The sequence below is a fragment of the Streptomyces taklimakanensis genome (genome assembly GCF_009709575.1).
GTDB classification, from domain to species: domain Bacteria; phylum Actinomycetota; class Actinomycetes; order Streptomycetales; family Streptomycetaceae; genus Streptomyces; species Streptomyces taklimakanensis.
This window is the reverse complement of sequence record NZ_WIXO01000001.1, coordinates 5,489,543-5,545,829: the sequence shown is the minus strand read 5'-3', so window position 1 is coordinate 5,545,829 and position 56,287 is coordinate 5,489,543. Positions and strand designations below refer to the sequence as shown.

Annotated in this window: 51 protein-coding genes and 3 pseudogenes (1 of these 54 only partly in view); 32 read left to right on the top strand and 22 right to left on the bottom strand. The window is 74.1% G+C overall.

What is annotated here, in order from left to right:
* Together bioD and F0L17_RS24425 are read left to right on the top strand one after the other, a co-directional pair.
* Window positions 1-534, top strand: the 3' portion of a protein-coding gene (gene bioD / locus F0L17_RS24430) for a dethiobiotin synthase (protein ID WP_155072714.1). Its footprint begins 198 nt before the window's first position; only the last 534 of its 732 coding nucleotides appear in the window; its start codon lies beyond the left edge, outside the window; its stop codon occupies window positions 532-534.
* Window positions 535-556: 22 nt separating this feature from the next.
* On the top strand, window positions 557-1,225 hold the full coding sequence (locus F0L17_RS24425) for a class I SAM-dependent methyltransferase (RefSeq protein WP_155072713.1): 669 nt from the start codon (window positions 557-559) through the stop codon (window positions 1,223-1,225).
* Window positions 1,226-1,254: 29 nt separating this feature from the next.
* On the opposite strand, the gene F0L17_RS24420 is transcribed toward F0L17_RS24425, so the two are convergent.
* Both F0L17_RS24420 and F0L17_RS24415 read right to left on the bottom strand, forming a co-directional pair.
* A complete protein-coding gene (locus F0L17_RS24420; protein ID WP_162466649.1) occupies window positions 1,255-1,626 on the bottom strand; it encodes a fic family toxin-antitoxin system, toxin component in 372 nt (123 codons plus the stop codon).
* Window positions 1,623-1,856, bottom strand: a complete 234-nt coding sequence (locus F0L17_RS24415; RefSeq protein ID WP_162466648.1) for an antitoxin — start codon at window positions 1,854-1,856, stop codon at window positions 1,623-1,625. The genes F0L17_RS24420 and F0L17_RS24415 overlap by 4 nt, the downstream gene beginning before the upstream one ends.
* 160 nt (window positions 1,857-2,016) lie before the next feature.
* Between F0L17_RS24415 and F0L17_RS24410 the strand changes: the two genes are divergently transcribed.
* The 9 genes from F0L17_RS24410 to F0L17_RS24370 all read left to right on the top strand — a co-directional run bounded on the left by F0L17_RS24410 (window position 2,017) and on the right by F0L17_RS24370 (window position 11,508).
* Window positions 2,017-2,796 carry an ATP-binding cassette domain-containing protein gene (locus F0L17_RS24410; RefSeq protein WP_162466647.1) on the top strand — a complete coding sequence of 260 codons (780 nt, stop codon included), beginning with the start codon at window positions 2,017-2,019 and terminating at the stop codon, window positions 2,794-2,796.
* A gap of 87 nt (window positions 2,797-2,883) precedes the next feature.
* A complete protein-coding gene (locus tag F0L17_RS24405; RefSeq protein WP_162466646.1) occupies window positions 2,884-3,783 on the top strand; it encodes a TIGR03621 family F420-dependent LLM class oxidoreductase in 900 nt (299 codons plus the stop codon).
* Window positions 3,784-3,851: 68 nt separating this feature from the next.
* Complete coding sequence (locus tag F0L17_RS24400; protein WP_155072712.1) at window positions 3,852-4,337, top strand: GNAT family N-acetyltransferase; 486 nt, start codon at window positions 3,852-3,854, stop codon at window positions 4,335-4,337.
* Between the two features lie 181 nt (window positions 4,338-4,518).
* A complete protein-coding gene (locus tag F0L17_RS24395; RefSeq protein ID WP_155072711.1) occupies window positions 4,519-5,991 on the top strand; it encodes a hemolysin family protein in 1,473 nt (490 codons plus the stop codon).
* Window positions 5,988-6,995 (top strand): hemolysin family protein, encoded by a 1,008-nt coding sequence (locus F0L17_RS24390; protein ID WP_155072710.1) that lies wholly within the window; start codon window positions 5,988-5,990, stop codon window positions 6,993-6,995. Before F0L17_RS24395 ends, F0L17_RS24390 begins: the two co-directional genes overlap by 4 nt.
* A gap of 64 nt (window positions 6,996-7,059) precedes the next feature.
* The gene (locus F0L17_RS24385) at window positions 7,060-7,905 is read left to right on the top strand and encodes an SGNH/GDSL hydrolase family protein (RefSeq protein WP_155072709.1); all 846 of its coding nucleotides are present in this window, start codon (window positions 7,060-7,062) and stop codon (window positions 7,903-7,905) included.
* A gap of 125 nt (window positions 7,906-8,030) precedes the next feature.
* Window positions 8,031-9,461 carry an adenylosuccinate lyase gene (purB, locus tag F0L17_RS24380; RefSeq protein ID WP_162466645.1) on the top strand — a complete coding sequence of 477 codons (1,431 nt, stop codon included), beginning with the start codon at window positions 8,031-8,033 and terminating at the stop codon, window positions 9,459-9,461.
* Between the two features lie 160 nt (window positions 9,462-9,621).
* The gene (gene mug / locus F0L17_RS24375; protein ID WP_238420899.1) at window positions 9,622-10,152 is read left to right on the top strand and encodes a G/U mismatch-specific DNA glycosylase; all 531 of its coding nucleotides are present in this window, start codon (window positions 9,622-9,624) and stop codon (window positions 10,150-10,152) included.
* Between the two features lie 207 nt (window positions 10,153-10,359).
* Window positions 10,360-11,508: an ROK family transcriptional regulator gene (locus F0L17_RS24370; RefSeq protein ID WP_155072708.1), complete on the top strand. Its 1,149-nt coding sequence runs from the start codon at window positions 10,360-10,362 to the stop codon at window positions 11,506-11,508.
* Between the two features lie 78 nt (window positions 11,509-11,586).
* On the opposite strand, the gene F0L17_RS24365 is transcribed toward F0L17_RS24370, so the two are convergent.
* Entirely contained in the window at window positions 11,587-12,330 is a 744-nt protein-coding gene (locus F0L17_RS24365) for a GntR family transcriptional regulator (RefSeq protein WP_162466644.1), read from the bottom strand.
* A 210-nt stretch (window positions 12,331-12,540) separates the two neighbouring features.
* Between F0L17_RS24365 and F0L17_RS24360 the strand changes: the two genes are divergently transcribed.
* The 5 genes from F0L17_RS24360 (at window position 12,541) to F0L17_RS24340 (ending at window position 18,486) form a co-directional block, all read left to right on the top strand.
* Window positions 12,541-13,290, top strand: coding sequence for an SDR family oxidoreductase (locus F0L17_RS24360; RefSeq protein ID WP_155074146.1), 750 nt, complete (start codon window positions 12,541-12,543; stop codon window positions 13,288-13,290).
* Window positions 13,291-13,464: 174 nt separating this feature from the next.
* On the top strand, window positions 13,465-14,322 hold the full coding sequence (locus F0L17_RS24355; protein WP_155072706.1) for an alpha/beta fold hydrolase: 858 nt from the start codon (window positions 13,465-13,467) through the stop codon (window positions 14,320-14,322).
* Between the two features lie 352 nt (window positions 14,323-14,674).
* The gene (locus F0L17_RS24350) at window positions 14,675-16,270 is read left to right on the top strand and encodes an alkaline phosphatase D family protein (RefSeq protein ID WP_155072705.1); all 1,596 of its coding nucleotides are present in this window, start codon (window positions 14,675-14,677) and stop codon (window positions 16,268-16,270) included.
* Window positions 16,271-16,295: 25 nt separating this feature from the next.
* The gene (locus F0L17_RS24345; protein ID WP_155072704.1) at window positions 16,296-16,877 is read left to right on the top strand and encodes a DUF1990 family protein; all 582 of its coding nucleotides are present in this window, start codon (window positions 16,296-16,298) and stop codon (window positions 16,875-16,877) included.
* Between the two features lie 100 nt (window positions 16,878-16,977).
* Entirely contained in the window at window positions 16,978-18,486 is a 1,509-nt protein-coding gene (locus F0L17_RS24340; protein WP_155072703.1) for a GNAT family N-acetyltransferase, read from the top strand.
* Here the strand turns inward: F0L17_RS24340 and F0L17_RS24335 are convergent.
* On the bottom strand, window positions 18,434-19,696 hold the full coding sequence (locus F0L17_RS24335) for a trans-sulfuration enzyme family protein (protein WP_155072702.1): 1,263 nt from the start codon (window positions 19,694-19,696) through the stop codon (window positions 18,434-18,436). The genes F0L17_RS24340 and F0L17_RS24335 overlap by 53 nt on opposite strands.
* A gap of 59 nt (window positions 19,697-19,755) precedes the next feature.
* Here F0L17_RS24335 and F0L17_RS24330 point away from each other — a divergent pair, with 59 nt between their 5' ends.
* Together F0L17_RS24330 and F0L17_RS24325 are read left to right on the top strand one after the other, a co-directional pair.
* Complete coding sequence (locus F0L17_RS24330; RefSeq protein WP_155072701.1) at window positions 19,756-20,238, top strand: Lrp/AsnC family transcriptional regulator; 483 nt, start codon at window positions 19,756-19,758, stop codon at window positions 20,236-20,238.
* A gap of 136 nt (window positions 20,239-20,374) precedes the next feature.
* The gene (locus tag F0L17_RS24325) at window positions 20,375-22,069 is read left to right on the top strand and encodes a DUF885 domain-containing protein (protein WP_155072700.1); all 1,695 of its coding nucleotides are present in this window, start codon (window positions 20,375-20,377) and stop codon (window positions 22,067-22,069) included.
* Between the two features lie 117 nt (window positions 22,070-22,186).
* Here F0L17_RS24325 and F0L17_RS24320 read toward each other — a convergent pair.
* Window positions 22,187-22,487 (bottom strand): annotated as a pseudogene (locus F0L17_RS24320) (SDR family oxidoreductase); the annotation flags it as partial.
* Between the two features lie 277 nt (window positions 22,488-22,764).
* Here F0L17_RS24320 and F0L17_RS24315 point away from each other — a divergent pair.
* Both F0L17_RS24315 and F0L17_RS24310 read left to right on the top strand, forming a co-directional pair.
* A complete protein-coding gene (locus F0L17_RS24315) occupies window positions 22,765-23,337 on the top strand; it encodes a dihydrofolate reductase family protein (RefSeq protein WP_155072699.1) in 573 nt (190 codons plus the stop codon).
* Window positions 23,338-23,535: 198 nt separating this feature from the next.
* Window positions 23,536-23,940, top strand: a complete 405-nt coding sequence (locus F0L17_RS24310) for a pyridoxamine 5'-phosphate oxidase family protein (protein WP_162466643.1) — start codon at window positions 23,536-23,538, stop codon at window positions 23,938-23,940.
* Between the two features lie 268 nt (window positions 23,941-24,208).
* Here F0L17_RS24310 and F0L17_RS24305 read toward each other — a convergent pair whose 3' ends face one another.
* The 3 genes from F0L17_RS24305 to F0L17_RS24295 all read right to left on the bottom strand — a co-directional run bounded on the left by F0L17_RS24305 (window position 24,209) and on the right by F0L17_RS24295 (window position 29,866).
* Window positions 24,209-27,220, bottom strand: coding sequence for an AAA family ATPase (locus F0L17_RS24305; RefSeq protein WP_155072698.1), 3,012 nt, complete (start codon window positions 27,218-27,220; stop codon window positions 24,209-24,211).
* The gene (locus F0L17_RS24300; RefSeq protein ID WP_162466642.1) at window positions 27,217-28,383 is read right to left on the bottom strand and encodes an exonuclease SbcCD subunit D C-terminal domain-containing protein; all 1,167 of its coding nucleotides are present in this window, start codon (window positions 28,381-28,383) and stop codon (window positions 27,217-27,219) included. Before F0L17_RS24300 ends, F0L17_RS24305 begins: the two co-directional genes overlap by 4 nt.
* A gap of 148 nt (window positions 28,384-28,531) precedes the next feature.
* Window positions 28,532-29,866 carry a glycosyl hydrolase family 28-related protein gene (locus F0L17_RS24295; RefSeq protein WP_155072696.1) on the bottom strand — a complete coding sequence of 445 codons (1,335 nt, stop codon included), beginning with the start codon at window positions 29,864-29,866 and terminating at the stop codon, window positions 28,532-28,534.
* A 39-nt stretch (window positions 29,867-29,905) separates the two neighbouring features.
* Here F0L17_RS24295 and F0L17_RS24290 point away from each other — a divergent pair, with 39 nt between their 5' ends.
* Complete coding sequence (locus F0L17_RS24290) at window positions 29,906-30,622, top strand: CDP-alcohol phosphatidyltransferase family protein (protein ID WP_155072695.1); 717 nt, start codon at window positions 29,906-29,908, stop codon at window positions 30,620-30,622.
* A 70-nt stretch (window positions 30,623-30,692) separates the two neighbouring features.
* On the opposite strand, the gene F0L17_RS24285 is transcribed toward F0L17_RS24290, so the two are convergent.
* The 5 genes from F0L17_RS24285 to F0L17_RS24265 all read right to left on the bottom strand — a co-directional run bounded on the left by F0L17_RS24285 (window position 30,693) and on the right by F0L17_RS24265 (window position 37,711).
* Window positions 30,693-31,121 carry an FAD synthase family protein gene (locus F0L17_RS24285; RefSeq protein WP_155072694.1) on the bottom strand — a complete coding sequence of 143 codons (429 nt, stop codon included), beginning with the start codon at window positions 31,119-31,121 and terminating at the stop codon, window positions 30,693-30,695.
* 20 nt (window positions 31,122-31,141) lie between these two features.
* On the bottom strand, window positions 31,142-32,680 hold the full coding sequence (locus F0L17_RS24280) for a PQQ-binding-like beta-propeller repeat protein (protein ID WP_238419596.1): 1,539 nt from the start codon (window positions 32,678-32,680) through the stop codon (window positions 31,142-31,144).
* A gap of 95 nt (window positions 32,681-32,775) precedes the next feature.
* Window positions 32,776-34,356, bottom strand: a complete 1,581-nt coding sequence (locus F0L17_RS24275) for a lipopolysaccharide biosynthesis protein (RefSeq protein WP_338018204.1) — start codon at window positions 34,354-34,356, stop codon at window positions 32,776-32,778.
* Window positions 34,353-36,092 carry a lipopolysaccharide biosynthesis protein gene (locus tag F0L17_RS28145; RefSeq protein ID WP_155072693.1) on the bottom strand — a complete coding sequence of 580 codons (1,740 nt, stop codon included), beginning with the start codon at window positions 36,090-36,092 and terminating at the stop codon, window positions 34,353-34,355. Before F0L17_RS28145 ends, F0L17_RS24275 begins: the two co-directional genes overlap by 4 nt.
* Window positions 36,089-37,711 carry a hypothetical protein gene (locus F0L17_RS24265; RefSeq protein ID WP_238419594.1) on the bottom strand — a complete coding sequence of 541 codons (1,623 nt, stop codon included), beginning with the start codon at window positions 37,709-37,711 and terminating at the stop codon, window positions 36,089-36,091. The genes F0L17_RS28145 and F0L17_RS24265 overlap by 4 nt, the downstream gene beginning before the upstream one ends.
* Window positions 37,712-37,897: 186 nt before the next feature.
* On the opposite strand from F0L17_RS24265, the gene F0L17_RS24260 reads away from it, so the two are divergent.
* Complete coding sequence (locus tag F0L17_RS24260) at window positions 37,898-39,139, top strand: glycosyltransferase (protein WP_338018203.1); 1,242 nt, start codon at window positions 37,898-37,900, stop codon at window positions 39,137-39,139.
* A 56-nt stretch (window positions 39,140-39,195) separates the two neighbouring features.
* Here the strand turns inward: F0L17_RS24260 and F0L17_RS24255 are convergent, their stop codons facing one another.
* The 3 genes from F0L17_RS24255 to gmd are packed head-to-tail and all read right to left on the bottom strand — an operon-like array spanning window position 39,196 to window position 41,932.
* Complete coding sequence (locus F0L17_RS24255) at window positions 39,196-40,389, bottom strand: glycosyltransferase (RefSeq protein ID WP_155072692.1); 1,194 nt, start codon at window positions 40,387-40,389, stop codon at window positions 39,196-39,198.
* Window positions 40,386-40,922, bottom strand: a complete 537-nt coding sequence (locus F0L17_RS24250) for an LbetaH domain-containing protein (RefSeq protein ID WP_162466641.1) — start codon at window positions 40,920-40,922, stop codon at window positions 40,386-40,388. Before F0L17_RS24250 ends, F0L17_RS24255 begins: the two co-directional genes overlap by 4 nt.
* On the bottom strand, window positions 40,919-41,932 hold the full coding sequence (gene gmd, locus F0L17_RS24245) for a GDP-mannose 4,6-dehydratase (protein ID WP_155072691.1): 1,014 nt from the start codon (window positions 41,930-41,932) through the stop codon (window positions 40,919-40,921). Before gmd ends, F0L17_RS24250 begins: the two co-directional genes overlap by 4 nt.
* Window positions 41,933-42,094: 162 nt before the next feature.
* Here gmd and F0L17_RS24240 point away from each other — a divergent pair, with 162 nt between their 5' ends.
* Window positions 42,095-43,039: a GDP-L-fucose synthase family protein gene (locus tag F0L17_RS24240; protein WP_155072690.1), complete on the top strand. Its 945-nt coding sequence runs from the start codon at window positions 42,095-42,097 to the stop codon at window positions 43,037-43,039.
* 97 nt (window positions 43,040-43,136) lie between these two features.
* Here the strand turns inward: F0L17_RS24240 and F0L17_RS24235 are convergent, their stop codons facing one another.
* Both F0L17_RS24235 and F0L17_RS24230 read right to left on the bottom strand, forming a co-directional pair.
* Entirely contained in the window at window positions 43,137-44,513 is a 1,377-nt protein-coding gene (locus tag F0L17_RS24235; protein WP_162466640.1) for an exopolysaccharide biosynthesis polyprenyl glycosylphosphotransferase, read from the bottom strand.
* A gap of 354 nt (window positions 44,514-44,867) precedes the next feature.
* Entirely contained in the window at window positions 44,868-45,494 is a 627-nt protein-coding gene (locus F0L17_RS24230; protein ID WP_155072689.1) for a YigZ family protein, read from the bottom strand.
* A 125-nt stretch (window positions 45,495-45,619) separates the two neighbouring features.
* Between F0L17_RS24230 and F0L17_RS24225 the strand changes: the two genes are divergently transcribed.
* From F0L17_RS24225 to F0L17_RS24205, 5 genes and pseudogenes are all read left to right on the top strand, one after another.
* Window positions 45,620-46,027 carry a CoA-binding protein gene (locus tag F0L17_RS24225; protein WP_155072688.1) on the top strand — a complete coding sequence of 136 codons (408 nt, stop codon included), beginning with the start codon at window positions 45,620-45,622 and terminating at the stop codon, window positions 46,025-46,027.
* 233 nt (window positions 46,028-46,260) lie between these two features.
* Window positions 46,261-46,442, top strand: a pseudogene (locus F0L17_RS27850) (transposase); the annotation flags it as partial.
* A 278-nt stretch (window positions 46,443-46,720) separates the two neighbouring features.
* The gene (locus F0L17_RS24215) at window positions 46,721-47,296 is read left to right on the top strand and encodes a DinB family protein (protein ID WP_155072687.1); all 576 of its coding nucleotides are present in this window, start codon (window positions 46,721-46,723) and stop codon (window positions 47,294-47,296) included.
* Between the two features lie 284 nt (window positions 47,297-47,580).
* A pseudogene (locus F0L17_RS27845) lies at window positions 47,581-47,775 on the top strand (IS5 family transposase); the annotation flags it as partial.
* Between the two features lie 162 nt (window positions 47,776-47,937).
* On the top strand, window positions 47,938-48,573 hold the full coding sequence (locus tag F0L17_RS24205; protein WP_162466639.1) for a dihydrofolate reductase family protein: 636 nt from the start codon (window positions 47,938-47,940) through the stop codon (window positions 48,571-48,573).
* 538 nt (window positions 48,574-49,111) lie between these two features.
* Here the strand turns inward: F0L17_RS24205 and F0L17_RS24200 are convergent.
* From F0L17_RS24200 to F0L17_RS24190, 3 genes are all read right to left on the bottom strand, one after another.
* Window positions 49,112-49,489: a hypothetical protein gene (locus tag F0L17_RS24200; RefSeq protein WP_155072686.1), complete on the bottom strand. Its 378-nt coding sequence runs from the start codon at window positions 49,487-49,489 to the stop codon at window positions 49,112-49,114.
* 48 nt (window positions 49,490-49,537) lie between these two features.
* Window positions 49,538-50,092 carry a YbaK/EbsC family protein gene (locus F0L17_RS24195; protein ID WP_155072685.1) on the bottom strand — a complete coding sequence of 185 codons (555 nt, stop codon included), beginning with the start codon at window positions 50,090-50,092 and terminating at the stop codon, window positions 49,538-49,540.
* Window positions 50,093-50,326: 234 nt separating this feature from the next.
* Window positions 50,327-51,175 carry a DapH/DapD/GlmU-related protein gene (locus F0L17_RS24190; RefSeq protein ID WP_162466638.1) on the bottom strand — a complete coding sequence of 283 codons (849 nt, stop codon included), beginning with the start codon at window positions 51,173-51,175 and terminating at the stop codon, window positions 50,327-50,329.
* A 177-nt stretch (window positions 51,176-51,352) separates the two neighbouring features.
* Here F0L17_RS24190 and F0L17_RS24185 point away from each other — a divergent pair, with 177 nt between their 5' ends.
* The 3 genes from F0L17_RS24185 to F0L17_RS24175 all read left to right on the top strand — a co-directional run bounded on the left by F0L17_RS24185 (window position 51,353) and on the right by F0L17_RS24175 (window position 54,459).
* Complete coding sequence (locus F0L17_RS24185; protein ID WP_155072684.1) at window positions 51,353-51,901, top strand: gamma carbonic anhydrase family protein; 549 nt, start codon at window positions 51,353-51,355, stop codon at window positions 51,899-51,901.
* 378 nt (window positions 51,902-52,279) lie between these two features.
* Complete coding sequence (locus F0L17_RS24180) at window positions 52,280-53,083, top strand: DUF8017 domain-containing protein (protein WP_238419592.1); 804 nt, start codon at window positions 52,280-52,282, stop codon at window positions 53,081-53,083.
* Window positions 53,080-54,459, top strand: a complete 1,380-nt coding sequence (locus tag F0L17_RS24175) for an MFS transporter (RefSeq protein ID WP_162466637.1) — start codon at window positions 53,080-53,082, stop codon at window positions 54,457-54,459. The genes F0L17_RS24180 and F0L17_RS24175 overlap by 4 nt, the downstream gene beginning before the upstream one ends.
* On the opposite strand, the gene F0L17_RS24170 is transcribed toward F0L17_RS24175, so the two are convergent.
* Complete coding sequence (locus F0L17_RS24170; protein WP_202917930.1) at window positions 54,399-55,301, bottom strand: spermidine synthase; 903 nt, start codon at window positions 55,299-55,301, stop codon at window positions 54,399-54,401. The two genes, F0L17_RS24175 and F0L17_RS24170, sit on opposite strands and share 61 nt — an antisense overlap.
* 92 nt (window positions 55,302-55,393) lie before the next feature.
* Between F0L17_RS24170 and F0L17_RS24165 the strand changes: the two genes are divergently transcribed.
* The gene (locus F0L17_RS24165) at window positions 55,394-56,251 is read left to right on the top strand and encodes a VTT domain-containing protein (RefSeq protein ID WP_162466636.1); all 858 of its coding nucleotides are present in this window, start codon (window positions 55,394-55,396) and stop codon (window positions 56,249-56,251) included.
* Window positions 56,252-56,287: the final 36 nt, after the last annotated feature.

Here is a 56,287-nt window from a genome sequence, read left to right as displayed (position 1 = left end):
CTCGCCCGCTACCCCGAACCGCTGGCGCCCGAGACCGCCGCGCGGCGGGCCGGGCTTCCCCGGGTGCGCCCCGAGGCGGTGGCGGAGACGGCCCGGACGCTGGCCGGGGAGCACGACCTGGTGCTGGTCGAGGGCGCCGGCGGGCTGCTGGTGCGCTTCGACGAACGGGGCTCGACGCTGGCGGACGCGGCCCGGCTGCTGGGCGCGCCGGTGCTGGTGGTCGCCGCGGCCGGGCTGGGCACGCTGAACGCGACGGCGTTGACGGCCGAGGCGCTGCGCTCGCGTGGTCTGGAGTGCGCGGGGGTGGTGGTCGGGAGCTGGCCGGTCGAGCCGGACCTGGCGGCCCGCTGCAACCTGGCCGACCTTCCGGTGGCGGCCGGCGCCCCGCTGGTCGGACTGGTGCCGCAGGGGGCCGGCTCCCTGGAACCCGCGGTGTTCCGGGGGAGCGCGGCGGGCTGGCTCTCCCCGGAGGTGGGCGGCACCTGGGCGGGCGTGTCGCGGCCGGCGGGGGCAGGATCGACACCGTCGAGCTGACCGGACGGCCGGAGGGAACCCCATGGACGCCGACGAGGACGGGACGCCTTCGCGCGGCACCGTGCGCCACCCGCTCTTCGCCCGCTACTACGCCCGCTTCGCCCCCGCCCTGGACGAGCGGGCCGGCGTCGGAGCGCACCGCACCGAACTGTCGGCCGGGCTGTCCGGCCGGGTGGTCGAGGTCGGAGCGGGCAGCGGGCTGAACTTCGCCCGCTACCCGCCCACGGTCCGCCGGGTGGTGGCCGTCGAGCCGGAGCCGGAACTGCGACGCCTGGCGCGGGACGCCGCCTCGCGCGCTCCCGTCCCCGTCGACGTGGTGCCGGGCACGGCGGAGGAGCTGCCCCTGGACGACGGGGAGTTCGACGCCGCCGTGGTGTCACTGGTGCTGTGCTCCGTCCGGGACCTCGAACGCGCCCTGGCGGAGCTGCGGCGGGTGCTGCGCCCCGGTGGCGAGCTGCGCTTCTACGAACACGTCCGGGCCCGGGGCCCCGTCGGCTTCCTGCTCCAACGGGCGCTGGACCGCACGGTGTGGCCGCGGCTCTTCGGCGGCTGCCACACCGGCCGGGATCCGGTGGCCGCGATCGGGGCGGCGGGCTTCGTCGGGGTGTCCCACCGGCGGCTGCGGGTGCCGGAGCGCGGCCTGCCGACCCCGGTCTCGGCCCACGTCCTGGGCGGCGCGCGGCGGCCGTAGCCGCCGGGGCGGCGCGCCGGCGAGGCGCGTCACAGCGTCCAGCCGCGCAGCTCGTCGGCGATGGCGCGGACGTCCGCCGTACCGTCCTTGACCAGTCGGGCCAGGTCACGGACCTGTTCGGGCAGGACGGCGACCTTCAGCCCGCTCGCCACCAGGTAGGCGTAGGCGACGGCGGAGGCGAACAGGGCGTTGGACCGTTCCAGGGCGGGAACGTGCAGCAGGAGCTGGAGGAGGGCCGCGGCGCGGTCGTGGGGGGCGGGGTAGACGAGCCGGTCGAAGACGGCCGCCTCGTGGCGGGCGACCGCGGCGATCAGGGCGCCGTAGTCGGTCACGCGCGGGTCCCCGGGAGTCTTCTCCTCGGCGACCATCAGCAGCCAGGCGAGGTCGATGCGGAGGCTCACGAAGGCCGGTGGCCCTCGCGTTCCCGACCGAACTCCTCGGCGAAGACGGCCTCGTACTGCTTCATGAAGTCGGCCGCGGACTCGACGAAGGTGTGCCCCGCCTCGCCCGCGTCCTGCCGGACCAGCTCCTCGATGTAGCGGTTCACACTGATGCCCCGCTGGAGCGCCCGGCGGCGGGCGGTCTCGGCGGTCGTTTCGTCCACGCGGACGTTCAACTGGGTCTTGGCCACCCCTTAACGCTAGCGCCGATGTGCTAGCACCGGCAAGCGGCGAGGCCCCGGGGCCGCCCCGGAACCCGACCGCCCGGCGGATGCCCGGCCACGCACCGGGTACGGCTCACATGACGGCTCCCGCACGGGACCGTCTTCCCGGCCGACCCATGGAGGCGCGGTGTCCGCGACGGAGCAGAGGACGCGAGAGGTCCCGGCGGACGGGCGGACCGCCGCCCGGACCCGAGGGCTGAGCAAGACCTACGGCAGCGGTGAGACGGCCGTGACGGCGCTCGACTCGGTGGACGTCGACATCCGCGAAGGCCGGTTCACGGCCGTGATGGGGCCCTCCGGCTCGGGCAAGTCGACGCTGATGTACTGCCTCGCGGGGCTGGACACGGTCACCGACGGACGGGTGTGGATCGACGACAGGGAGATCACCGGGCTCGGCGACGCGGAGCTGACGAGACTGCGGCGGGACGAGATCGGCTTCGTCTTCCAGTCCTTCAACCTGCTGCCCACCCTGACCGCGCGGGAGAACATCACCCTGCCCATGGACATCGGTGGCCGCGAACCGGACCCCGAGTGGCTGGACACGGTGATCGACACGCTCCGGCTGCGGGACCGCCTGGAACACCGCCCGACCCAGCTCTCCGGCGGCCAGCAGCAGCGGGTGGCGTGCGCCCGCGCGTTGGCCTCGCGTCCGAAGCTGGTCTTCGCCGACGAGCCGACCGGGAACCTGGACTCGCGCTCCGGCCTGGAGCTGCTGGGCTTCCTGCGCCGGGCCGTGGACGAGCTGGGGCAGACGGTGGTGATGGTGACCCACGATCCGGGCGCCGCGGCCCACGCCGACCTGGTGCTGTACCTGGCCGACGGGCGGATCGTCGACGAGATGCCCGACCCCACGGCGGAGGCCGTGCTGGAACGCATGAAGCGGTTCGACCCCGCCCGGCAGTACTGATCCCGCGCCCCGGGGTCCGACGACACCGAGGCCCGAGGACACCCAGGACCCCGAAGACACCGAAGACACCGAAGACACCGAGGAGGAGTGCCCGTGACGGAGCGACCGTTCCGTTTTGGCGTCAGCCTGGTCGACGTCGGCTCCCGTGACGCCTGGCGCGCCAAGTGCCGCCGCGCCGAGGAGCTGGGGTACGACGTGCTGCTCGTGCCGGACCATCTCGGCGCCCCCGCGCCGTTCCCGGCGCTGGTCGCCGCCGCCGAGGCGACCGAACGGCCCCGGGTGGGGACCTTCGTCCTCAACGCGGGATTCTGGAATCCCGCTCTCCTCGCCCGCGAGGTCGCCTGCTGCGACCGGTTGACGGGTGGACGGCTGGAGCTGGGCCTGGGCACCGGATACGTGCGCTCCGAACACGAACGGGCCGGACTGCCGTGGGAGTCGCCGGGCCGGCGGGTGGACCACCTGGAGCGCACCGTCGCCGAGGTGGAGCGGCTCCTGGCCGACCCCGAGCACGTCCCCGCCCCCGAGCAGCGCCCCCGTCCGCCGCTGCTGATCGGCGGCAACGGCGACCGGGTGCTGCGGGCGGCCGCCCGCCACGCCGACATCGCCGCCTTCACCGGCGGGCAACACCTCCCCGGCGCGCCCGACGGCGTCATGCGGCTGATCTCCCCAAACGAGCTGGAGGAGCGGGTGACCGCCTACCGTCGCCTCGCCGCCGACCGGGACGAGCCCACCGAGCTGAACTTCCTCGTCCAGCGGGTGGTCGTCACCGACGACCGGCGCGGGGCCGCCCGCGAACTGGTCCCGCACGCCATGGGGCTGTCGGAGGACGAACTGCTGGAACACCCGGCCCTGCTCGCCGGCAGCGTCGAGGAGATCGCGGAGCAGGTGCGCGCCCACCGCGAGCGGTACGGCTTCTCCTACGTCTGCGTCCTCGAACCGTGCCTGGAGGCGTTCGGTGCGGTGATCGGGGAGTTGCGGGGCGGCTGACGGGTGACCGGGCGACCACATGGCGGAATCCCCGGCCCCACCGCCCGCCCGGTGGTGGGATCGTCCGCATGGACGATCTTGTGAACGGCACGGCCCCGCGGATACGGGCGGCGACGGCGGCGGACGTCGACGCCGTCCTGGCCTTCTGGAAGGAGGCCGCCAAGGGAACGAGCGTCAGCGACGACCGCGAGGGAGTGACACGGTTGATCGACCGCGATCCGGACGCGCTGCTGTTGGCCGAGCGCGACACGGGGAGGCACGGCGGGGACGGGACGGCGCGACGCGCCGGGGCTCCGGTGGTCGTCGGCACGGTGATCGCGGGCTTCGACGGTTGGCGCTGCCACCTGTACCGGCTCGCGGTCCACCCCGACCACCGTCGCCGGGGCGTGGCCGCGGCGCTGCTCGCGGCGGCCGAGGAGCGGTTCGCCGCGCTGGGCGGACGGCGCTCCGACGCCATGGTGCTCGACGACAACGAACCGGCCCGCCGGGCGTGGCACGCCCTGGGGTACGTGCCCCAACCGCAGTGGAGCCGCTGGGTGAAACCGCTGGTCTGACCCGGCGCCGAGACAACCGGTGGATGCGAGGAGGCTCACCTACGATGGACAGCCCGGTGCGCGTTCCGGGGCGCGTGTTCGAAGGAAAGGTGCGTGAGCGTCCGCCCATGGGCGAGCCTCCCCTCGGCAGAACCGACCACCGCCACCGCCCGACGGCCCCTCCCGGTACGGGGGTGCCCCGATGACCGAAGTCCTCCTCCTGCTCCTGGCCCTGCTGCTGACGCTCGCCTGCGCCGTGTTCGTCGCCGCGGAGTTCTCCCTGACCACGGTGGAGCGCAGCGAGCTGGAGCGGGCCGTCGAGCGCGGCGAGGCGGGCGCCGACAGCGCGCTGAAGGCGGTGCGGTCCCTCACCTTCCAGCTCTCCGGGGCGCAACTGGGCATCACCGTGACCGGTCTGGTCATCGGCATGCTCGCCGAGCCCTCCACCGCCCGACTGCTGGCCGGGCCGCTGCGGGCGGCCGGCCTGCCCTCCTCGGCGGCCTCCTCGGTGGCCCTGGTGATCGGCACCGCGTTGTCCACCGTGGTGCTGATGGTGGTCGGCGAGCTGGTGCCGAAGAACTGGGCGATCTCCCGGCCGCTGCGGGTCGCCCGCCGTGTCGGGGCCCTGCAACGCGGTTTCAGCACCGCGTTCCGTCCGCTGATCACCCATCTGAACAACTCCGCCAACCGCGTCCTGCACCGGCTGGGTCTGGAGCCCACCGAGGAGCTGGCCTCGGCCCGTTCCCCCCAGGAGCTGGTGGCCCTGGCCCGCCACTCGGCGAGGGCGGGCGCGCTGGAGGCGGACACCGCGGAGCTGTTCGTCCGCACCATCCAGCTCTCGGAGCTGACCGCGCAGAGCGTGATGACACCGCGTGTCCAGGTCACCGCCCTGGAGGAGCACACCACCGCCGAGGACGTGGCCAACGCCGCCCGCGCGACGGGCCTGTCCCGCTTCCCCGTCTACCGGGGCAACCTGGACACGGTGGTGGGCGTCGTCCACGTCAAGGACGTCATCGCCGTCCCCGCCGGGCGCCGTCTGCACCACCCGGTCACCGATCTGCTGCGCGAGCCCGTCCTCGTGCCGGAGCCGCTGACCGTGGACCGGCTGCTGGACCGGTTGTCGGGCGGGAACAGCATGGCGGTGGTGATCGACGAGTACGGCGGCACGGCCGGGGTCGTCACCCTGGAGGACATCATCGAGGAGGTCGTGGGCGAGGTCCGCGACGAGCACGACCCGCTCCAGAGCCCCGACCTGGTCCCGGCGGGCGCGGACCTCGAGGGGCGCACGGTCTACGACGCGGACGGCGCGGCCCGCACCGACCAGTTGGAGCGCATCGGGCTGCGCGCCCCGGAGGGGCCGTACGAGACCCTGGCCGGACTGGTCGCCACCGAGCTGGGCCGCATTCCGGCGGTGGGCGACGTCCTCGACATCTCCGGCTGGCGGCTGGAGGTCGTGGACGCGACGGGCCGGCGGGCCGCCGGGGTGCGGCTGACGGCCCCGCCGGAGCCGGAGGGCGACACCTACGGCGCCGACCACCACTACAGCGGCGGACGCCACCACGGCCCCGACATCACCGACGTCGACACCGAAGCCGGCGGGGCCGGCGGGGCCGGCGGTCCGGGCGGAACCGACGACGGAACCGACGGCGGCGACGGCCGGGAGGCACACCGATGACCGCGATCCAACTGTTGATCGGCCTGCTGACACTGGTCGCCAACGCCTTCTTCGTGGGCGCGGAGTTCGCCATGATCTCCGTCCGCCGCAGTCAGATCGAGCCGCTGGCCGAGCGGGGCGAGAAGCGGGCGCGCGGTGTGGTGTGGGGGCTGGAGCACGTGTCGGCGCTGATGGCCGCGGCCCAGCTCGGCATCACCCTGTGCACGCTGGTGCTGGGCGTGGTCGCCGAACCGGCCATCGCTCACCTGCTGGAACCGGTCTTCCACCTGGTGGGCATGCCCGAGGGGTTGATCCACCCGATCGCCTTCGTGATCGCGTTGGCCGTGGCGACGTACCTGCACATGCTCTTCGGCGAGATGGTTCCCAAGAACATCGCGCTGGCCGCGCCCGAGCGGGCCGCGCTGCTGCTGGGCCCGCCGTTGGTGGCCCTCACCCGGGCCCTGCGGCCGGTGATCTTCGGGATCAACGCCCTCGCCAACGCCCTGCTGCGCCTGTTGAAGGTGGAGCCCAAGGACGAGGTGTCGGCGGCCTACTCCGACGACGAGCTGGCCCGGCTCGTGGCGGACTCCAGTGAGGCCGGGCTGCTGGACGAGCGCTCGACGGAGCGGTTGCGCGACGCCCTGGAGCTGGGCCGCCGTCCCGTGGCCGATGTCGTGCGGCCCACCGAGCGCGTCGTCTCGGCCCGGTTCGGCGTCACCCCCGAGGGGCTGGAGCAGCTCTCGGCACGCAGCGGCTTCTCCCGCTTCCCCGTGGTGGACGGTCGCGGCCGGGCGCTGGGGTACCTGCACGTCAAGGACGCGCTCGACGCCGTGCAGCGGGACGCGCCGTTCCCCGCCGCCGCGCTGCGGCCGATCGCCCGGGTGCGAGCGACGACGCCGCTGGACGACGTGCTGGGCGCGATGCGCGGCAGCGGCACCCACCTCGCGGCGGTGATCGGCACGGACGGGCGCGCCGTCGGACTGGTCACCATGGAGGACGTGCTGCGGGAACTGGTCGGCCGGTGACCGGTCCGGGGGGACACTCCCCCTCCCGGTCACATACCAGGTGGTCGGTTACCATGGCCGCGTCATGGACAGCAGACCACGGAACGCATCCGACACCCCCGCCCCACCCGCCATCGGCAGTTTCGTCGCCCTGGGCGACTCCTTCACCGAGGGCATGTCCGACCTGATGCCGGACGGCACCTACCGGGGCTGGGCCGATCTGCTGGCCACCCGGCTGGCCGCGCGCACCGAGGGCTTCCGGTACGCCAACCTGGCGGTGCGCGGCAAGCTCATCGGACAGATCGCAAAGGAGCAGGTCGACGTGGCCGCCGCCATGGGCGCGGACCTGGTGACGCTGGTCGGCGGTCTCAACGACGTGCTGCGCCCGGGGTGCGACATGGGCCGGGTGTGCGGGCTGCTGGAGGAGTCGGTCGCCAGGCTCGCGCCGAACTGCGGGCACCTGGTGCTGATGCGCAGCCCCGGCCGGCGCGGACCGGTGCTGGAACGCTACCGGGCCCGGATGGAGCAGTTGTTCGACTTCATCGACTCCCTGGCCGAGGAACACGGCGCGCTGGTGGTGGACCTCTACGGCTGCGAGGCGCTCGGCGATCCCCGGCTGTGGGCGGACGACCGGCTGCACCTGACCGCCGAGGGCCACCGACGGGTGGCCGAGGCCGTCTGGCAGCGGCTCGGGCACGAGGCCGAGTCGGACTGGCACGCCGCCCTGCCGCCCGCCGTCCTGCCCGGCTGGTACGCGCGCCGCGTCGCCGACCTGCGCTTCACCCGCAGCCATCTGCTCCCCTGGATCGGCCGACGGCTCACCGGACGCTCCTCCGGGGACGGCCTGGCACCCAAGCGGCCCGATCTGGCGCCGCTGAACCCGGCCCCGGACCGGGAGCGGTACCGGCCCGCGGGCCCGGCCGCCGACTGACGGCGGGCCGGCACCGCTCGCGCGCCGGGCCCGACGCGCCCGGTCCACGGGTTCCGACCGCTCCCGGCCGGCCCCGGCGGACCTGGGGCGGTCGGCGTGCGGGGACCCCCGTAGAATCCCCGGGTGTGACCGAGAAGCCGCGCATCCCGAACGTCCTGGCCGGCCGCTACGCCTCCGCGGAGCTGGCCCGCCTGTGGTCCCCCGAGCACAAGGTGGTCCTGGAGCGGCGGCTGTGGCTCGCCGTGCTGCGGGCCCAGAAGGACCTGGGCGTGGACGTTCCGGACGCGGCCCTGGCCGACTACGAGCGGGTGCTCCAGGACGTCGACCTCGCCTCGATCGCCGAGCGCGAGAGGGTCACCCGTCACGACGTGAAGGCGCGGATCGAGGAGTTCAACGCCCTGGCCGGGCACGAGCACGTGCACAAGGGCATGACCTCCCGGGACCTGACGGAGAACGTCGAGCAGCTCCAGATCCGCCTGTCGCTGGAGCTGGTGCGCGACCGCACCGTGGCCGCCCTGGCCCGGCTGGGCCGACTGGCCGCCGAGCACGCCGAGCTGGTGGTGGCGGGCCGCTCCCACAACGTCGCCGCACAGGCCACCACGTTGGGCAAGCGCTTCGCGACCGCCGCCGACGAGCTGCTGGTGGCCCACGCCCGGCTGGAGGAGCTGCTGGGCCGCTATCCGCTGCGCGGTGTCAAGGGCCCGGTGGGCACCTCCCAGGACATGCTGGACCTGTTGGGCGGCGACGCGGGCAAGCTGTCCGACCTGGAGGCGCGGATCGCCGCGCACCTCGGTTTCGGGGACACCCTCACCTCCGTCGGCCAGGTCTACCCGCGCTCGTTGGACTACGAGGTGGTGACCGCGCTGGTGCAGTTGGCCGCCGCCCCCTCCTCGCTGGCCAAGACCATCCGGCTGATGGCCGGGCACGAGCTGGTGACCGAGGGCTTCAAGCCGGGCCAGGTCGGCTCCTCGGCGATGCCGCACAAGATGAACACCCGCTCCTGCGAGCGCGTGAACGGTTTCGCCGTCATCCTGCGCGGCTACGCGTCGATGGTCGGCGAGCTGGCGGGCGACCAGTGGAACGAGGGCGACGTCTCCTGTTCGGTGGTGCGCCGCGTCGCCCTGCCCGACGCCTTCTTCGCCCTCGACGGTCTGCTGGAGACCTTCCTGACGGTGCTGGACGAGTTCGGCGCGTTCCCGGCGGTCGTGGCCCGCGAACTGGACCGCTACCTGCCGTTCCTGGCCACCACCAAGGTGCTGATGGGCGCGGTGCGGGCCGGCGTGGGGCGGGAGACGGCCCACGAGGCGATCAAGGAGCACGCGGTGGCCTCGGCCCTGGCGCTGCGCGAGGGCGCCGAACGCAACGAGCTGCTGGACCGGCTGGCCGCCGACGAGCGCGTCCCGCTGGACCGGGGGGAGTTGGACGCCCTGCTGGCCGACCGGCTCTCCTTCACCGGCGCGGCCGGCGACCAGGTCGCCTCGGTGGTGGCACGGATCGAGGAGATCGCCAAGCGGCACCCGGAGGCCGCGGCCTACACGCCGGGCGCGATCCTCTGACGTCTCCACGGCTCCCGCGCGGGTCTCCCTCCCCGGCCGGCCCGACTGTCCCCGGTCCTTCCGGGAAGGAGACCCCGTGGGTGACCGTCGAGTGATCATCGGGAGAGCCGTGCCGAGGAACATGCCGGGAGAGTCGGAGGGGGCCGTGTCCGGGGCCGAGATGGAGGAGCTGCGCGCCCGCACCGTCCCGGACGTGGTGGCCGAGGGGCTGCGCGTGCTGTTCTGCGGGATCAACCCCGGTCTGACGACCGCCCGGCTGGGCCACCACTTCGCCCACCCGGGCAATCGTTTCTGGCCGGTGCTGCACGCCTCCGGCTTCACTCCCCGGCGGCTGAAGCCCTCCGAACAGGGCGAACTGCTCTCCTACGGGCTGGGCATCACCAACATCTCCCCCCGGCCCACCGCCCGCGCCGACGAGTTGACCACCGAGGAGTTCCGCGAGGGCGGCCGGGTGCTGACGGAGAAGGTGGCGCGGTTGCGTCCGGCCTGGCTGGCGGTGGTGGGTGTGACCGCCTACCGGGTGGCCTTCGGGGACCGGAAGGCGCGGATCGGCCCACAGGAGGCGGCGATCGGCGACACCCGGGTCTGGGTGCTGCCCAACCCCAGCGGACTCAACGCCCACTGGACGCTGGAGACGATGGCCGAGGAGTTCGGCCGGTTGCGCGCCGCCGCGTCCGGCGGTCCGGTCTGACGGTCGCCCGCCCGTGGGGCGGCACCGGCGGGGCGCGGCGGCCACCGCCCGCGCGTCGGCCGCGGCCTGCCCCGCGCTCCTCCTCGCCGGCCTCGACGCTCCCCCTCCGCCGTCCTCCGTCCCGATCTCCGCTCCCCGGCTCTCGCCCCCGCCCCGCTCGCCGGATACGATCCGGCGACAGATGTGCACTTCCCGGGGAGGCGGACGTTGGGGCGGCTCACCGGCAGGGACCCATCCCTGCTGCGCAGGATCAACTCCACCGTCGTCCTGCGCGCGTTGCGCGCCGCCGAGGGCGCGCCGACACTGTCGGACCTGGCCCAGGCCACGGAGTTGTCCCGGCCCACGGTCGAGGGCGTGGTGGAGCAGTTGGTGGACGCGGGGCTGGTCGCCGAGGTGGCCGCCTCCCCCGGTGACGTACGGCGGCAGGGGCGTCCGGCGCGCCGCTACCGTTTCCGCGCCGAGGCCGGCCATCTGCTCGGGGTGGAGATCGGGCCGCACCGGGTGGCCGCCGTCCTGGCCGACCTGGCCGGGGAACGGCTGGGCGCGGTCGCCCGTGAGGTCTCCGAGCAGGCCTCGGCCGACGAGCGGCTGGAGCGGGTGCGGGGAGTGGTCTCCGAGCTGTTGCGCGGTTGCGAGGTGCCGCGCAGCACCCTGCGCGCGGTGGGGGTGGGCAGTCCCGGGATCGTGGAGACCGGCGGAACGGTGCGGTTGTGCACCGCGCTGCCGGGCTGGACGGGGTTGCCGCTGGGCGAGCGGCTGCGGCGCTCGTTCCGCTGCCCGGTGCTGGTGGAGAACGACGCGAACGCCGCCGTGCTGGCCGAACACTGGGTGGGCGCGGCCACCGGCTCCGACGACGTGGTGTTCGTCCTGGCCGGGTTGAGCCCGGGAGCCGGCTCCCTGATCGGCGGACGGCTGCACCGGGGGTTCGGCGGCGCGGCCGGTGAGATCGGCGCCCTCCACCTGTTGGGGCGGGAGGCCACTCCGGAACACCTGCTGTCCACGACCGGCGAGCCACTGCACCCGCTGGACGAGGCCGCGGTGGCGCGGGTGTTCGCCCTGGCGCGGGGAGGGGACGAGCGGGCACGGCAGGCCGTGGAGCGGTTCATCCGCCGGTTGGTGCACGACGTGGCCGCGCTGGTGTTGGCCCTGGACCCGGAGCTGGTGGTCGTCGGTGGTTGGGCCACCGGGCTGGACGGGGTGTTGGCCCCGCTCCGCCGCGAGCTGGAGCGCTACTGCCTGCGTCCACCGCGGGTGACGCTGTCACGGCTGGGCGGCGAGGCCATCGCCACCGGTGCGCTGCGGCTGGCGCTCGGCCACGTCGAGGAGGAGCTGTTCGAGGTGGAGGGAACGGTCTGACCGGGACGCCCCGACGCGTCGCGCCCGCCGCCCCGGGCCGGGGGCGACACGGGGCGCACCGGTCACCGACCGTTCCGCTCAGCTCGCCAGCAGGGAGACCGCGCCGGAGTCGCCGAAGGTGAGGCGGCAGGTGTCGGCGCGGTAGGTGGCGACGGCCACCGCCGCGGTCCCGCCGGCGGCGAGGTAGCGGGTGGTGACGACGAGGACGGGCGAGCCGGGCAGCCTGTCCAGTCGCCTGGCGTCCTCGGCGCGGGCCGAGCCCAGCTCCACGGCCCGCTCCTGACCGCCGAGTTCGAGGCGGTTCAGCTCGCGCAGGACGGCTCGGCCACGGGCGGTGCCGGCGTCGGTCTCGATGCCGGACAGTCCGGGCACCGAGGCGGCCGGTACGTACAGCAGCTCGGTGGCGACCGCCTGACCGTGGACCGTGCGGACGCGGTGGACGACGTGGACCGCGTGGTCGTCCGCCGTGCCCAGGGCCCGGGCCACCGCGGCCGGGGGGACGGTCGTCTCACAGCCCTCGGTCTGCCAGGCGTCCCCCTGAGCGCCCGGCCAACTGTGGTGCGCGGGCCCCACGTCGACGCCGACGCGCGGCGGGGCGACGGTGGTGCCGACCCCGCGGCGACGCTGGAGGCGTCCCTCCAGCTCCAGCTGTTCCAGGGCCTGGCGGAGGGTGGCGCGGGCGACGCCGAAACGGGCGGCGAGCTCGCGTTCGTTCGGCAGGACCTCCCCCACCGCGAACTCCGAGTCGAGCGCTTTCGCCAGCACGGTCTTGAGGTGCCAGTACTTCGGCTCCGGCACCGTCTCCAGTTGCGTGGTCCCCACCCTGTGCCTCCGCAGTCACCGTCTCCCGCCGGGGTCCGTGCCCCGACGGGGTTTATGCGCGCTTGTTTTTTAAAGGTTGTTTCGTATGGGGACGATAGGGAGCCGCGCCCCACTTGGTCAAGACCAATCCCCCTCGCTACCGTGCCGGGCATGCCACACACCGACCGGTGGACGGCCGGCCGGGACCTCTACGGAAGGACGGGGGCGGGGATGGAACGACGGGTGACGGTGGTCACCGGTGCCAGTCGCGGCATCGGAGCGGCGGTCGCACGGCGGTTGGCGCGGGCCGGACACGACGTGGCCGTCGGCTACGAACGTTCGCGGGACGCGGCCGAGGCCACGGTCGAGGCGGTGCGGGCCGAGGGACGCGAAGCGGTCGCCGTACGGTTGGACGTCGGGTCGGAGGCCGAGGTCGACGCCTTCTTCGAGGAGGCCGCCGGGCGGCTGGGGCCGGTCACGGGCGCGGTCCTCAACGCCGGGATCACCGGGCCGCTGGGGCGCTTCACCGAGACCCCCACGGAGGTGATGCGCCGGGTGGTGGACGTCAACGTCGTGGGAACGCTGCTGTGCGCGCGGCGGGCGGCCCTGTCGATGTCCACGCGCCACGGCGGAGGCGGCGGCGCGATCGTCACGATCTCCTCGTGCGCGGCGACGCTCGGCAGCCCCGGGGAGTACGTCCACTACGCCGCGACCAAGGCGGCGGTGGACGCCCTGACGGTGGGGTTGGCCAAGGAGTTGGGCCCGGAGGGAGTGCGGGTGAACTCCGTGCAGCCCGGGACGGTCCTCACCGACGTCCACGCCGCCATGGGCGATCCGGAACGGCCGTGGCGCAAGGCCGAGGTCATTCCGATGGGTCGCCCCGGGGAGCCGGAGGAGGTGGCGGGAGCGGTCGCCTGGCTGCTGTCACCGGAGGCGTCGTACACCACGGGTGCGGTGCTGCGGGTGAGCGGCGGGCTGTGACGTTCGACGCCGCCCGCTGCGTGCCGCGCCGTTCCCCCGGAGGGCACCGGGGCGCGGCACGGACGGCGGGACGGTCCCGGGCCCTCTTTCCCGACCGACCGGCTGCTGACAGAGTGTCCACGAACCGCCCGGTTCCGTCGACTCGACGCCGTCCGTGTTCGCTGGGAGAGCAGTATGTCCGCACCCTCACAGACCTCGTTCGTCCGCGTCTCGCCCGTCGGCCGTCCGGCGTTCACGGTCGCCTACGAACGGCACGGCCGCGGGGAGCCGGTGGTCCTGCTGCACGGCATCGGTCATCACCGGCAGGCATGGGAGCCGGTGACGGGCATCCTCGCCGCCTCGCACGAGGTCGTGGCGCTGGACCTGCCGGGATTCGGCGAGTCGCCCGCGCTGCCGGACGGGATGCCGCACGACCACGCCGCGCTGGTGCCGTTGCTGGCGGAGGTCTTCACCGAACTGGGACTGGACCGCCCGCACGTGGTGGGCAACTCGCTCGGCGGCCTGCTCGCCCTGGAGCTGGGCCGTCGCGGCCACGCCCGGTCGGTGACCGCCCTGTCCCCCGCCGGTTTCTGGACCGAACCGGAGCGACGCTACGCCTTCGCCGTGCTGACCGGGATGCGGGCCGGCGCCAGGGCCCTCCCCCAGCCGGTGGTCGAGCAGATGGCGCGCAGCGCGGTCGGCCGGGCCGCGCTGACCGGCACCATCTACGCCCGTCCCGGCCGCCGCTCGCCCGAGGCGGTGGTCGCCGAGACGCGCGCGCTGCGTGAGGCGCCCGGCTTCGAGGCGACGCTGACCGCCGGGCGCGCGGGGAGCCGCGCGGGGAACGGGGCGTCGTACGCCGCGGACGTGCCGGACGTCCCCGTCACCATCGCCTGGGGGGCCGGTGACCGGCTGCTGTTCCCCCGGCAGGGGGTGCGGGCCAAGCGGTCGATCCCCGGCGCCCGGCTGGTGCGGCTGCCGGGGTGCGGGCACGTGCCGATGAACGACGACCCGGCACTGGTGGCGCGGGTGATCCTGGAGACCATCGGCTGACTTCCGGCCCCTCCGGCCCTTCGGCACAGTCGGCCCTTCGCACAGTCGGCGCGGTGCCCGCGGGACACGGGAACGGCGGTCCCCTCCCACCGCCCTCCCGCGCAGCGTGCGGACGCGCCCGCCGGCGGCCCGACGGCGCTGTGGTGACGGAGAGGTTACGCACCATGTCACCCGCACCGGGCACATTTGGACGATTCCGGTCAAGCAAGCGGCATGCTGTTCGAGTGGCAAGTGAACTTGTCATTTTCACGTCGCTCTTCGCTCGCCTGCCGCCCGTCACGGCGTTCCCCGAGGATCGCCACCATGGACGCCCGTACGACTGCCGATCCACCGATCTTCCGGAGGTCCGTCCATGGCACGAGAGGACTCCCCGCCCGTCCGCACCGCCCCCGCCCGGCGCGCGGTCCTGCGCGGCACGCTGGCGGCCTCGACGGCGCTGACGCTGCCGGGCGTCTCCCTGGGTGCGGCGGCGCCGGCCCTGGCCCTGTCCGGCCGGCCGCGCGCCGACTGGGGCGTGCAGGTGGGCGAGGTGACGACCACCTCCGGACTGGTGTGGGTGCGGGCGGACCGCCCGGCCCGGATGCTGGTGGAGGTCTCGACCACGGAGTCCTTCCGCAATCCCAGGCGGATGTACGGCCCGCTCCTCGGTCCGGACACGGACTTCACCGGGACGACGGCGCTGCACGGGCTGCCCCCGGGGCGGCGGGTGCGCTACCGGGTGGTGCTGACCGACCCGGACGACCCGCGCCGCACGAGCGAGCCGGTGTACGGCACCTTCCGCACCGCCCCGGCGCGACGCCGGGACGGGCTGCGGTTCGTCTGGTCGGGCGACCTGGCGGGGCAGGGGTGGGGCATCAACCCCGACCGGGGCGGTTACCCCATCTTCGACGAGATGGCCCGGCTGGAGCCGGACTTCTTCCTCTTCAGCGGGGACACCGTCTACGCCGACGGCCCCCTGACGGAGACCGTGGCGCTGCCGGACGGCGGGGTCTGGCGCAACCTCGTCACCGAGGAGAAGGCGAAGGTCGCCGAGACGCTGGCCGAGTACCGGGGCAACTTCCGCTACAACCTGATGGCGGAGTCCCTGCGTCGCTTCAACGCCCGGGTGCCCTCGATCGTGCAGTGGGACGACCACGAGGTGGTCAACAACTGGTACCCGGGGGAGATCCTGAGCGACGAGCGCTACACCGAGCGACGCGTGGACGTGCTGGCGGCACGGGCACGACGGGCGTTCGGCGAGTACTTCCCCCTGTCCCCGTCCTCCCGGCGGCGCAACCGCGACGGCCGGATCCACCGGGTGGTGCGGTACGGCCCCCTGCTGGACGTCTTCGTGCTGGACATGCGCACCCACCGGAACGCCAACTCCCCCGGTCGGGAGACCGTCGAGCCACAGGGTGTGCTGGGGGCCGAGCAGTTGGCCTGGCTCAAGCGCGAGCTGACGCGCTCACAGGCGGTGTGGAAGGTGATCGCCTCCGACATGCCGCTGGGGCTGGTCGTCTCCGACGGCGCGAACGTGGAGGCGGTGGCGCAGGGCGACCCCGGCGCGCCGCTGGGCAGGGAGCTGCAGATCGCCGAGCTGCTGCGGTTCGTCAAGCACCGGCGGATCACGGGCACGGTGTGGCTGACCGCCGACGTGCACCACACCTCGGCCCAGCACTACGCCCCGGAGCGGGCGGCGTTCAAGGACTTCGCGCCTTTCTGGGAGTTCGTCTCCGGCCCGTTGAACGCGGGCGCCTTCCCGGCGAGCGCGCTGGACGGCACGTTCGGCCCGGAGCGGGTCTTCGTCAAGGCACCCCTGCGAGGGAACGTGTCGCCGAGCGAGGGTCACCAGTTCTACGGGCAGGTGGACATCGACGGCGACAGCGGCGAGATGACGGTGCGACTGCGCGAGGAGGGCGGCGCGGTGCTGTTCACGAAGACGCTCCGACCGGGCCGGGTCGGACAGTGACGGGCAGGACGCCTACGCTGCCTCCATGGACGACCGCGACGACCGTGACGACCGCGACGGCGATCACGACGACGACCGCACGGAGGACCCCACCGCCGGCCTGACGTACGCCGGGGCGGGTGCCACCCGCGAGGACGACCTCTCCCGGTTCCCACCGGGGTTCGGGAGGTTGCGGGTGCGCACCCGCCTCGGGTCGGGTCCGGAGGTCTTCCGGGCCGCCGCCGACGCCGTGCTGACCTGGCGGATGCACCGGGCCATGGGAGTGGAGATGGCGACCGTCGCCCCGCGCGCCGAGCCGGGCGTGCGCGTGGTGGTGGGCCTGGGCGTCGGACGGCTGCGGCTCCACGCCCCCTGCCGGGTGGTGTGGACGGCGGCCGGCGCGCGGCGGGCCGGCTTCGGGTACGGGACGCTGCCCGGCCACCCGGAACGCGGCGAGGAGGCGTTCGTCGTGGAGTGGGCCGGCGACGGGTCGGTGTGGCTGGAGGTGCGGGCGTTCAGCCGGCCCGACCTGTGGTGGGTGCGGGCCGTCGGGCCGATCGTCCCCCTGTTCCAGCGGCTGTACGCCCGGCGGTGCGGAGCGGTGCTGCGACGTCTCTCGACCGGATGACGAAGCGCGCGACAAAAAGGGCATGATTCCCAGATGGCGCTTAACCCATCGGTCACAGATCGTTCGTGATCACGCAACACCGGTCCGCGAGAGTGGCGCCATGACCGAGACTCCCGCACACCGCGCCGACCGCCCCGCCACCCGCCGCGGAGGGCACGGCACGCACCACTGGCGGCACGACCTGATCGAACTGGCCGCGCTGTTCACGGCCGTGACCGTGGCGGACAGCATCGCGAAGACGGTGGCCCACGGCCCCGACGGCCCCGTCCTGTTGATGGTGTCGGCCGCCGCGCTGCTGGCCACGGCAGGGATCCACCTGTGGTGGTCACGACGGCGCCACCACCCCCCGCCCGATCCCGACTCCCCGGCGCGGCAGGCCGGGGCGGCCGCCACCAGCGGTGAGACGCCGGCGCCCTCCCCGGCCGGTCCCACCGGGGAGGAGTCGCCGGTGCTGTGGCGGCTGCGCACCACCGTGCGGGAGGAGCCGGGATCGCTCGCCGCGCTGTGCGGCGCGCTGGCGGAGTACCGGGTGGACGTCGTCGGGCTCCAGACCCACCCGCTGGGCGAGGTGACGGTGGACGAGTTCATGCTGCGGGCGCCCTGGTCGCTGGAGGCCGCCACGCTGCGCCGGGCGGTCTCCTCGGCGGGTGGTCGGGAGACCTGGTTGGAGCGCGCCGACGCCCACGACATGGTGGACGTCCCCACCCGGGTGCTGGAGCTGGCCACCCGCACCGCCCTGGACAGCGCCGAACTGCCGCTCGCGCTGCGCCGGCTGCTCGGACGCTGCACCATCCGTTCGGTCCCCGCGCGCACGGCGGACACCCCCCGGCCCGAGGGGGTCGGCGAGACCGGGGACGCCGGGGACGCCGGGGAAGACGTGCCGCAGGAGGGCGTGTTGGAGGGGACGACGATGCGCCTGCGCGACCCGCGCGGCGGGACGGTCGCCGTCGAGCGCCCCCACCTGCCCTTCACCCCCACCGAGTTCGCCCGGGCCCGGGCCCTGGTCCGGCTCGACGCCCTGCTGGACACCCAGCTCGCCCCCCACCCGGACGGGGCCGTCACCCCCGGGGGCGCCTCCGGCCGGATGCCGCGCCGCCGCGAGAGGCTCACGCTCCGGGAGGGCAACGAGATCACCGTGCGGCGGGCGGACACCCGTGACCTCCAGGCCGCCCGCGCCATGCACCGACGGTGCTCGACGCGCACGCTGAGCGCGCGCTACCACGGCCCGGTCAAGGACGCCGACCGCTACCTGGACCACCTGCTCAGCCCGCGGTTCGGCCGTACCCTGGCCGCCGAGACACCGGCGGGGAAGCTGGTGGCGCTGGGGCACCTGCTGTGGGACGGCGACGAGACCGAGGTGGCCCTCCTCGTCGAGGACGTCTGGCAGCGCCGCGGCATCGGCGCCGAACTGCTGCGCCGACTGGTGGAGATGGCCGCGGAGGCGCGCAGCGAGAGCGTCTACGCCGTGACGCAGGCGTCCAACACCGGCATGGTGGCGGCGATGCGCGGCCTGGGGTTGCCGCTGGACTACCAGGTCGAGGAGGGCACCCTGGTGATCACCGCCCGGCTCGCTCCGGTTCCCGCGACGACGGAGACGGGCGGGCACTGAGCTCCCCGGCGCCGCCCTCCTCGGAGCCGTCCTCGGAGCCACTCTCGCCGGCGTGCCCCGCCCCGAGGGCGGCGTCGAGGTCCCGCCACAGGTCCTCGACGTCCTCCAGGCCGACCGACATGCGCAGCAGCTTCTCGCCGATCCCACCGGTGCGGCGGTTGTCCTCGCCGATGATGCGGTGGCTGATGGAGCCGGGGTGCTGGATGAGGGTGTCCACGCTGCCGAGGCTGACGGCCGGGGTGATCAGCCGCACTCCCGCGATCACCCGGTGCGGATCGCCGCGCACCTCGAAGGAGACCATGGCGCCACCGAGCCGGGGGTAGTGGACGCGGGCGACGCGCGGGTCGTCCGCCAGGCGCCGGACCAGTTCGGCGGCGGTGGCGGACTGCGCCCGCACCCGCACCGGCAGGGTGGACAGGCCGCGCAGCAGCAGATAGCCGGCCCAGGGGTGGAGCACCCCACCGGTGGCGAAGCGGATCCTGCGCAGCTCCCGGGCCGTGGACTCGTCGCAGGCGACGACGCCGCCGAGGACGTCGCCGTGGCCGCCCAGGTACTTGGTGGCGCTGTGCAGCACCATCCGGGCGCCGTGCTCGACCGGGCGCTGCAGGACGGGGGTGGCGAAGGTGTTGTCGACCAACAGCGGCACCGATCCGCAGGCGTGGGCCACGGCATCGAGGTCCACCTCGGACAGGGTGGGGTTGGCCGGGGACTCCACCACCACCAGACCGGTGTCGTGACGGATGGCGTCGGCGATGCCGGCAGGGTCCGCCCAGGTCACCTCGGTGCCCAGCAGCCCGCTGGTGAGCAGGTGGTCGCTGCACCCGTACAGCGGCCGCACCGCCACGACGTGCCGCAGTCCCGCCGCGGACCGGGCCAGGAGCACGGCGGTCAGCGCCGCCATTCCGCTGGCGAAGGCGACGGCCGCCTCCGCCCCCTCCAGGCGGGCCAGGGCGGTCTCGAAGCGCGCCACGGTGGGGTTGTCGAGCCGGGCGTAGACCGGCGGGCCGTCCGGCAGGACGCCGGTGGCGGCGAACGCGTCGAGCCGGGCGGCCTCGGCGCGGCTGTCGTGGGAGGGGTAGGTGGTGGACAGGTCCAGGGGGGCGGTGTGCAGGCCGAGGGCCGCGAGGTCCTCGCGTCCGGCGTGCACGGCTTCGGTGACCAACGACCGGGCCGGCGTCGTCGGTGTCGTGTCCATGCTGTCCTTGGTCATACGGCGATACTGAACAGCTACCGGGAAGTAGCCCGAAAAGCCCGTGCTATGTTCGCCCGATGTCCGATTCCATCGCACTGGACACGGTCGATCTGGAGATTCTGCGCCTGCTGCAGAACGACGCCCGGACCACCTACCGCGACCTCGCCGGCGCCGTGGGAGTGGCCCCCTCCACCTGCCTGGACCGGGTGGCACGGCTGCGGCGCGGCGGGGTGATCCTCGGCCACGCCCTGCGGCTGGACCCGGCCAGGCTGGGACGGCCGCTGGAGGCCTTCCTGTCGGTCCAGGTCCGGCCGCACCGCAGGGAGTTGATCGGCCCGTTCGTGGAACGCGTCCGGGCCCTGCCGGAGTCCCGGGCGCTGTTCCACCTGACCGGCCCGGACGACTACCTCGTCCACGTGGCGGTCGCCGGGACCGCCGACCTCCAGCGGCTGGTGCTGGACGAGTTCACCTCGCGACGGGAGGTCGCCCGCGTGGAGACGCGGCTGATCTTCCAGCAGTGGACGTGCGGGCCGCTGCTGCCGCCCGCCGCCCCGTCCTGACCCCGACTCCCCGCCGGCGCGGCCGGGCTCCCTCCCGTTCCGTCCGCCCCCTCGCGCCGGAGCGCCGCGGACCGACACCGACGAACAGCGGACGCACCGCTGACGCGACGGCCCTCGACGTACCAGGATGGCGACCATGTCCGATGCCACTGTGAACGCGCCCCTGCCCCGACAGGTCGCCGACGCCCACGTCGACGCGCTCGTCGAACTCGACCCCATCCTCGGCACCCACCTCGGTCTCCCCGAGAGCTCGGGGAGACTTCCCGACTTCTCCCCCACCGGTCAGGAGGAGCAGGCCGACCTGTGCCGCACCACCCTGGAACGGCTCGCCGAGGCGGAGAAGCGGCCCGGCGGGGACAGCGACGTCGAACGGCGCTGCGCGCGACTGCTGCGCGAACGGCTGACCGCCGAACTCGCCGTCCACGAGGCCGGTGAGGGGCTGCGCACCGTCAGCAACCTCCGCTCACCGCTGCACTCGGTGCGCGGTGTCTTCACCCTCATGCCGACCGAGGGCGACGAGGACTGGGCGGCCGTCGCCCGCCGGTTGCGCGCCGTGCCGGCGGCGTTGGCCGGTTACCGGGGTGCCCTGGAAGCGGGTCTGGCCGGCGGCCTCCCGGCCGGCCCCCGCCAGGTGGAGACGGTGGTGGGACAGCTCGACGCGTGGATCGCCGGCGACGGGGGACGGGGCTGGTTCGCCGAGTTCACCGACGACGGCCCCCGGGCGCTGCGCTCCGAACTGGACGGTGCCGCCGCGACGGCCACCGACGCCCTGGCCCGGCTACGGGACTGGCTCCGCGACACCTACGCCCCGGCCCTCCACGGTGCCCCGGACACCGTCGGCCGCGAACGGTACCGGCGTTGGGCGCGCTACTGGAACGGCACCGACCTGGACCTGGAGGAGGCGTACGCGTACGGCTGGGAGGAGTACCACCGCGTCCACGCCGAGATGCGCGCCGAGGCCGAGAAGGTGCTGCCCGGGGCGGCCGACCCCTGGGCGGCGCTGCGCCGGCTCGACACCCACGGCCGGGCGGTCGAGGGCGTGGAGGAGACCCGTCGCTGGCTCCAGGAGCTGATGGACGAGGCGATCGAGAAGCTGGACGGCACGCACTTCGAACTGGCCGAGCCGATCCGTCGGGTGGAGTCGATGATCGCTCCGCCCGGCGGTGCCGCCGCGCCGTACTACACCAAGCCGTCGTTGGACTTCTCCCGTCCCGGCCGCACCTGGCTGCCGACGATGGGCCAGACCCGGTTCCCCGTCTACGACCTGGTCACCACCTGGTACCACGAGGGAGTTCCCGGCCACCACCTCCAACTCGCCCAGTGGACGTACGTCGCCGACCGGCTCTCGCGCTACCAGACGACGGTCGGCTCGGTCAGCGCCAACGCCGAGGGCTGGGCGTTGTACGCGGAACGCCTCATGGACGAACTCGGTTTCCTGCACGACGCCGAACTGCGGTTGGGCTACCTGGACGCGCAGATGATGCGGTCCACCCGGGTCATCGTGGACATCGGCATGCACCTGGGGCTGGAGATCCCCGACCACTCCCCCTTCCACCCCGGCGAGCGGTGGAACCCGAGGCTGGCGCAGGAGTTCTTCGGCCTGCACAGCGGGCGCCCGGCCGACTTCGTGGAGAGCGAGCTGGTCCGGTACCTGGGCATGCCCGGCCAGGCGATCGGCTACAAGTTGGGCGAGCGGGCCTGGTTGAAGGGGCGCGAGGCCGCCCGCGCGGCACACGGCGACGCCTTCGACGCCAAGCGGTGGCACATGGAGGCGCTGTCGCTGGGGTCGCTGGGGTTGGACGACCTCGTGGCGGAGCTCTCGGCCCTCTGAGCCCCGTGCGACGCTCCCGCGGGGCGCGCTCTGCGACTGCGCGCCCCGCGGACGCTCCTCGCCCCGTCCCTCGGGTCGGGGTCCGGACGTCGGGTTCCCAAGGCACCGGGCGGTCCGTCACCGGGTGAAGCCGCCGTCGGAGGTGACGACCCGCCCGGTGATCCAGGCGGCCTCGTCGGTGGCGAGCCAGGCGACCAGACGGGCGGGGTCGTCCGGCCGCCCCCAGCGCCCGCCGGGGGGAGAGGGACGCGACGGCCGCGTGGGTCTCACCGGTGGCGTACCCGGTGTCCACCGGGCCGGGGTTGATCGTGTTGACGGTGATCCCGCGGCGGGCGAGGGCGGTGGCCAGGGTGCGGGTGACGGAGGCGAGGGCCCCCTTGGCCAGGGCGTAGGCGACCTCGTCCGGCATCCCACAGCCCTGCCCCGGCGCATCGGCGCCATCGTCCAGGTCGCCCTCGCCCCCGACAACGCACGGCGATGAGCTTCGCCGCGAGAACCCCACCGATCGTCTGGGCCGCCCTCGCCCTGATGAGTCGCCGCCTCCCCCGCGCGGCAGGCGCCCGACCCGGGCTGCTCCCTCCTCGTCCTTCCCCGCGTCGCCGATGGCGACGCGGGGATTCGCCGCGGGGGCCGATGAGTTTCCGGCTCGCCACGGGTCTGCACCGGAAGGACGTCCGACGATGGAAGGAAGCTCGATGTCAAGCCTGATGGTCGACTACATCATGTCCCTCGACGGTTACGGCGCAGCCGAGGGCTGGCCCGGATGGTGGGGCATGGAGGGCCCCGAATACTTCGCGTGGCTGGAAGAAGACGGCAAGAACGACTGGATCACGCTCATGGGCGCGACGACGTACCGGATGATGTCCAAGTTCGCCGAGCAAGGGGAGGAGGGTGTCGACGCGCTGACCGCGCTGGACAAAATCGTGTTCTCCTCGACCCTGACCGCCCCCTTGTCCTGGGCCAACACCGAGTTGGTCACCGGCGACGCGGTCGAATCCGTACGGAAGATGAAGCGCGGCTCGCGGCAACTGCGCACCCTCGGCAGCCTCGGTCTCTCCCGCTCGCTGCTGAGGGCCGGCCTCGTCGACCGGTTCCGCGTCGTCGTCTTCCCGGTGATCACCGGGGCGACCGGGCGCGACCGGATCTTCGACGGCTACCCCGATGTCAAGCTCGACCTCATGGAAAGCCGTACCCTCGACGGTCGTTCACAGGTGCTCGACTACAAGCCCACCGTGCTCGACGGGCCGCCGGGAACCGGTCCGCAGTGAGGCTTTTCCGTCATCGGTCCGAGCCGGTCGGATCCGGAGTGGGCACGGAAGAGGCTCGTCGGCACACCTGTCACGCTTCCGGAGGGGTTCGCCCCCCGGGGCGATCCCGACGCCGTTTCCCTTGGGTCGCGAGACCTAGGTCGATGGCTCGACGCGGTGCCCGATGCGCTTCCTCGTGCCCGCTGGTCCGATGGGGGAGTGAGTGATCCTGTGAACGAGCCGGAGTCGGCCGTCCGTCTGCGCTTGGCCGAGGAGAAGAACGTCTGGCTGTGCACCGTGCGTCCGGACGGCTCCGCCCACGTCACGCCTGTCTGGTTCGTCTGTCGAGGTTCCCGATGGTGGATCGGCGCGGATCACGGCTCCGTCAAGGTCGGGAACATCCGCAAGGAGCCCCGTGTGTCCCTGGCCTTGGAGGATGGCCGGTTTCCGGTTGTCGCCGAGGGGGACGCCTCGCTGATTCGTGACGGGTTTCCCCGCGAGGTCGTGGCCGCGTTCGAACGGAAGTACGGGTGGGACGTATCCGCTCCCACCCGCCCCGGAGGCAAGCGGGTGCTGCTGGAGGTGCGGGTACGCCGGTGGCTTTTGGCCGGCACGGCCCAGTGACGGCGGCGGCAGGAGCCGACCTCGGGCCATGAGTCGGCGGTGGCGGACGGGGGCTGCGGCGACACCGACGAAGACGACGAGGGCGAGGACGTGCCCGGCCTGTCCTCCGGATGCAGCGGAGAGCCGGTCACCTCGCTCCGGAACCGGGCCGGTTCCCAGGCGTCCGCACAGTCGATCGCCACGTTCCGCACCACCGTAACCAGCCGAACACCACCGGGACGCGCTCGTTCCCCGCGCACACGGCTCAGGCGTCCCGCGGCGCCCGGCCCTACGGCACCCGGTGGCGGACGGTCGAGCCCGCGCGGCCCTTGACCACCTCCAGCTGGGCCGGAACGCGGCGACGCAGATCGGGGACGTGGCTGACGATGCCGACGCTGCGATCGCGCTCGCGCAGGGAGTCCAGCACGTCCAGCACCTCGTCGAGCGTCTGGTCGTCCAGGCTGCCGAACCCCTCGTCGATGAAGAGGGTGTCCAGCCGGACCCCGCCCGCCTCCTCGGTGACGACGTCGGCGAGCCCGAGGGCCAGGGCGAGGGAGGCGAAGAACGTCTCGCCGCCGGAGAGGGTGGCGGTGTCGCGCTCGCTGCCCGTCCAGGCGTCGATGACGTGCAGGCCCAGGCCGGAACGGCCGCGGCCAGAGGCGCGCGCGTCGGAGTGGACCAGGGTGTAGCGGCCGCCGGACATGTGCGCCAGCCGGGCGCCGGCCGCCGCGGCCACCTGCTCCAGACGGGCGGCCAACACATAGGACTCCAGGCGCATCCGGCGTTCGTTCTCCGCGGAGGTGCCGGCGGTGAGGGCGGCGAGCCGGGCGACGCGGTCGTACTCCTCGCGCAGCGGTGCCAGGGCGCGGGCGTCGGCCAGGGCACGGGCGGAGAGCCGGTCGAGTTCGGCGCAGCGGTCGCGGGCGGCGGCCTCGGCGGAGGAGGTCGCCTTCAGCCGGGCGACGGCCTCCTCCAGTCCGGCCTCGGCGGCGGCGAGGGCCGTGGCCGGGAGGCCGTCGGCCCCGGCCAGTTCGGGATCGGCGAGCGCGGCGGCGACGGCGGCCTCCTCGGCCTGCCGTTCGTCCACGCGGCGCTGCAGTGCGCGCCGTTCGTGGTCGGTCAGGAGGGCGTCGGCGGCGGCCCGCGGGGTGTCGAACCCGGCGCGCCAGACGGCGTCGGCGAGCCGGGCGTCGGTCTCCTTCAGCCGGGACGCGGCGGCCTCGGCGGCGGACGCGGCCTCGACGGCGGCGGCCAGTGCCGTGACGCGGTGTTCCATCCCGCGGGCGCGGTCGGCGACGGAGGCGGCCGCGCCGCGGGCCCGCGCCACCTGCTCGGCCAGACCGGCGCGTTCGGCCTGCAGGGTCTCGCGCCGGGAGGTGCGGGCGGCCGTGCGGCGTTCGGCGTCCTGCCGGGCCGCGAGCCGGGCCTCGTACTCGCGCCGCGCGCGCTCCAGGGCCGCGCGGGCGTCGGCGGCGCCGGCGGCGGTGCGACGGGCCTCGGCGTGCTCGGCCTCCAGGGCGGCCACCCGGTCGGCGAGGGAGGCGGCGGACGCCTCCCCCGCCTCCTTCGCGGCCTCGGTCAGTCTCTCCCGGACGTTCTCCAGGCGCAGTTCGGCCTGTCGGAGGACGTCCTCGGCCCGCCGGTACCGCTCCAGCGCCTCCTCCTCGGCCCGCCGGTCGACGTGCCGCGCTCCGGGGCGGGCCGGGGCGGGGTGCTCGGGCGAGCCGCACACCATGCACGGTGCCCCGTCGGCCAGTTCACCGGCCAGTTCGGCCGCGATGCCGTCCAGTCGGCGTGCCCTGACGTCCAGCCAGTCCTGTTGGGCGGCCGCCGCCCGTTCGCGGGCCTCCAGCGCCTCGGCGCGGGAGGTGGCCTCGGTGGCGGCGAGGGTGTCGCGGTGGCGGGCGGCCTCCAACCGGCGGACGGCGGCGTCGAGGTGTCGGGCGAGCCGTTCGGCGCGGGAGGTGGCCTCGGTGGCCGCGTCGGCTTCGCGTCGGCGGGCGTCGTGGGTGGCCTCCCAGCCCGCCAGCCACTCCTCCGCTTCGCGCAGCAGCCCCTCGTCCTCGCCCGATTCGCGGTCCAGTCGGGCGAGTTCGTCGGTGATGCGGTCGCAGCGTTCCTCGGCGTGCCGGGCGGCCTCCAGGGTGCCCAGCTCCCGGCGGGCGGCGCGTTCGAGGTCGGCGAGGTGTTCGGCGGGCGCCCGGGCGAGGTCGGCGGGGAGCCGGGAGCGGGCGTGTTCCTCGGCGCGCGCGGCGCGGCGACTCTCGTCCTCGGTCCTCTCCCGCGCCTCCAGGAGGGGGGCCACGGCCTCGGCGGCGCGGGAGCGCTCCAGCCTGGCCCGGTCGGTCCGGTGCCGCTCGGCATCGGCCGCCAGGGCGTCGGCGCGGCGCCGGGCGTCGGCGAGACGTCGCGCGCGACGGTCGCGTTCGCGGACCTCCTCCAGGTGGCGCCGGGCGGCGGTGTGGGCCTCTTCGGCGGCCCGGTGGGCGGCGGTGGTGGAGTCCAGGCGCTCGCGGGCGTGGGAGCGGGCCTGCGCGCCCCACTCCAGCACGGCGCCGGCCAGACCGGGGTCACCGGCCGAGAGGTCGTCCAACGTGCTGCCGTCCGGTGCCGAGGCGTCGGTCCCGGCGGCCTGCCGCATGCGCTGGGCCAGGGCGAGCAGCCGTTCGTCGCCGTCGCGCACCCGGCCCTGGGCGGCGGTGCGCAGCTCCGCCAGGTGCCGTTCGACGGCGGCGAAGCGGCCGGTGTCGAAGAGGCGGCCCAACAGCCTGGCCCGGTCCTCGGCCCCGGCCCGCAGGAAACGGGCGAAGTCCCCCTGGGGCAGCAGGACCACCTGGCAGAACTGCTCCCGGCTCATGCCCAGCAGGTGGGACAGCTCCTCGCCTATCTCCTGGTGGGAGCGGCTGAGGGCCTTCCAGGTGCCGGTGGCGGCGTCGTACTCGCGCAGCCGGGACTGGGCCTTCTCCGTGGTCGTCCCGGTGCCGCGCCGCTTGGGACGGAGCTGCTCGGGCAGGCGGGTGACCTCCAGCCGGCGTCCACCGACGGTCAGGTCGAGGACCACCTCGGTGAGGGTCGTGGGGTCGGCGTGGTCGCTGCGCAACAGGCGCCCGCCGAAGGCCTGGCGGGCGCCGGGCACACCGCCGTACAGGGCGTAGCAGACGGCGTCCAGCACGGAGGTCTTGCCCGCTCCGGTGGGGCCGTGCAGGAGGAACAGCCCGGCGGCGGACAGCGCGTCGAAGTCGACGGTCTGGGTCCCGCCGAAGGGGCCGAAGGCGGTGACGGTGAGCCGGTGGAGCCTCATCGTGGGGCCTCCCCGCGAGCGGCCTCGACCCGCACGGCGTCCAACGCTCCGCCCAGCAGGGCGCGTTCGTGCTCGTCGGGGCCCGTCCCGCCCCGGACGTGGGCGACGAAGCCCTCCACGATCTCGGCGTCGGTGCGGTCGCGCAACCGGCGGCCGTAGGAGGCGAAGGGGTCCTGGGGCGGCCGTTCGGGATCCAGGACGAGGGTGAGGACGTGGGGGAAGCGGGCGGCGAGCCGGGCCATCGGTTCGCTCGGACGGACCGGGTCGGTGAGAGTGGCCTCGACCCACGCCCGCTCGTGACGCTCCAGGGCGGGGTCGGTGAGCAGGTCCTCCAGCCGGCCTCGGACGCGGGCCAGCGGGCGGGGCACCGGGCAGTCGATCCGCTCGGCGTTCACCTCGCCCGCCGGTCCGAGGTCGACCAGCCACATCGACTTGCGGTGGTGGGCCTCGGAGAAGGAGTAGGCCAGGGGCGAGCCGGAGTAGCGGACGCGGTCGCCGAGGGTCTGGCAGCCGTGCAGGTGGCCCAGCGCGACGTAGTCCACGCCGTCGAAGACCCCGGCGGGGACGGAGGCGGCGCCGCCGACGGTGATGTCCCGTTCGCTGTCGGAGGTCTCGCCCCCGGTGACGAAGGCATGGGCGAGGACGACGGAGCGGGTGCCGGCCGGGCGGGTGGCCAGGTCGGCGCGGACCGTGTCCATGGCGGCGCCCAGCACGTCCGCGTGGGCCGCCCTCTCCACCCCGAGGACGTCCTTGACCAGGGCGGGCTCCAGATAGGGCAGGCCGTAGAAGGCGACCTGTCCGTGGGCGTCGGCCAGGAGGACGGGGTCGGCGCACCCGGCGGGGTCGGTGCGCAGGTGGACGCCCGCCCGCTCGATGAGCCCGGCGCCCACCCCCAGCCGGCGTGCCGAGTCGTGGTTGCCGGAGATCATGACGGTCGGCACGCCGATGCCGGCGAGGCGGTGCAGCGTGTCGTCGAAGAGTTCGACGGCCGACAGCGGCGGCACCGCGCGGTCGTAGACGTCGCCGGCGACCAGCACCGCGTCGACACGCTCGGCACGCACCGTCTCCACCAGGTGGTCGACGAACGTCTCCTGGGCGGAGAGCAGGCTCACCCGGTGGAAGCTCCGTCCCAGGTGCCAGTCCGAGGTGTGCAGCAGTCTCACAGGCCGGCTCCGCCCCGCATGTCTCGTCCTCCCTGGCGCCATACGCGCCCCCGGGCCCTCGACGGACCCGTGGGCGCACGGACCGGATTGTTTCATGATCCGGCCGGCGGAATGCCCCGGACGGGGGAATCGGGGTGGGTTCAGGCGGTCAGCGGCCGACGCAGTCGACGAACCGGACCCGGTCGGCGCCCGCCGCGACGAACTCCTCCTGGGGGTTGTTGGCGAGCAGGCACATGTCGTAGCGGACGAGCGCGGGGGATCCGCTCCCCGCGCCGTCCCCGTAGTCGTGCCGGCCGGAGAGTTGGCAGCAGTCGTAGCGCACCAGCGGGCCCCTCGGGGTGAGGCGGTAGCGGTGCGGGCGGGAGGAGGGGGCGAAGGGCTTGAAGGAGTTGGAGGTGTCGTCGCAGTCGTTGAAGTGCACCGTCCCGCTGTCCCAGGCGCAGTCGATCACCACCGTGTGCTCGTCGCGGATCTCGAAGCGGATGTCCTCGGCGTGGAAGCGCTGCACGGAGTCGAGGTGTTCCTCGCGCGGGAAGCGGAAGAAGGTGCTGGTCGGTCCGTAGTGGGGGCTCTCCTCGGGGCGACGGCCGGTGATGATGTAGGAGCCTCCCCGGCAGGTGATGGAGCCTCCGTAGGGGAACTCCAGGAAGTTGCCCCACTCGTACTCCACCTTCATGTCGTTGAACCAGTAGTTGAGGAACTGGTCCTGTTGCGGGCGGTCGGTCGACTTCCGCGACAACCCCGAGTACAGGAACGCCCTGCGCCAGGCGCCGCCCACGCGGCAGGCGTCCCACCGCATCTCGGAGTTGGTGTTGCTGCCGTCGAGGGCGAGGCCGTAGGTCCACTCCCCCAGCCACTCGCACTCGGTGAAGCGGTAGTCCTGGGCCTGACCGGTGGAGTACGAGTAGAAGAACGAGGCGCCCGGGGTGCCCGAGCGGAAGCCCAGGTGCTCGAAGACGACGTTCGCCCAACGGTTCTCGTTGCGGCACAGGTAGGAGTCCTCGGCCCGCTCCGGCGCGAAGAGGATCTGTGCCATGCGTTTGCCCGCGCCGCGGAACCGCAGCCCGTTGGCCTTCGGCCCGCCGTCCTCGGCCGCGTCGATCAGGGCGTTCGGCTCGCGGACGAGGTAGGTGCCGGCGGGCACGTCGACGACGGTGCGCCCGACGCCGTCCCACACCCGGCCGGCCGCGTGACGGTAGGCCTCGGCGAAGGCCGCGCTGTCGTCGGTCCGTCCGTCGCCCCGGGCGCCGAAGTCGGCGACGACGTCGACGGTGGTCCCGCCCTCGGGGCGGCGCCCGGGGACGGAGGTCACCTCGGCCTCGTCGGTCCGGGCCCGCCGCGACGGTTCGCAGCCCGCGAGGCCCGTCGCGAGAGCGGCCGTCCCACCGGCCGTCAGCAGTGCCCGGCGGGAGGTGCGCCGGTCCGGGCGGCGGGCGGGGTCGTCGTCCGGTTCCGCCGCTCGCCGGAGGGGTGCGCCTGTCATGATTGCTCCTTCGCACGTCGGTGCCTTCAGGGGGGAACGATGAGCCGGTTCCGTTACGCGGTGGAGCGGCTGGCGGCCGCGCAGAAGTCGGCCAAGGGGGTGTCGCTGTACTCGCGGTACGTCAACCGGCCCGCGGGTCGGTTGCTGGCCGCGGCCGCCTACGCCGCGCGGTTGACGCCGAACCGGGTCACGGCGCTCAGCGCGGTGTCCACCTTCACGGGCGTGGCGCTGACGGCCCTCCTGCCGCCGTCGCACGCGCTGGCGGTCGGGGTGTTCGCGGCGCTGGTGGTGGGTTTCGCGTTGGACTCCGCCGACGGTCAGCTCGCCCGGTTGACGGGCGGCGGCAGCGCGGCCGGCGAGTGGCTCGACCACGTGGTCGACTGCGCCAAGACGCTCGCGCTCCACATGGCGGTGCTGGTCGCCTTCCACCGCCACTTCGACTTCTCCGACCCCCTTCTCCTGCTGGTGCCGGTGGCCTTCCAGTTCGCCGCCGTGCTGATCTTCTTCGGCGGGATCCTGACCGAGCAGTTGAAGCGGAGGGCGGCCGCCACCACGGCGTCCGCGGCCCGGCCCTCCACCCTCCGCTCGGTCCTCCTGCTGCCGGTGGACTACGGGGTGTTCTGCGCGGTCTTCCTGTTCCTGGGGAACCGGGAGCTGTTCACGGTGCTGTACTGCGCGCTGCTCGCCGTCCACCTGGTGTTCCTGGTGGCGTTCCTGGTGAAGTGGTACCGGGAGTTGTCCGTCCCGGCCCGCTGAGGTTCCGGGGCACCCACGGTCCCCGGGCGGCCGCCCCCTCACGGGACCGGCCGTCCCGGGGGCCGGCCGGTCAGGCCGACTCCGCCATTCCGTCCAGCGCCCTGCGCAGCAGGGTGCTGGAGGTGTGCACGGTGTAGGGGAAGTAGACGACCTCGACCCCGACGCCGGCGAAGTCCCTCTCCAACCTGTCGCCCTTCTCGGTGCCCCGCCAGTCGTCGCCCTTGAAGATGACGTCGAAGCGGACCTGCTGCCACGTCTCCAGCTTGTCGGGCACCGTCTCCACGAATGCCGCGTCCACGAACCGGATGCTGCGGACGATCTCCAGCCGTTCGGTCAGCGGTACGACCGGCGACCGGCCCTTGGCCAGCTCGGCCATCTCGTCCGACACCACACCGGCGACCAGGTAGTCGCACCGGCTCCTGGCATGGCGCAGGATGTTGAGGTGCCCGACGTGGAACAAGTCGTAGACTCCGGGCGCGTAGCCCACTCGGTGCGTCATCCGTTCTCCTCGACTCGTGGTCAGTCGGCGGCCGTCACGTACAGCGGGCCGTTGCGGCTGGAGAGGTTGGTGCCGTCGGTGACCTCCAGCGAGTAGCGGTGGGTCGCCCCCGGTGCCACGGTGTCGGTGAAGGTCACCGTGGGGCGGTCCCAGGAGCGGGACTCCCGGTCGAGGGTGGCCACCAGGACGCCGTCCCGGCGGACCAGATAGGTCAGGACGCCGTCGTCCCGGTCCCAGGCCGCCCGCCAGCTCAACGTGATCTTCCCCGGCGCGTCGCTGGTGCCGCTGAAGGCGGGCACCAGCGGGGCTCCGGTGTCGGGAGCCGCGGCGAAGCGGGTCAGCCCCTGCTGCGGGGCGTCGTTGACGGCGGTGAACTCGCCCCCCGTCCACAGGATTCCGTCCGCCATGACCATGGCGCGCGGGCCGAGTTTCTCCCCGATGCCGCCGTTGGTGTCGGGGAACCAGGTCAGGATCGTCTCGTCGGCGATCGACTGGGCCAGCAGGTGCTGGCGGTTCTGGTGCTCGGGGAAACCGCCCGGCGTCTGCGAGCAGTCGTGCGCGTGCGAGCCGCTGTAGAGCACGCCCCGGTACGGCACGACGGCCTGGGTGGCGCCCAGGCAGGTGTCCTTCCACAGCATCGCGCCGTCGGAGAGCCTGCCGGCCACGCGGCCGTCGAAGACCCCGCCACCGGTTCCCTCGGCGCCCAGGTAGAAGTTGGTGCCGTCGTTGACCAGGGACTTGACCGCGGAGCGGCGGGGGATCCAGCCGGTGAAGCGGTTGACGATCTCGCCGGTGGTGGCGTCCAGGCCGACCAGTCCGTGCACGCTGTTGAGGAGGCTGCCGTTGATCGAGGTGAACCGGCCACCGATGACGACCTTGCCGTGCTCCGGGGAGACGGTGATCGCGTTGATCCCCGGAGTGGGGTCGTTGGAGATCGACGAGCCGCGGACGGTGACGTTGAAGGGAAGCAACCGCCCGTCGCGGGTCAGGGCCGCGACACGCTCGCGCGTCTCCCCCTGGACGGTGGTGAACTGGCCGCCGATGTAGACGGTGGTGTCGGTGACGTCGATGGCCCGGACCACCGAGGAGACCGCGGGTTTCCACGCGTCGTCGATGGTGCAGTCGGCGGTGTCGAGAGCGGCGGTGTTGGAGCGTCCCACTCCCCCGGCACTGCCGAAGGAGCCCCCGATGTAGAGGACGGAGCCGTCGGGCGAGGCCTTCATCGCCCGGACCGTCTCCACCCCTCCGGTGAACGCCGGCGCGCACGGCAGGGGCTCACCGGTGACGGCGTCGAAGGCCGCGAAGTTCTTGCGGGGCAGCTCGCCGGTTCCGGGGGCCGCGCCGGGCGGACGGATGTGCTCGAAGGTGCCGCCCGCGTAGACGACGCCCTCCGCGTACGCCAGGGTCCACACGATGCCGTCGGTCTGCCAGGTGCTCAGCGGATCGGCGGTGAGCGTGGGTTCGTCGGCCGCGTGGGCCGGGCCGGTCGCCAGGGCCAGCGGCGACAGGGCCACCACGGCGGCGACGAGCAGGGATCTGACGGTTCTTCTCCTGCGCATGGTCCCCCCTGGAAGCACATGAGCGAGAACGGGACGGAAGAGGGGCGGGACGGAAACGCTCGCGGACGACACGCGCGGGACACAGCGCCCCGCGTTCACCGTGCCTCTCTCCCGTCGCCCTTGCGCAGCGCCCGGAAGAAGTCCCCCACCCCCAGCGGCACACGATAGCGCCACACCGCGATCCCGAACGCGCACATCGTCAAAGTCGTCCCCCACAGAGCCCCCTGTGCCGTGTCGCCCAGCAGCGCCCGCCCCCCGAACGCCACCGGGGCGGCCACCGCGAGGGCGATGGCGGCGGCGCACAGATAGCCCCGGTCGACCGTACGGAAGCCCAGCCGCCGGCGTACCAGCAGGGCCGACATCCCGTTGTCCACCACGATCGCCAGGCCCCAGGCGACCGCCGCGCCCGTCACCCCGTACCGGGGCGCCAACCAGATCCCGGCGCCGATCTGGACGACGAACCCGGTGCCGGCGACCGCCAGGTTCCACACGCTGCGGCCGGCCATGAGGATGACGGTCTGGGCGTTGCCGACCGCGACGTTGACCGCACAGGCCGCCGAGAGGACCACCAGACCGGCCGCTCCCTCGTCGAACCCCTCCCCGAACAGGGAGAGCACGGCGCCGGGATAGGCGGCCAGGAGCACGAACAGCGGCCAGGAGAACAGCACGATCCACCGGGTGGAGAGTCGGTGGAGGTGTGCCGCGTCGGCCGTGCGGCCCCCCGTCAACAGCCTGCTGAGCTGCGCCGCGACGGCGAGCCGGACCGCGAGCTGGAGCAGGGTGCCCGCGGTCACCAACCGTCCCGCGGCGGTGTAGACGCCGGCCTCGGCGCTGGTGCCCAGCGCCGACAGCAGGATCACCCCGATCCACACCGAGGCGATGTCGAAGACCGAGGAGAGGGCGCGGGGCCCGGCGAAGGCCCAGAAGACGCCCGGTCCGACCGATCGCGGGGCCTGGGGCGGGCCGGGATGCGCGGCGCGGGAGCGGCGCAGCGCCCACCAGACGGCGGCCGCGGCCGGCAGGGCGGGTGCCAGCCAGGCCGCGGACAGGGCGAGGACGCCGGGCGACAGCAGGACCAGGGGAAGGGCGATCACCACCCGCAGCACGGGTTTGCCCATCTGTTCGACACCCACGAAGGGCACCACCGACCCGTAGCCCCGGGTGGCCCCGAGCAGCACCAGGGAGACGGTGGCCACCGGCAGGAAGACCGCGAACAGCCGCACCACCGCCACCGCCTGGTCCTGGGGCAGTCCGGGCAGCAGCCACAGCGCCGCGGTGGGCGACAGCAGCAGCGCCGCGGCGGCCGCCGCCGAACTCGCCGCCAGGGCGGGGGGCACGGCGGTGCGCAGGAGCGCGGGCACCCCGGCGCCGCCGGTGAGTTCCAGGTCACGGGAGACGAAACGCACCAGCGCGGTGTCGGCCCCCAGCTTGCAGGCGTTGCCGAGGACGGTGAACGCGGCGACGCACGCGAAGACCGCGCCGGCCCCGTGCGCGCCCAGCCCCCGGGTGACGACGGCGACCAACAGGAAACCGAACAGGGCGTTGGTGCCGGAACCCACGAAGCCGAACCAGCCGCCGCGCACGGTCGCGGTGACCGCGCGGGCACCGGTCGTGCCCGCGCCGGCCGTGCCCGCGCCGGCCGTGCCGCCCTCCGCGGCGGGTCGGACGCCGGTCACGAGCGCAGGGTGGTGCCGTCGCCGGCGCGCCGGTACCGCCCATAGGAGCCGTAGGCGCTGTCGGACCGGTCACCGGACGGGGGCGGGGCGACCCGCTTGAGCGCCACGGTGTCCTCGGAGCTCACGGGGCCGGCCTCCCCGCCCGCCGCCGCGAGGTCGTCCTCCGGCGCGGTGCCGACCTCGGCGTGGGGGTGGCCGTCGGCGGCGGGCGGGGCCGCCCTCTCCCACCGCCGTCCGCCCCCGTACAGCACGGCGCCCAGGACGTGTCCGCCGACGGACTCCACCAGCTCCCGCACCCGGCCCAGGTCGTCCCTGCGGGTGTCGTCCGGGTCGCAGACCACCAGCACTCCCCGCACCAGTCCGGCGACGGCCGTGCCGTCGGCGTGGGAGAGCAGGGGCGCGGTGGTGGCGACGACGTACTCGCCCCGCTCCGCCGCGCCGGTCAGCACCCGGGCGAGCCGGGGGGAGTTCATCGCCCGCGCGGCGTCGGTCGTCCGGCGCCCGGGGAGGATCGCGAGCCTCCCGGCGGTCTCCGCGTCCAGGACGAGCCGGGAGCCGCCGAGCCAGTCGCCGCCCGGGGAGGGCCGATGGGCGCCGCCGCGCAGGGGGAGCCGCCCGGCCAGGTGCGGTGAGCGCGGGTCGGCCTCGACCAGCAGCACGTCGCGGCCGGTCTCCGCCAGGGCGGCGGCCAGGTTGACGGCGGTCGCCGCGGTCTCGGGATGCTCCCGGGCGGAGATCACCAACAGGCCGCCGGGCTCGGCGAGCCACGGGTGCCGCAACAGCCGGAGGGCGATCGTCCGGTAGGTCTCGGCGCGCTCGCCCTCCCGGGAGGGCCCGACCTCCAGCAGCTCCGTGCCTCCCCCGCGGCGCGGGAGCGAGCCCAGTACCGGCGCGCGCAGGATCTCGCGCACCTCGTCCGCCGTACGCGCCCGGGGGTCGAGGAGGGAGCGGATCCAGGCGGTCACCAGTCCTCCGGCCAGGCCGACCACCGAACCGACGACGACGAGCACGGCGGGGCCGGGGCCGGACGGGGTGTCGGGGGCGTCGCCCTCGCGCACCACCTCGCCGGGCGTGGTGTCCAACGTCCTCAGACCGGTGATGCGGCCCTGGAGATCCGCTATCCGGGCGCCCAGCGCCTCGCGCTCGGCCTCGGCGGCCCCCCGGGCGGAGGCGGTGGTCGCGCCCGCGATCCGCTCGTCCAGTTCCCGACGCCGCTCCAGGAGGGGATCCAACTCCTCCCGGAGCTTGGTGACGGTGGCGTCGACGCGGCGGTCGGCGGTCTCCTCGCGATGGTCCAGGTACGCCTGGACGAAGGCCCTGACCCGCCGGGCCGCCTCCCGGGGGGTGTCGGCGGTGTACTCGAACTCCAGGATCTGCGTGTCGGGCGGATTGCCCACCCGCAGGCCGTCCTGGAGGTCGTCCCTCTCCACCCCGGCACCCAGCGTCCTCGCCGCACGGTCGGCGACCGACGCGCTGCGGGCGATCTGGCGTTCGGTGCCCATGCTGAGCTGTTTGTCCGCGGCGACCCCGCCGCCCTCGAAGGGCGCGGTGCCGATGGGACGTACGACGACCTCCCCGGTGGCGGTGTAGCTCTCCCCGCCCAGGGCGGAGACGGCTCCGCCGCCCAGGGCTCCCAGCAGCACACCGGAGGCGATGGCGGTCCGGTGACGGAAGAGTCGGCGCAGTTGGTCGCGGAGCTGGTCGGGCTCCCGCGCGGACGGATCGAAGGCGCTCACGTGCGTGCCTCTCCTGTGGGCAGGGGGGTGGGGGTGGTCCGACGGGCGCCGCCCGTCGTCGCGGTCGAGGGCTCGGGCGGCGGCTCGTGGCCGGGACCGGAGCCGGGGCCGGAGCCGGGGCCGGAGGAAGCGCCCGGCCCGGATTCGACGCGGGGAGCCCCCGGCGGTGTGGGGGGCGACGGCGCAAAGGCCCGACGCCGTGCCCGGGTGCTGATCAGCAGCGGCACGGCGATCAGCAGCGTGAGCGGCCCCATGGCGAACATCAGACTGCCGCGCAGCAGGATGATCTGGTAGAAACCGAGCGCCGGGACGACCAGCGCCGCCAGCGTGGCCTCGTGCCCGCGGAGTCGGTGCCGTACCTCGTCGACGCGCCGGCCGACGGCCCCCAACAGGGCGAAGACGGCGACGACCCCCGGGAACCCTCCCCAGATGTAGCTCTCGATCCACACGGGCGAGGAGAGGTTGTCGAAGGCGTAACCGGCGTGCCGGGCGAGGGTGATGCCGACGTCCTCGGGTTTGCCGGGCCAGGCGGCGCGCGGCACGAAGAACAGCGGCGGCCCCAGGGCCGTGGCCGGATCGTGCCCGTTGACCTGCACGTAGTCCAGTCCGGTGGCGATCTGCTGGAAGGCGTCGTAGTCACCGTTGGAGGTGAACTGCTCGGCGAGCGAGACGACCTCGATCGGCTCGCGCTTGTCGGTGCGGAAGTAGTCGCCGTAGGGGAACACCATGAGCACCGCGGCGGTGACGGCCACCGCACCCCGTCGAAAAGCGCGGGGCCGACGCAGCGCGGAGGCGCCGAAGACGAGTGTCAGCAGCACCGTCCCGGCCCAGAAGCGGGGCTGGCTGACGGGGTTGTTGACCACGGCGTTCACCGCGAGGACCACCGGCAGCAGCATCCACCGCAGGCCGCGCAGGACCCGGTCCCCGCCGTCGGCCCGGGGCACGTGCACCAGTGCGACCAAGGCCCAGAACGCCGGCACCGACAGCACCCACGCCAGCAGTGCCCGGTTGGCGCTGCCGCTCGGATCGCCCTGCGCGGCCGCCTCGTTGAGGGCCTGCCGGCTGGTGAAGAACGCTCCGATCCCGCCCTGGGCCGGGACCAGGACGGCGGCCAACAGCAGCGCCGCCCCGCACAGCAGCAGGACGCGCACGGGCGCCGGCCGGCGGGCGAGCAGCGGCTCCAACACGACGGAGGTGCGGTACGGACGCCGCCCGGCCAGGGCCGAACCGGCGCTGTAGGCCAGCAGTCCGGCCTCCACCACCACCGTCGCCGTGAAGGCGGTGCCGGAGTCGACGGAGAAGCCCCACGGGTAGGAGTCGGTGGCGAGCATGGCCAGCGGGGCCAGCCCCAACCAGACGTGACAGAAGAGCCAGAAGCCGAGGGCCACGACCCGCAGCCGGGTGTCGGTCAGCACCCTGGCCAGCGCGGTGCCGGTGTGGGCCACCACCACGCACTGCACCGCGAACGCCGGGCCGGTCCGGACGTCCTGTCCGTACAGCACCAGCGCGGGCAGCAGCACGGCCAGCACGACGGTCCACAGGCACAGGGCCGTGACGTCGCGGACGCCGTGCCGCTCGGCGGGCGGCCGGATGCCGCGGACCGGTTCCCTCTCGGGCATCGCCGGATCTCCTCCCCCCGTCCCGTGCCCGGCTCCGTGGTCGGTGGGCCGGACGCGGGCGGGGTCGTGGTCGGTCTCGGATCCCCGTCCGCGCGGTGCGGGTCGGGTTCGGGCACGGATCCCGTTCCGGGTCCGCGCCGGCGCGCGGGAGCCTACGATGACCGCACCTTCGGAGGGGGGACGGCAGTGCAGGACTTTCTCTCGGGCCGCCGCGTGCTCGTGGTCTCGACCAACTACGCGCCGGAGCACGCCGGGATCGGCCCGTACTCGACACAGATCGCCGAGCACCTGGCCGCCTCGGGCGCCGACACCCACGTACTGGCCGGGATGCCCCACTACCCGGCGTGGCGCGTGCCCGAGGCGTACCGCGGGAGGTGGCGGCTGACCGAGGTGCGCGAGGGGGTCGTCGTCCATCGCCGGCGGCACACGGTGCCGGCCCGCCAGACCGCGTTGCGCCGGGGCCTGTTCGAGGCGAGCGTGCTGGCCCACGGCCTTCTGGCACCGCCCCGCGTCCGCCCGGACGTGGTGCTCAGCCAGGTGCCCAGCTTGGCCGGCGGCGTGCTGGGCGCCCGGATCGCCCGGCGCGCCGGGGTGCCGCACGTGGTGGTCGTCCAGGACCTGATGGGCGCGGCGGCGGGACAGAGCGGGATGCGCGGCGCCGGCCGGGTCGCCTCGCAGGCCGGGAACGTGGAGGGCCGGGTGCTGCGCTCGGCGTCGGTGGTCGGGGTGGTGCACGAGTCGTTCACGGATCGGGTGGCGGCCATGGGCGTGCCCCGGGAGCGGGTGCGGGTGGTGCCCAACTGGACGCATGTGCGCGCCCCCGACGGCGACCGGGCCCGGACCCGGGCCCGGCTGGGGTGGTCCGAGGACACCGTCGTCGTGCTGCACTCGGGCAACATGGGTCTCAAACAGGGCCTGGAGGTGCTGGTGGAGACCGCCCGGCTGGTCGACCGGGACGGCGGTGGGGTGCGGGTGGTGCTGATGGGGGACGGCCATCTGCGCGAGCACCTGCTGAGGCTGGGGGCGGGCGTGGGCGCGCTGTCCTTCCTGCCGCCCGCCGACGCCGAGGAGTTCCCCGAGGTGCTGGCCGCCGCCGACGTGCTGGCCGTCACCCAGCGGGCATCGGTGGTGGACATGAGCCTGCCGTCCAAGCTGACCTCGTACTTCACCGCCGGCCAGCCGGTAGTCGCCTCCGTGGCGGCCGGGAGCGGCACCGCGCGGGAGGTGGAGCGCTCCGGAGCCGGCGTGGTGGTGCCGCCGGAGGACCCGAAGGCGCTCTTGGCGGCGGTCCGCTCGCTGGCCGCCGACGCGGAGCGCTGCGCCGAGCTGGGCGCGCGGGGCCGGGAGTACGTCGAGCGACGGCTGAGCCGTCGGGCCGGCCTGGAGCGGATCACCGCCCTGGTGGAGGAGGCCCTGGCCGCCGGCTGAGCGCCGGCGGACGCGGGACGGTGTGCCCGCGTCCGCCCGGAGGGCCGGTCGGCGGCTCATCCCGGCCGCCCCGCGTCGGACCCACCGGATCCGGCGATGGTTCCGTACAGCCCTTCCAGACGGCCGACCACGGACGTGATCGAGTACTTCTCCGCGACCGCCGCCCGGCCCGCCCGCGCGGTGCGCGCGGACAGCTCGCCGTCCTCCAGCAGGGCCAGCACCGCCTCGGCGAGCCGCTCGGGTGTCCCGTCGGTGACCAGGGCCGCTCCGCGCCGTTCCAGTTCGGGGGCGAGCCCGCAGGTGCGGGTGCAGACCACCGGGGTGCCCGCGGCCAACCCCTCCAGGAGGCTCATCGGGAACACCTCCGCCTCGCTGGGCAGCACGTACACGGTGGCGCGGGCCAGGCGTCGCAGGGCGGCGGCGTGGTCCAACGGGCCGCCGTACTCCACCGTCCCGGTCAGGCCCTCCTCCGCGACCAGGCGCAGCACCTCCGCCAGCCGACCCTCGTCCGCGCCGTGCAGGGTGAAGGTCGTCTCGGGGTGCTTGCGGTGGACCAGCGCCGCCATGCGCACGAACGCCTCGGGGCGCTTGACCGGATGCAGACGGGCCAGGAAGAGCACGTCCGTCCCGGTCGCACCGGTCGCCCCCTCGGCGTCGGCGTCGGCGGCGGCCTCGGGGTCCGGAACCCCCGCCTCGCCGGGCGGGACGCGCACGCCGTTGGGCAGCCTGACCATCGGCGGGCCACCCGGCCGCAGTACCCTGCGCAGCCCGGTCTCCTCCTCCTCGGTCAGCACCAACGCGGCGCGGGCCCTGCGCAGCAACGGCACGTAGCAGCGGTCGAAGAGGCGGACCGCGGCCGAGCGGCGGGGCTGGACCATGCCGTGGGTCTGCACCACGAACGGGCGGCGACGCAGCACCGCGACGGCGAGCGCGGCGAGCGAGACCAGGTCCCGTCCGGCGTGGACGTGCAGCACGTCGGCCCGGGCCGTCTGCCGCCACAGGGTGACGGCCAGGCGGGGGTTGAACAGGCCGAGGAACCCCTGTCCGGGCACCAGCGTGCGGGCGCGGGGGGCGCGCAGCGGAACGCCGCCCGCGGTGCGCGGCGGAGCCGCGCGCCCCCGCCACAGCGACACCAGGGTGACGTCGTGGCCGCGGGCGGCGAGTTCGGCGAGTTGTCCGGTGGCCACGCTGACCGGGCCACCGTACGCCCCGTCGTCGCCGACCAGGGTGACGGTGTGGACGATCCTCAACGATCCCTCCCGACGGTGTGCACGGCACCGGCCGGCAGGTCGCGATGGGCGACCGCCCCGGCACCGACCACCGCGCCCGCGCCGACGGTGACACCGCGCAGCACCATGGCGCGGGCGGCCACCCAGGCACCGCTCTCCAGGTGGATCGGCGCGTTGTCGAACTCGAAGGTGGGCGAGTGCCTCCGATGGCTCCCGGTGCAGAGCACGGCCTCCTGGGAGACGCACACGTCACTGTCGATCGTGATCGGCTCCAGGTTGATCAGCCAGGCGCCCTCACCGATCCAGACGTCGTCGCCGATCGTCAGCTTCCACGGCCACTGGACGCGCGCCCGATGACGGATCAGGACCCGCTCCCCCACCCGGGCGCCGAACGCCCGCAGCAGCGCCGGACGCCAGCGCGGCGGGAGCCACCACTTGACGAAGACCAGGTTGAGCACCGCGAACCAGGCGGCCTGGACCAGCACACCGCGCTGCTTGTCGTAGCCGGCCCCCGTGAAACCGCGCAGCCGGCGCGGGGCGGCCGGGGCGCTCACCGGTCCACCCGCACCCGGCGTCCGGAGAGCTCGGCCTCCAGTTGCGCCACATCGGCCTCGACCATGATCCGGGCCAGTTCGTCGTAGCGCACCTCGGGCGACCAGTCCAGCAGCTTCTGGGCCTTGGAGGCGTCGCCGATCAGGGCGTCCACCTCGGTGGGACGCTCGTACTTGGGGTCGTGGCGGACGTGTCGCTCCCAGTCCAGGCCGACGGCGCCGAAGGCCGCGTCGAGGAAGTCGCGGACGGTCGCCGCCACCCCGGTGGCCACCACGTAGTCGTCGGGCTCGTCCCGCTGGAGCATGCGCCACATGGCCTCGACGTACTCGGGGGCGTACCCCCAGTCGCGGACGGCGTCGAGGTTGCCCAGGTACAGGTGCTCCTGGAGGCCGGCCCGGATGCGGGCGACGGCACGGGTGATCTTGCGGGTGACGAAGGTCTCGCCGCGGCGCGGGCTCTCGTGGTTGAAGAGGATGCCGTTGACGGCGTGCATCCCGTACGCCTCCCGGTAGTTGACGGTCGCCCAGTACGCCATGACCTTGGCGCAGCCGTAGGGGCTGCGGGGGTGGAAGGGGGTGGTCTCGTTCTGCGGGGGCGGGGTGGAGCCGAACATCTCCGAGGAGGAGGCCTGGTACAGCCGGGTCTCCACGCCGCCGGCGCGGATGGCCTCCAGCAACCGTAAGGCGCCCAGGCCGGTCACGTCACCGGTGTAGAGCGGGGCGTCGAAGGAGACGCGGACGTGGGACTGCGCACCCAGGTTGTACACCTCGTCGGGCCGGACGTCGCGCAGCAGGTTCACCAGCGCCACCCCGTCGGAGAGGTCGACGTGGTGCAGCACCAGTCGCCGGCCGGGCGTCTGCGGGTCCTCGTAGATGTGGTCGATGCGCTCGGTGTTGAAGCTGGACGAGCGTCTCATCAGGCCGTGCACGGTGTAGCCCTTGCCCAGCAGCAGTTCGGCCAGGTACGAGCCGTCCTGCCCGGTGATGCCCGTGATCACAGCGGTACGCGGCATGGTGCTCCCCCCACGAGAGTTCGGTTGTGCGGCCCCGCCCTGCCGTCCCCCACGGCGGAACGGGGCCCGTTCCGCCGTGGGGGACGGCGCCGACGGCACCGACTGCCGGTATTTCACCAGAAGTCGGATGAAAGCATGGTGTTCCCTGGCACAATCCCCGCCATGGACGATCTGCTGCCCCCGCCCGCCCGCGTCTTCGTCGCGGGACACCGAGGTCTGGTCGGCTCCGCCGTGGCCCGGCACCTGGCCGGCCGCGGTTACACGGTGTTGACCCGCTCCCGCGCCGAACTCGACCTGCGCGACGGCGTCGCCACGGCCGCGTACCTGCGCGACACCCGGCCCGACGCCGTGGTCCTGGCCGCCGCGAAGGTCGGCGGGATCATGGCCAACAGCACGTATCCCGTCCCGTTCCTGGAGGACAACCTCCACATCCAGCTCGGCGTGATCTCCGGGGCGCACGCCGCCGGGGTGCGCCGGCTGCTCTTCCTCGGATCGAGCTGCATCTACCCCAGGCACGCCGACCAGCCGATCACCGAGGACGCCCTGCTGACCGGCCCCCTGGAGCCGACCAACCGGGCCTATGCCCTCGCCAAGATCGCCGGCATCGTCCAGGTCCAGTCCTACCGGCGGCAGTTCGGCGCCTCCTTCGTCTCGGCGATGCCGACCAACCTCTACGGGCCGAACGACAACTTCGACCCGGAGACCTCGCACGTCCTGCCCGCCCTGATCCGCCGTTTCCACGAGGCGCGGGAGAGAGGCGCGAAGGAGGTCGTGCTGTGGGGCACCGGCACGCCGCGCCGCGAGTTCCTGCACGTGGACGACCTGGCCGGCGCGTGCGAGGTGCTGTTGCGCCGCTACGACGACGACGCGCCGGTCAACGTCGGCTGCGGTGCGGACCTGACGATCCGCGAGCTGGCCGAGACGGTCGCGTCGGTGGTGGGCTACGAGGGTCGGATCGCCTTCGACGCCACCAGGCCCGACGGGACCCCGCGCAAGCTGCTCGACGTGAGCCGGATACGCGCGCTGGGCTGGTCCCCCTCGATCGGACTCGAAGAGGGGATCGCCGCCACCTACCGCGCCTGGCGGACGTCGGCGGAACCGGCCTGACACGGCCGCCCGCCGCGGTCCGCCGCCTTGGACGCGGCTCCGTCCGCGGCTCCGTCCGCGGCCGGGCGGTACGACGGCACCACGCCCCCCGGCTCTCCTAGTAGGCGCCACGGGCGCTCACCACGGCTCGGAGCGTACGGGCCAGAAGGTCGACGTCCTTGGCGTAGCTCCAGTTGTCCACGTAGCTCAGGTCCAACGCGACGGTCTCCTCCCACGACAGGTCGGACCGTCCGCTGACCTGCCACAGGCCGGTGATCCCCGGCTTGACCGACAGCCTGCGCAGCTCCGTCTCGTCGTACCGCTCCACCTCCTCGGGCAGCGGCGGCCGCGGACCGACCAGCGACATGTGGCCGGCCAACACGTTGTAGAGCTGGGGCAACTCGTCCAGGGAGTAGCGGCGCAGGACACGTCCCAACCGGGTGACCCGCGGATCCCGGCGCATCTTGAACATCGCCCCGTCGTGTTCGTTGACCGCCTCCAGGGCGGGGCGCATCCGGTCGGCGGCGTCCACCATCGTGCGGAACTTCCACATCCGGAACGGCACCCGTCCCTGGCCCACGCGCACCTGCCGGTAGACCACCGGCCCCGGTGACGACAGGCGCACCGCCAGCGCCACCGCCACCAGCAGCGGGGCCAGCAGCACGGCCAGCACCAGGGCCCCCACCACGTCGGTGACCCGCTTCGACAGCACCGGCAGACCGCGCCGCGCCGCCGGAACGACGTGCAACACCGTCATCCCCGCGACCCGTGCCGGCCGCAGCCGGTGCCGCGCGACGTCGACGAGGCCGGGGACGACGGCCAGGTCCCGTCCGTCGTCGTGCAGCGCCCAGGCCAGACGGCGCAGCCGCTCGCCCGACAGGCTCCGGCCCGGGACGACGAACACCAGGTCGGCGTCGGCCTCCACGGCGCGCTTGAGGACGGCGTCCGCGCCCTCCCCGTCCGAGCGGCCTGCGGCGCCGACCGGGAGCCGGACGGGGGCCGGCTGCGCCGGGTCGGCCGTACCGCCGCCGACCACGTGGCTGCCGACCACCAGGTACTCGCCGTCGGTGCGCCCGGCCAGTCGGGCGAGGAGGCCGTCGACGCCCTCGGCCTCCCCCACCACGAGCACCCGTCGCGGCCCCGGGGCGCGGTCGCGCGACGCCGAGGTGTGCCGATGCGCCAGTTCGCGGTGCGCTACGGTCGCCACGAGGCACGGCAGCAGTGCCACCACCCACGCGGCGGCCGACACCTCGATCCGCGCCGCGACGCACACCGAGGCCAACCCGCCCAACATCGTCAACCAGTCGCGGACCACCGGCAGCACGGCACCGCGGCGCCCGAGCGATTCGGGGGCGTAACGCCCGCGCAACGCCTCGACCAGCGGCCAGGCGGCACCGACCAGCACACCGGTCAGCAGCGGCCGCGGCTGCCCCTCCAGGGCGCCCAGCACACCGACCGGCGTGGCGGCGCCCAGCAGGTCCACCGTCAGAGCCACCGGGAGGCGCCGATCACCCCACGGCCTCCCCCTCCCCCTCCCCTCGTCCGTCCGGACACGAAACGGCTCGGCTAACTCCGCGGGCGAGTCGATGACCCGCGCTCCGGCAGCTTCGAACAAGCCATGCCCCCCTACTCGGTCGGCGTCCCCATCCCCCGCCCGACCGGCACAGCCGGCCGTGCAGTCGCCTCCGTACCGAGAGTGAAGAGTAGAACAGGGGTACTCATTTCCGCTGCTGTTTACCCAAGCTGTCGATATCCGCGACGTACGGTTCACGCGGGGGCGGACGGTCGGCGGTGAACGTCCCACCGCGCCCCCGGGGCCCGGTCGCGGCGACCGGACGGCCCGGAGAGGTCACCCGGTGCCGTACGTCTCGCCGCCCGGCTCCAGTCGGGCGGCGCCGGCCGTGGCGTCGGCGAGCCAGGCCCGGAAGGAGTCGACCTCGGACTCGGGCAGCCCGACCTCGATGACGACCTCGGCGCCGTAGCGCACCCCGCGCACGTCCCGCCCGCCGGTGCGCAGGTCGTTCTCGATCCGCCCGGCCCGCTGGTGGTCCACCGTGACGGTGACCAGCCTCATCCGCCGGCGGGTGACCGTTCCCACGGCGTCCAGGGCCTCGCCGACCGCGCCGCCGTAGGCACGGATCAGCCCGCCCGCGCCCAGCTTCACCCCGCCGAAGTAGCGCGTGACGACGGCGGCGGTGTGGCGGACCTCGCGGCGCAGCAGCATCTGGAGCATGGGCACCCCGGCCGTACCGCCGGGCTCGCCGTCGTCGTTCGCCTTCTGCACCCCGGCGTCGGCGCCGACGACGTAGGCCCAGCAGTTGTGGGTGGCGTCCGCGTACCGGGCCCGGACGCGGGCGACGAACGCCCGCGCCTCCTCCTCGGTGGCGACGGGGGCGAGCGTGCAGATGAAACGCGACCGGTTGATCTCGATCTCGTGCGTGCCCTCACCGGCGACCGTCACATACTGCTCCCGCATCCGACCAGCCTAGATCAGGCTCCCGCCGCGGGCTCGGCGCCCTCGTCACGGGCCGGTCCGAAGCGGTGCGCGGCCACCGCGCGACGAGCGGGAATGGTCCGGCCGGGGCACCGGTTGGCAGGGGCATGTACGCAGACGAAGAGACAGTCCGCAGGATCCTGACCGAGAGCGGCGACACCTGGGCGGTGGTCGGCCTGTCGTCCAACCGGGACCGCGCCGCCTGGGGAGTGGCGCGGGTGCTCCAGCGGTTCGGCAAGCGGATCGTGCCCGTCCACCCGAAGGCGGAGACGGTGCACGGCGAGAAGGGGTACGCCTCCCTGGCCGAGGTCCCCTTCCCCGTCGACGTGGTGGACGTGTTCGTCAACTCGCGCCTGGCGGGCGGTGTCGCGGACGAGGCCGTGGCCATCGGCGCGAAGGCCGTCTGGTTCCAGCTCGGCGTGGTCGACGAGGCGGCCTACGAGCGCACCCGCGCGGCCGGAGTGGACATGGTGATGGACCGCTGCCCGGCGATCGAGATCGAGTCACTGCGTTAGAGGTCTTTTTATCCGTAATGCCCGTGTATCCGGCGATTTTCACACCGCCGGGTCGCGGTGCTCGTGCTGCTGGAGACACGGATCGGGTCTTGCCGGTCAGATGGGGTGACGGGTGAGGCGGGAAGTGACTTGTGCCTGTCTCGTTCCAGGACGCCCGGCCTTCATGGACGCGTGCTTCCGATGGTGTCATCGTGAGCCTGGGCGCACTCGGTCCGCGGCGGTACGCCGGGAGCATGCCGACGCGACGCCCGTACCCGAGCGATCCGTCCGATGCCCGCTGGGAGTTGATCGAGCCGGTGCTCCCTGTCTGGCGGCGCGAGCGCCGCCAGACAGGGCCCTGGACTTCGGTCGGCCGCCGGAACACGACCTGCGCGACATCGTGGACGCGATCCTGTACGTGGGCCGCACCGGGGTGTCGAACATGCCGCCGTTCTCGGTATCGACATGGAAACCACCGAGTCTCCGCCGAATTGAAGCCGCAAATCAAAGGGCTGGTGTAACTGCACCTCGGGGCACTCGTGCCAGTCGTGGGCGGCTGTCTGCTGTGTGGATCGTTTGTCAGGGTGAAATGGCAGCGTGTGTTCGGCTTGGTGGACTCGGACCCCGCAGAAGCGAGACGGAGCGGCCGGCCTCAGGCGGGTCCGGAGGCGATATTCAGTGGCGGACACGGCCGATGAGCACCACGATGCGATCATGGACTCAGGCGAGCGCGACAACGATGCGGCGGTGACTCGGTGGACTCCTTCCACCGTCTACCCCGACATGTGGGTCGACCCGGATGACGACCCGCGCGAGACCGAAGTCGAGACGGTCGACGAACGCGGCACTCTGCTGGAGAGTCTGCGCCGCTTCCGCCTCACCATCGAGATGAAGTGCGCGGGCCTGGATGCCGAACAGATGGCCCGGCGCTCCGTACCGCCGTCCACGATGTCCCTGCTCGGGCTGGTGCGGCACATGGCCGAGGACGAACGGCACTTTCGCCGGATGGCCGGTGAGGACTCGCCCAGGATCTACCGCACCGCTGAGGACCGGGACGGGGACTGGAACGGGGCGATCGCCGACCCCGCGGTCGTCGAGGACGCCTGGCGGCAGTGGCGGGCCGAGAGCGAGGTGACCGACCGTTTCATCGCCGGCTTCGCCGACCTCGGCACGCGAACCGGGGAGGCACCGCTCCGCGAGATCCTGGTGGCGCAGATAGCCGAGTACGCGCGGCACTGCGGCCACGCCGACCTCCTGCGCGAGAGAATCGACGGCCGAGTAGGCCAATGATCAACGGTGCCGTTGAAGGTGTGGCGGGAGCTGACCGTCCGGTTCCTGCCCCCTGCTGCCGAACGGCCTTCCACGATCCGGTGCATGCTTGATCCCGAGTTGCCGGAACGGATCACCGCGCGCCGCGCGGAACTGGGCGAACTCGAAGAACAGCCGGTCAGGCAAGTGACGGAAGCGCGGGCCGAGCGGGACGAACTTGCCGTCGCCGAACGCGTCCTCGAACGCGTGAGTGAGCAGCTCGCCGAGGAACGCGCCTCGACCGCGCCGGCGCCCGGGCAGGTGGGTGGGCGGTCGAACGGACCCGTGGCCGGCTCGTGCTCCACCGCCGCCTCGTCCGCGACTACGAGACCCTGCCCGCCCGCTCCGAGGTCGCGATCCACCTTGCCATGACCGACCTTGTGGCCCGCCGCCTCACCAATGAGAACACCATCTCCTGGCGCGACCCCGCAAAGCCGCGTCAACCACAGATTCCGGGATGAAACAACAGGAGGGAACGGCCCCTAAGGAGCTTATTGCCGACATGCGGCCGTGGTGAGGAAGTGGGCGGAGTGAGCCTGCGGCGATGAGCCACGCTCGACCGATGAGATCCGCGCCTCGGTGTGGTCACAACGAGGAACCACGACGGGAGAAAGGACGAACCCGTGAAGCTGACGACCGTCACGAACGTCTCTGTCGACGGCGTGATGCAGGGTCTTGGCGGGTCCGACGAGGACCGCAGGGGCGGATTCGAGCGCGGCGGATGGGCCCTGCCGCTGTTCGACAACGAGGCCGAGGCGTTCCTCGGCCGGGTCTACCAGCGCGCCGACGCGTTCCTGTTCGGCCGGCGGACCTACGAGGTCTTCGCCGGGTCCTGGGGATCCGGCTCCTGGGGGACCGACCAGGGCGACAACCCGATCTCGGTGGCGTTGAACACGCGGCCCAAGTACGTGGTGTCGACCACGCTCACCGACCCGCGATGGGCGGACACCACCGTCCTCTCCGGCGACGTCGCGGCCGCCGTCCGCGACCTGAAGGCCGAGCCCGCGGGGGAACTGCAGGTGCACGGCAGCGGCGCCCTGGTTCGGTGGCTGTTCGACGGACAGCTGGTCGACGAGATCATTCTGCTCACGTATCCCGTGGTCGTCGGCCAGGGCACGCGGCTGTTCCCCGACACCGGCCCGGACGCGGCGCTTGACCTGGTCGACACGCGAACCACCCCGAAAGGGGTGACGATCCAGGTCTACCGGCCCACCGGCCGCCCGCGGTACGCAACGGCCACGCCGACCCCGAGCACGTGACGCAGGTGCCGCCTGGCCTCGCGCTTCCGTGAAGCGGGCTGTCCGACTGGTGGCCGGGCAGAGGATTGTCGAGGTCCTTGTTCCCGCCGCCGGAGGCACTTCTCGGGTGAAGAAGCGCACCGGCCCCTGTCCACGCGTCCGCCTCCCGGGCCGTCGCCCGCCGCGGCCTGCGCACGCCCGACCGATCGGTGCCGCACGACGGCCAACGGCAGAGCGACGACCGCCCCGATCACCGTCGCCACCACCAGGCCGGGATCGTCCGAGGTGAAGGGCCAGGCGACCACCACGGCCAGGGCTGCGGAAGGGAAAGGTCCGGGGCGGCGGCGATCACCCGCCGCCCTGTGCGCCGGACCCGTCCGACGCCCCCGGCCCGATCCCTCCGGCGCCGAACCCACCGGACCACCGCGCGACGGAACCCACCGCGCACACCGCCGGGTGCCGGGCTGATCAACCGACTCCCCGAAGCCCCCTCGAAGGACCTGTACGGCTCCAGCCGCTCCGTCGCCCCCCGCCACCCACCGGTGCCGGGCGGGGTCGCTCACTCGTCGGAGTAGCTGAGTTCCCCCAACGTCCAGCTGCTGACCTCGTCGATGGCGACGCGGTACATCCCCCCGGTGTCGGGGAGGCCGTAGCTCCCCTGGAGGATGCGCGCCACGTGCAGGTGCAGATGGGTGGGCCGGGAGCGTTCCTCGTCCCGACGGGTGTCCTCCCCGGCGGGGTCGAACAGTTCGGCGAACGGCTTCAGCCGCTCGGAGTCCCGCAGGACCTCGGCAATCCGCGCCTTCCAGACGGACTCGGGCGCCAGCCTGCCGGTGATGACCGCACCGGGCACCACCACGGTGAGGGGCATCTGATTGCTCTGCTCGGTCTCCACCTTCTCGGCGATGTCGACGAGCAGGTCATCGTGGATCGACATGTGGGCAGGGTAACGTCCGCGACGGGTTCCGGTCCCTGGCGAGGGGGGTCAGGCGGTGATCGGAACGCCGAGTCCCTCCACCACCCGCGCTCCGGGAAGGCGGGCGAGGAGCCTGCCCGGCACCAGCAGCTTGCCCCGGCGGCGCCCACTGCCGACGACGGCGTACTCGGTGTCGGCGACGGCGGCGTCCACCAGCAACGGCCAGTCCTCCGGCAGCCCGATCGGGGTGATGCCGCCGTACTCCATGCCGGACTCGCCGACGGCCGTCTCCATGGGGGCGAAGGACGCCTTGCGGGCGCCCAACTCGCGCCGGACCAGGCGGTTGACGTCGGCGCGGGTGTGGGCGAGGACCACACAGGCGGCCAGGGTGGTCTCCTGGCCGCGGCGCCCGGCGACGACCACGCAGTTGGCCGAGCGCTCCGGCGGGACGGCGTGGACCTCGCCGAACCGGGCGGTGTCGGCGTCGTCCGGGTCGCTGTCGACGTAGACGACGCCGTCGGCCGGGACGGGACCGCGCAGCGCGGCGGCGACCGGCGGGGCGAGCAGGTCGAGCTTCTCGGTGACCGGCCAGGCCTCGCTGAACTCTCCGATGGGCACGCGCATGGCGGGCACGCTAGCAGTTCCGTCCGGGCGCGCGAGGACCTCGGTGGTGTTCGACGGGCACGTCCACGGCCGTGCCCGTCGAGGTCGGCCGCCCGGCTCGCGGAGGCACGGTGGTCGGGCCCCGACCCCGGAACCGGGATCACCGCAACCAGTGGTAGCGGGCCACGTACAGCAACAACGCCAGGCCGTGCAGGGCCACGGCGAAGATCAGCAGTAGGCGCAGGTTCCGGTTGTTCACGGCGCACGCATCCCGTCGGTCTCCCGTTCCGTCCCGATGGCCGGTGCTCCCCCCGGCGGGCGACCGGCCGTCGACTCCAGTCTGCCCCCTTCGTCCCCGGAGACGTCGAGCGCCGCCAGGGCGAGGAGCTGCTCGGAGGTGACCCCCTCCGGGAGCGGCGGGGGCGGCGGGGTGCGCAGCGGGGGGCGCCAGCCCTCCTCCGGCTCCCAGCGCCGTACGACCTTGGCGGGCGCGCCGGCGACCACGCAGTGGTCGGGCACCTCGCCGCGCACCACCGACCCGGCCGCCACCACCACGTTCCGCCCCAGCCTCGCCCCCGGCAGCACCACGGCCCCCGTGCCCAACCAGCCGCCCGGACCGATCTCCACGGGGGCCGATCGCGGCCACTGCCGGCCGACCGGGAGGTGGGGGTCGTCGTAGGAGTGGTTGGTGGAGGTGATGTAGACGTACGGGCCGCAGAAGACGTCGTCCCCGATCGACACGCCCGCGGCGGCCGTGTCGGCGACCACGTGGCTGCCGCGCCCGAGCACCACGCCGTCGCCCAGCCGCAGCACCGTCTCCGGCCCGAGGTCGAGGCCGGGCATCATCCCGGCGGTCAGCGTGACCTCCGCGCCGATCACGCAGTGGGCGCCCAACTCGATCCACTCCGTGCCGAAGAGCGTGCCCTGCGGGAAGGCCAGTCGGGTGCCCGCGCCGATGCGGCGGAACGCGTGCGGTCCCGGGCGTTCGGCCGTGACGGCGCCCGCCCGCTGCGCGTGCCGCCACAGCGCGTGCACCGTTCGGGAGGCCAGGCCGGACACGGTGCGGGAGAGCCGGGATGAGAACGTGTTCCTGTCGTTGGGCACCCGCTCACGGTAGACGCCCCGCGGTACGGTGCGCCGACCGTCGGGCTGTGATCCTCACCCCACCCGACGCCGGTCCGTCGCGTACGGTTCCGTGGTGACGTGGCCGCCCGGGGGAGCGCGGGACGGGGCCGGTGGGCCGGGTGGCGAGGAAGTCGGAGAGGTCGGAGGGCGGCGCGGATGGAGCGGCGGGCGATGGTCGCGGGCGTGGCGGGCAGGGAACCGGTGGTGCACCCGGAGGCGTACCTCGCCCCGACCGCCGTGGTGGTCGGCGAGGTGGAGCTCGGGGCGGGCTCGGGGATCTGGTACAACGCGGTGCTCCGGGGCGACTGCGCCGCCGTCACCGTCGGCGCCGGGAGCAACGTCCAGGACAACTGCACCGTGCACGCCGACCCCGGCTTCCCGACGGTGGTGGGCGAGCGCGTCTCGGTGGGCCACAACGCGGTGCTGCACGGGTGCGTCGTCGAGGACGACGTGCTGATCGGGATGGGCGCCACGGTGCTGAACGGAGCCCGGGTGGGCGCCGGTTCGCTGGTGGCGGCGCACGCCCTGGTCCCGCAGGGCATGGAGATCCCGCCCGGCTCCCTGGTCGCCGGGGTGCCCGCCCGGATCCGGCGGGAGCTGACCGCCGAGGAGCGGGAGGGCATCGTCCTCAACGCCGAGGTCTACCGGGAACTGGCCGACACCCACCGGGAGACGCTCACGGTCCGGGAGGACGGCCCCGCCTGACGGGCCCCGCGACGGACGGGCGGGCCCGACCGCGTACCGGGTCCGTACCGATGCGGGGGCGGCCGTGGTCACCTCGGGGCGTCGCCCTTAGTGTTCTGCTCCATGTGGCCAGGACAGCAGACCGGGGGCGAGCAGGACCCTCGCAACCAGCAGCCCAATCCGTACCGGACCCCCGGGTACCAGGCGCCGAACCCGTACCGGACGCCCGGGTACCAGGCCCCGAACCCGTACCGGCAGGACCGGCCCGGTGCCCCCTGGGGCGGGCCCGCGGCCCCCGGCGCCCCGCAGCCGCCGCACGGCGACGGCGGGGCGAACGGCACGGGAGGGAACACGGGAGGGAACACGGGAGGAAAGGGGCGCGGGGGGCGCGGGGTCGTCGTGACGGCCATCGTCGCGGCCGTCGCGGTGATCGCCGCGGCCGTGGTCACCGGCGTCCTCGTCCTCGGTGGGGACGACGGGGGGAACCGCGCCGAGGGCGGCGGCACGGCCGCCTCTCCCGGCACCGGATCCAGCGCCGAGGAGAGCGCCCCGGCCGAGGTCCCGAGCGCGCCCGAGGACGACCCCGGCAACCCACGCGACGGCCTCGCCCCGAAGAAGCCCGACCCGGTGGTGCCCGGCTGGCAGGTCGTCACCAACGCCAAGCACCACAGCGCCTTCGACGTCCCCGCCGACTGGAAGCTCGGCACGGAGACGACGATCGTCGGCTACGGGCAGAAGGACGAGGGGGACGTCTTCGCCGGGCCGCAGGTCGCCTTCAGCGCCCCGGCGACCTACCGGGACGGCTGGTGCGAGGAGGGCCACACCAGGGACGAGCGCGCCATCGTCGGCAGCAAGGGCGGCCAGGGGTCCCGCAGCACCGCCGAGGGCGCGGAGATCGCCGCGAAGAACTTCGTCTACTTCGCCTACGGCGAGCAGGAGGAGACCGTCGAACGGACCGAGGCGAAGGAGTTCTCCAACGAGCACGGCATCACCGGGCACATCGCCACCGCCACGGCCACCGGGGTGAAGAAGAAGGGCAAGTGCGACTCCGACGGCAAGGCCGTCGCCGTGTCCTGGATCGACGGCGAGAACGACCTGCGCATCTGGGTGTTCCTCACCGACATCGGGGTCGAGGACGAGGTGCCGCAGAAGACCATCGACACGATGGCGGCCAGCCTGCGCCCCTACGCGGAGAAGGAGTGACGGCCCCGAAGGCGACCGGGAGCCGGACGGGGCGGCCGTCCCGCCCGGCCTGGGCGGGCCGCAACTACACCCTGCTGACCGCCGCCGCCGTGATCACCGGCCTGGGCAACTCGGGCGCGCTGATCGCGGCGGCGTTCGCCGTGCTCGCCTCGGGCGGCGACGGAACCGACGTGGGGCTGGTCGCCGCCGCCCGCACCGTCCCCCTGGTCGTCCTGCTGCTGGTCGGCGGGGCCGTCGCCGACCGGCTGCCCCGCCACCGGGTGATGGTGGCGGCCAACGCGCTCAACTGTGTCTCCCAGGGCGTCTTCGCGGCGCTGGTGATCACGGGGGAGGTGCGGCTGTGGCAGATGGTGCTGCTCTCCGCGCTGGGCGGCACCGGACACGCGTTCTTCGCCCCGGCCGCCGAGGGCATGGTCCTGGCCACCGTCCGCGGCGAGCAGGCCGGGCGCGCCTTCGCGGTCTTCCGCATGGGCGTCAACGGTGCCTCCATCGGGGGCGCGGCGCTCGGCGGCGCGCTGATCGCCGCCCTCGGCCCCGGTTGGGTACTGGCCGTGGACGCCGCCGCCTTCGCGGTGGCGGGGGCGCTGCGCGCTGCGCTGGACCTGACCGACATGCCCGGACGCGTACCGGGCGGCGGGCTGCTGGGAGACCTGCGCGACGGCTGGCGCGAGGTGGTGGGGCGCCCCTGGCTGTGGGCCATCGTCCTGCAGTTCTCCGTGGTCAACGCGGTGGTCGCGGCGGCCGAGGCGGTGTACGGGCCGCAGGTCGCCGAGGAGCACCTGGGCGGCGCCCGGCCGTGGGGCCTGGCGCTGGCCGCCTACGGCGCGGGCACGGTGCTGGGCGGACTGCTGATGGTCCGCCTCAGACCGCGCCGCATCCTGCTCGTGGGCACGCTGTGCGTCTTCCCGCTGGCGCTGCCCTCGGCCGCGCTGGCGGTACCGGTGCCGGTGGCGTGGCTGGTCGCGGCGATGTTCGCCACCGGTGTCACGCTCGAGGTGTTCGGGGTGACCTGGATGACGGCGCTGCACCAGGAGGTGCCCGAGGAGAAGTTCTCCCGGGTCTCCGCCTACGACTGGTTGGGGTCCATCGCCCTGGTCCCGGTGGCCACCGCCGCGGCCGGCCCGGTCGAGACGCTGGTGGGGCGGCCCGCCGCGCTGTGGGGCTGCTCGGCCCTGGTGGTGCTGTTGACGGCCGCGGTGCTGTGCGTGCCGGACGTGCGGAACCTCACCCGGCGCGGCGCCCCGGCGGCCCCCGGTGCCCCCGTCGCCTCCGGCGGTTCGGGGACGCCCGGCGCGCCCGTCGTCGCCCCCGGCGGTCAGCCGACCACGAAGGCGCCGTCCGGCGGTTCCGGCGAGGGCGCCGACTCGCCGTCCTGAACCGGACGGGCGTCTCCCACCAGGCGCTCCAGGGCGTCGCCGTGCACCACCCGCGCGGGGAAGGGGTCGGCGGCGACCCGTCGGGCCAGCTCCGCCACGGGCGGCTCGGCGCGGGAGGCGACCGGCACGACGTTGCCGAAACGGCGGCCCCGCAGCACGGCGGGCTCGGCGACCAGGCACAGCCGGCCGAGGACCGCGCCGAGGCCGGCCAGTTGGGAGCGGAGGAAGGCGAACGGCGCGGCGTCGGCGAGGTTGGCGACGTAGAGGCCGCCCGGCCGCAGCACCCGGGCGGCCTCCCGCGCGCAGCCGAGGGTGGTCAGGTGGGCCGGGATCCGCGCGCCGCCGAAGACGTCGACGACCAGCACGTCCACCGATGCCGGCGGCCGGGCGCGCAGCGCCTCCAGCGCGTCCTCGGCCCGCACCTCGATCCCGCTGCCCTCCGGCAGCGGCAGGTGCTCGGTGACCAGGTCCAGCAGGGCCCGATCGCGGTCCGCCACCCACTGGCGGGAGCCGGGTCGGGTGGCCGCCAGGTAGCGGGGCAGGGTCAGGGCCCCGCCGCCCAGGTGCAGGACCTCCAGTGGAGCCCCGGGGGCGGCGGCGAGGTCGAGGACGTGGGCGATGCGGCGCGTGTACTCGAACTCCAGGTGGGTCGGGTCGTCGAGGTCCACGTACGACTGGGGCGCGCCGTCCACGGTCAGCAGCCAGGCCCGCGCCCGGTCCACGTCGGGCAGCAGCCGCGCGGTGCCCAGGTCCACGGCACCGGTCACGGGGACCGGTTCGGCCGCCGGTTCGGCCGCCGCCCGGTTCGTCTGGTCCGCCCGGTCCGTCCTGTCGCTGCCCATCGGCCCATTGTGGCGGCTGGCGGGGGCGCGACCGGGGCGGGGTCCCCTCCTGTCCGGGCGCGTGCGTCACCTCCGTCGGTTACGCTCCCTCGGTGCTCGTCCCCGCTCGGCAGTCCGCAGGCCCCGCCGCCCGGTGCGCCTCGGTGCTGTTCTCCCCGTGGTCCCGTCTGTCCCTCCTCGCCGTGCTGTTGGTCGCCGCCGCCACGACCGTGGCCCTCCACGACCCGCAGCACCTGCTGACCGACGCCCGACCGCCCCGGCTGTCCGGCGCCGGCGCGGTGGTCGCGTTCGCCGCCGCGTACGGTCTGTGCACGGCGGCGCTGGTGCCCCGGCCCGTGCTGAACCTGGCCGCGGGCGCCCTCTTCGGCGCCTGGTCGGGCACGGCCGCGGCCGTGGCCGGGACGGTGCTCGGCGCCGGGATCGCCTTCGGACTCGGACGGCTGCTGGGTCGGGACGCGCTGCGTCCGCTGCTGGTGAGGGGCCGCTGGATGGAAGCCTGCGACCGACGGCTGAGCCGACACGGCTTCCGCTCCGTGCTGGTGCTGCGGGTGCTGCCGGGCATCCCGTTCGCCGTCTCCAACTACGGCGCCTCGGTGACCCGGGTGCGCTGCTCGGCGTTCCTGGCCGGCACCGCGCTGGGCTGTGTGCCCAACACCGCCGCGTACGCCGTCGCCGGCAGTCGGGCGGCCGATCCGACCTCCCCGGTCTTCCTGATCGCGTCCGCCGCCATCGCCGTTCCGGCGGTGGTCGCGGCCCTCGTCGCCTGGCGCGGGCACCCGGGGGCGCGGCGGCCGTGGGCGGCGGTGCGGTCCGAGCCGGCCGGAGCCACGGGAACCGGGGTTCCGGAACCGGCGTCCGAGAAGTCGCCGCGCGGGTCCGTCACCGGGCCGGTACGCGCGGGCGACAGGCGTTCGCCCGCCGTTTCCCTGCCCGTTCCGGACCGGCCATAGCATCTGCCCGACCCGACCGAAGATCATCAAGAAACA

Coding starts and splice junctions, on each gene's coding strand:
- F0L17_RS24170 (WP_202917930.1), bottom strand. CDS start 55,301: ATGGGCAGCGACAGGACGGACCGGGCGGACCAGACGAACCGGGCGGCG.
- F0L17_RS24330 (WP_155072701.1), top strand. CDS start 19,756: ATGTCCGATTCCATCGCACTGGACACGGTCGATCTGGAGATTCTGCGC.
- F0L17_RS24390 (WP_155072710.1), top strand. CDS start 5,988: ATGACCGCGATCCAACTGTTGATCGGCCTGCTGACACTGGTCGCCAAC.
- F0L17_RS24400 (WP_155072712.1), top strand. CDS start 3,852: ATGGACGATCTTGTGAACGGCACGGCCCCGCGGATACGGGCGGCGACG.
- F0L17_RS24345 (WP_155072704.1), top strand. CDS start 16,296: ATGGACGACCGCGACGACCGTGACGACCGCGACGGCGATCACGACGAC.
- F0L17_RS24325 (WP_155072700.1), top strand. CDS start 20,375: ATGTCCGATGCCACTGTGAACGCGCCCCTGCCCCGACAGGTCGCCGAC.
- F0L17_RS24305 (WP_155072698.1), bottom strand. CDS start 27,220: ATGAGGCTCCACCGGCTCACCGTCACCGCCTTCGGCCCCTTCGGCGGG.
- F0L17_RS24290 (WP_155072695.1), top strand. CDS start 29,906: ATGAGCCGGTTCCGTTACGCGGTGGAGCGGCTGGCGGCCGCGCAGAAG.
- F0L17_RS24285 (WP_155072694.1), bottom strand. CDS start 31,121: ATGACGCACCGAGTGGGCTACGCGCCCGGAGTCTACGACTTGTTCCAC.
- F0L17_RS24240 (WP_155072690.1), top strand. CDS start 42,095: ATGGACGATCTGCTGCCCCCGCCCGCCCGCGTCTTCGTCGCGGGACAC.
- F0L17_RS24395 (WP_155072711.1), top strand. CDS start 4,519: ATGACCGAAGTCCTCCTCCTGCTCCTGGCCCTGCTGCTGACGCTCGCC.
- F0L17_RS24280 (WP_238419596.1), bottom strand. CDS start 32,680: ATGCGCAGGAGAAGAACCGTCAGATCCCTGCTCGTCGCCGCCGTGGTG.
- F0L17_RS24350 (WP_155072705.1), top strand. CDS start 14,675: ATGGCACGAGAGGACTCCCCGCCCGTCCGCACCGCCCCCGCCCGGCGC.
- F0L17_RS24295 (WP_155072696.1), bottom strand. CDS start 29,866: ATGACAGGCGCACCCCTCCGGCGAGCGGCGGAACCGGACGACGACCCC.
- F0L17_RS24360 (WP_155074146.1), top strand. CDS start 12,541: ATGGAACGACGGGTGACGGTGGTCACCGGTGCCAGTCGCGGCATCGGA.
- F0L17_RS24355 (WP_155072706.1), top strand. CDS start 13,465: ATGTCCGCACCCTCACAGACCTCGTTCGTCCGCGTCTCGCCCGTCGGC.
- F0L17_RS24230 (WP_155072689.1), bottom strand. CDS start 45,494: ATGCGGGAGCAGTATGTGACGGTCGCCGGTGAGGGCACGCACGAGATC.
- F0L17_RS24265 (WP_238419594.1), bottom strand. CDS start 37,711: ATGCCCGAGAGGGAACCGGTCCGCGGCATCCGGCCGCCCGCCGAGCGG.
- F0L17_RS24215 (WP_155072687.1), top strand. CDS start 46,721: ATGGACTCAGGCGAGCGCGACAACGATGCGGCGGTGACTCGGTGGACT.
- F0L17_RS24185 (WP_155072684.1), top strand. CDS start 51,353: ATGGAGCGGCGGGCGATGGTCGCGGGCGTGGCGGGCAGGGAACCGGTG.
- gmd (WP_155072691.1), bottom strand. CDS start 41,932: ATGCCGCGTACCGCTGTGATCACGGGCATCACCGGGCAGGACGGCTCG.
- F0L17_RS24425 (WP_155072713.1), top strand. CDS start 557: ATGGACGCCGACGAGGACGGGACGCCTTCGCGCGGCACCGTGCGCCAC.
- F0L17_RS24335 (WP_155072702.1), bottom strand. CDS start 19,696: ATGACCAAGGACAGCATGGACACGACACCGACGACGCCGGCCCGGTCG.
- F0L17_RS24195 (WP_155072685.1), bottom strand. CDS start 50,092: ATGCGCGTGCCCATCGGAGAGTTCAGCGAGGCCTGGCCGGTCACCGAG.
- F0L17_RS24200 (WP_155072686.1), bottom strand. CDS start 49,489: ATGTCGATCCACGATGACCTGCTCGTCGACATCGCCGAGAAGGTGGAG.
- F0L17_RS24315 (WP_155072699.1), top strand. CDS start 22,765: ATGTCAAGCCTGATGGTCGACTACATCATGTCCCTCGACGGTTACGGC.
- F0L17_RS24225 (WP_155072688.1), top strand. CDS start 45,620: ATGTACGCAGACGAAGAGACAGTCCGCAGGATCCTGACCGAGAGCGGC.
- mug (WP_238420899.1), top strand. CDS start 9,622: ATGGAGGAGCTGCGCGCCCGCACCGTCCCGGACGTGGTGGCCGAGGGG.
- F0L17_RS24340 (WP_155072703.1), top strand. CDS start 16,978: ATGACCGAGACTCCCGCACACCGCGCCGACCGCCCCGCCACCCGCCGC.
- F0L17_RS24385 (WP_155072709.1), top strand. CDS start 7,060: ATGGACAGCAGACCACGGAACGCATCCGACACCCCCGCCCCACCCGCC.